The following is a 57,671-nucleotide window of genomic DNA, read 5'->3' as shown; positions in this document are numbered from 1 at the left end:
TCAGACGTAAGCCCAGATTTTAATATCTTTAAAATGGCAGGCTTCGTTTCATAGCCATCATCTAAGATGACACCTTTTTTAAAGGCTTCTTGGTCCTCTTCTGTCACTTCAGCGTTAATGACAGCAAAATACGTCTTTGGAACATGCCTTTTTGGTGAAAGAAGCTTATGAGAAAGCTGACCGTCATTTGTTAAAAGCAGCAACCCCTCTGTATCCTTATCTAAACGCCCTACTGGAAAAGGTGAAAAAACAACATCTTCAGCTTCTAAAATATCAATGACTGTTTCATGCCGGGTATCCTCTGTAGCAGAAATAACCCCTTGCGGCTTGTTCATCATCAAATAGATATATTCCTTATATTCTACTTGTTCTCCATGAATCAACACTATATCATTCTCAGGGTCCACATGCTGTTTTCCGTCTTTAACAGCCACCTCATTAATGGTTACCGAACCATTTTTCAAAAGTTTCTTAACATCCTTCCGGCTTCCATAGCCGAGATTTGCAAGCATCTTATCGATTCTCATGAAACTGATCCTCCTTTCCCCACTATTTTAATCTTAATTTGCTTAACAAACGATCTACCTTGTCACCGAACAGGAAGTACACAAGTCTTGATTTAATGCCAAGGTAGAAATAAACACCAGCACCAATTGCACCGCAAAGGAATACAAGAATAACAGACTGAGTTACAGATTCCGGTGATAAGAAGTTTGTTAAAACCTTATATAAAATAAAAGTAATTACAAACATAATACCTGTGAATATTACGATTAATAAGCTCCTTCTAAAAACAAAACGAAAACGGTATCCGGAAAATAGCTTTATTACATAAAAGTTAATAGCAATTGCTGTTAAATATCCGATTGCCGTAGCATAAATAGCTCCTTCCGTTTCCATCCATTTTATGAAAGGCACATTCAGGCTAAGCTTGACTAAAATTCCTGCCAGCAAGCTTAAAACCGTAAAACGCTGTTCATTAATTCCCTGCAAAATAGCGGCTGTCACCGAGAATAGCGCAAATAAAACAGCAACTGGTGCATATGTACGAAGAATCGCAGCACCTTCAATGTCTGCCGTATAAAATAGCGTATAAACAGGTTCTGCAAGCAAAGCCACACCAACAGCTGCCGGCAATGTTAAAAAGAGCATAACCTGCAAGCTTTGATTCATCTGCCGATTAAGTGAGGCCTGATCCGCATCCATGAATGATTTCGTGATACTTGGGATCAGTGTTAAAGAAAACGAAATTGCCAGTGTCACTGGAATAATAACAATTTTATGGGTTTCAAAATTCAGGATGTTCAAAAGGGATTCAGATTCTTCAATTCCTACACCCATTGCATCCATTGTTCTATTAAAAGTCAATAGATCTATAAGCTGGAATAAAGGATTAGCAATTCCTACAAAAATAAAAGGAATCGAATAGATGATAATTTCCTTGTACATGTCCTTTAAAGAAATATCTACAGTCCCTTTATCATGCTGAAGCAGCTGATCCAAATGCGGCTTCCTTTTATACCAATACCAAAATAAGACAAAAAGACCTCCGATGCCCCCAATAAACGCTGCAAAAGTAGCAACACTAGCTGCATCTACAATCGATCCATCCATCAAGTTCAAAACAACATAAGCCCCGCCAAGCAAGAAAACAATACGGACAATTTGCTCCACTACTTGTGAAACTGCAGATGGCCCCATGGACTGATGCCCTTGGAAAAAACCGCGAATTAAACTCATAAAAGGAATAATAATGAGCGCAAAACTGACCGCACGTATAACGGTTACCGTTTCCTCAAGCTTCTGATTTTCTTTTGCATCGGTAAACATTGCTGCAAACTCAGGAGCAAAATACATAAGGATCGCAAACCAGATGATTCCGCTTGCCATCATAACCCAAATGCCTGATTTAAACAGCCGTCTGCCGACTGAGTATTCTTCAATAGCATTATATTTGGCAATAAACTTAGAAATAGCAAGAGGAATACCAGCGGTGGACATACTTAGAAAAATCGTATAAGGAACATATGCATATTGATAAAGGATCGTTCCCTCTGGCCCTACAATACGAGAAAATGGGATCACATATAATAACCCCAGGAGCTTAGAAACAAAAGTACCAAGTGTTAAAATAAACGTACCGCGCAAAAGCTTCGAAGACATAAAACCCCTACCCTTACTAGAAAAGCGGAAGGCGCTTGGCCAGGGGCGACAAGCATAAGACAGGCTGGCTGGAAGGTTGCTCTTTAACCTTCTGGACAGACTGGCTTATGACCTCGAGCCCCTAGCGCCTGCAGCTAGACACTGTTTTTTAAGAAAAGCGGAAGCGCCTTGCTCAGCCCCGACAAGCATAAGACAAGATGGCTTTAACCTTCTGGACAGATTGGCTTATGACCTCGAGGGGCTAGGCGCTGCAGCTAGACATTATTCAAAGTTCAAAAATCCTTATATTATATTTACAGTAAAGCGGAAGGCGCTCGTTCAGGGGCGACACCTCGAGCCCCTAGCGCCTTGCTTCGTTTCTTAATTATAATCAAATAAACTTGGCCAATAGCCAAGTGTAATTTCTAAACATGCATAAATCCAGTGTTTCCATTTTTTTTGGCACACTATTTGTAGTGTACTCTTCTTTTTTACAGAATGCTACTTTCAACTGGAAATTTCCTTCTTTATTTTTATGATTGTGACAAATAAAGTATAATAAAACATGTTGCATATAACGAATGAAAATAAGTTGGTGGATAGAATGAAATTTGATGTTATTGTAGTTGGCGGAGGACCATCTGGATTGATGGCCGCAATCGGAGCAGCTGAAAACAAAGCAAAAGTGCTTCTTATAGATAAAGGTGAGAAACTTGGAAGAAAGCTGGCGATTTCTGGCGGAGGGCGCTGTAATGTAACAAACAGACTGCCTGTCGATGAGATCATTAAGCATATTCCCGGCAATGGGAGGTTCTTGTATAGCGCCCTTAATATCTTCAGCAATGAAGACATTATCGCTTTCTTTGAGAACCTGGGGATTCGCCTCAAGGAAGAAGATCATGGCAGAATGTTTCCTGTCAGTGATAAAGCACAATCTGTCGTTGACGCCCTTCTGAATAGGCTGAAGGAGTTAAATGTACAAATAAAAAAGAATAGTCCCATTAAAGATATTCATTACAAGAATGATTCTGTTCAATCAGTCGAGCTTCATAGTGGAGAAATTTTTGAGGCTGAATCTATAGTGATAGCTGTTGGAGGCAAATCAGTCCCTCATACAGGTTCAACCGGAGATGGTTATGCTTGGGCGGAAAAGGCTGGGCACACCATCACAGATCTTTTTCCAACAGAAGTGCCGCTCACTTCGTCTGAACCTTTTATTAAAGAGAAAACGCTGCAAGGGTTATCTCTGCGAAGTGTGGCATTAAGTGTATTAAACCCTAAAGGTAAAGCACTGATTACGCATCGAATGGATATGCTTTTCACCCACTTTGGCATCAGTGGTCCAGCCGTTCTGCGCTGCAGTCAATTTGCTGTTAAGGCTATGAAGAAAGAAAAAGGTGCCGTAACGATGAGTATTGATTGTATGCCCGATGTAAAAGAAGAGCCCCTCTTTCAGGATACAGTAAGAAAAATGAAGGAAGAACCGAAAAAAAGTATTAAAAACACACTTAAAGGTTTTATTCCAGAAAGATATTTGCTATTCCTATTAGAGGGCAGTGAAATTGATCCTGCAGAACAAAATGCGACCATTTCAAATGAAAAGATCCGCACATTTATTAAGAATGTTAAATCTTTTCAATTCACTGTTAACGGCTCCTTGCCGCTGGATAAAGCATTCGTAACCGGTGGCGGTGTATCGGTTAAAGAAGTCGAACCGCAGACAATGGCCTCAAAAAAAATGAATGGATTGTATTTTTGCGGAGAGATTTTAGATATACATGGCTATACCGGTGGCTACAATATTACTTCAGCTCTTGTTACAGGCAGACTTGCAGGGACAAATGCTGCATTATTTTCAAAATAATTTTACGATGCATAATAAGGCCTAATGAACCGTTCATTAGGCCTTATATATGACCATTGCTGAAAAACAATAGATCTGTTCATCCTCTTCTTCTTGAACAGCAGCAACATTATATTTAATATCAAGCAGCCTCTTCTCATCTATCTTTTCTAAAAATTTATTCATTTCAACCTCTAAATCCTTTTCATGTTCATGATCAAATAGTTTAACTTTAATCACTTGTACTCTCCCTCATTTGCTTTTTTTCTCATTATGGACACAATTCAATCTTATTATTCTATTGTTTAACAAATGTCACATTCCAAGAAATCAAGTTGTTTTATAATTAACATTGCCTATCTAACTTGCAATACTAGAATCATCATAAAAGGACTGAAACGAACGTCGTACATTTAGAGCGTGATAAAGGATACTGTTCTTACCTCTACCCTTTATTAAGAAGGTATCCTGAAAGGGGTCAGGCATGTCAACACTAAAAAGATTAACAAGGAATTATTGGAATCCGTATTGGGCCATAGGCATAACAGGCATACTGTCTGCTGTTTATTTTGGAATTACCGGAACAGTCTGGGCGGTAACAGGAGAATTTACTAGATTAGGAGGTCATATCCTCGAATTTTTCGGGGTAGATATTTCTGGCTGGGCTTATTTTAATCTTGTAGGAATGGAAGGTTCTACTTTTGAAAGAACAGACGGCTGGATTGTTTGGGGAATGTTCATCGGAGCATTTATAACGATATTACTTAGCAGCAATTTTAAAATTAGATTACCAAAGCAAAAGAGAAGATTGGTACAGGGATTAGTCGGCGGGATTATTGCTGGATTTGGGGCACGGCTGGCACTCGGTTGTAATTTGGCTGCTTTTTTTACAGGTGTACCGCAGTTCTCCTTCCACTCATGGATTTTCATGGTTTCCACTGCTATTGGGACTTTCTTTGGTTTTAAAATTGTAAAAACGAAGTGGTGGAAAGGCAAAGCAGCACTCACAAAAGGGGCACCGCCTTGTATCACAGAAAAGAAAAAATCAAAGCAGCCATATATCGGAACTGCTGCTGCTCTTATTTATTTTGGGATGATTTTATATTTCTTCATTAGCGGTAAACCGATGCTTGGAACTGCGGCCATTTTTGGAGCAGCATTTGGCATTTTAATAGAAAGAGGTCAAATCTGCTTTACCTCTGCTTTTCGTGATCTTTGGGTGAGCGGACGGGCAACAATGGCAAAAGCCATCACATTTGGAATTGCCATTAGTACAATTGCCACGTTTTCAGTCATTTTAATCTACGGACTTGAACCAATTACAAAAATAGCCGCACCAAGCACTCTTATTGGCGGAATCCTTTTTGGATTAGGCATTGTTTTGGCTGGCGGCTGTGAGACAGGCATGATGTACAGAGTCATGGAAGGTCAAGTGTTGTATCTTTTTGTTTTTGCAGGAAACATCCTTGGTGTTACACTGCTTTCATTTGGCTGGGATCACCTTGGCATTTATGATGTTTTTGTAAAAATGGGATCTCCAATCAACTTAATGAATACATTTGGAGCATTTTTGGCGTTAATACTTACGTTGCTAATGCTGCTTGCCTGGTATATGATCACTAACTTTTGGGAGAAAAATTACCGATTCGGAACTGGATTTAAAAAAAGAAAGGAGAATGTCGCATGAAGATAGATTATACGCTAGATTTAAGAGGAGAGCCTTGTCCATATCCTGTTATCTATTCTCTCGAGGCACTCGAAGGCATGCAAAAAGGAGAAGTCCTGCAGGTAATTGCTGATTGCCCGCCTGCCTTTAAAAATGTACCAGAAGAAGTGGTAAAGCATGGCTACACTCTTGCTGAAGATCCTTATAAAAATGGGCAGGATTTATATTTTCTAATCATTGCATAATAAAGAAAATCGGAAGGCGCTCGTCCAGGGACGACAAGCATAAGACGAGCCAGACAGAAGGTCGGTCTTTTACCTTTTGGCTGGTTTGGCTTAGACCATAGAGTCAATAGCGCCTGCAGCCAGACATAAATAAAGCACCCAAGTCAGTTTGGGTGCTTATGCTATTTATTCAGTTTCGGCGCTCCAGTCAAGCATGCCGCCTTTCATGTTGACGACCTTATAGCCTTGGTCCTGCAGGTAATGACAAACATTGGCGCTTCGGCCGCCAGAACGGCAGATAAAGATATATTCCTTTTCTTTCTCAAACTGATCAAGATTTTCAGGAATTGTCCCCATACGAATATGTTTTGCGCCAGGAATCATTCCCCCAGCAACCTCATCATCCTCACGCACATCAATCAGTTCAAGCTTTTCACCAGCTTTAAGCTTTTGTTCTAATTCTTCTGTAGTAATTTCTGGAATCATTTCACGTACATCCTTTCTATTGCCGATTTCACTATTACTATAGTAAAGAAAACTTGCCGACTGGCAAGCCTGCAAGGCACAGCCAGAGGCTTAGTTGCACTTATACTACATTCCTAAATGAGCCACAGCGTCGAAATTCAACCGTGCTGCTCATTTATAATACTGATAGTGTAAAAAACATTCCCTGAAAAAGCAATCAGGGAATGTTTTTTATTAATTTGCAACGATATTAACTAATTTTCCAGGCACAGCAATCACTTTTCTAACTGTTTTGCCTTCAATTTGCTCTTTGACCTTGTCATCCTCCATTGCTATTTGCTCAAGGATGTCTTTTTGTGCATCTGCTGGAACCATTAATTTTGCTTTTACTTTTCCATTCACTTGAACAACGATCTCTACTTCATCGTCTGTCAGTTTCGCTTCATCAAATGCCGGCCAAGACTCATACGTAACCGTACCGCTATGACCCAGCTTCGCCCAAAGTTCTTCTGCAATATGTGGAGCAATTGGAGAAAGCATTTTAACAAAGCCCTCTGCATAGCCTACTGGCAGATTTTCTGCTTTGTATGCATCATTGATGAAGACCATCATTTGAGAAATAGCTGTATTAAAGCGCAGTCCTTCAAAGTCCTCTGTTACCTTCTTAACAGTCTGATGGTATACCTTTTCAAGCTCTCCGCCTTCTTCATTCCCTTTAATACGGGAGGATAGCTGGCCATTCTCCTCAATAAATAGGCGCCAGATACGGTCAAGGAATCTTCTTGCTCCATCAAGACCATTTGTTGACCAGGCAATTGAAGCTTCCAGCGGTCCCATAAACATTTCGTATAGACGCAGTGTATCTGCTCCATGACTTGAAATGATATCATCCGGATTAACAACATTTCCTTTTGATTTACTCATTTTTTCATTATTATCGCCAAGAATCATCCCTTGGTTGAATAGTTTTTGGAACGGCTCTTTTGTATGCACTACTCCAATATCATATAGCACTTTGTGCCAGAATCTTGCATATAGCAAGTGAAGCACGGCATGCTCGACACCGCCGATATAAATATCAACTGGAAGCCATTTTTTAATTTTTTCAGGATCAGCAATTTTTTCGCTGTTTTTCGGATCGATATAACGAAGGTAGTACCAGCTGCTGCCTGCCCATTGCGGCATTGTATTTGTTTCACGTCTGCCTTTTTTGCCTGTTGCCGGATCCTCAACATTTAACCAGTCTTCAATATTAGCAAGCGGTGATTCACCTGTTCCTGACGGCTTGATTTCTGTTGTTTTAGGCAGAATAAGCGGAAGCTCTTCTTCCGGTACAGCTGTCATTGTGCCATCTTCCCAATGGATAATTGGAATTGGCTCACCCCAGTAGCGCTGGCGGCTGAATAGCCAATCACGCAAGCGGTAAGTAATTTTCTTCGTGCCAATCTCTTTCTCTTCAAGCCATGCAATCATTTTAGTAATCGCTTCTTCTTTATCAAGGCCATTTAGGAAATCAGAGTTCACATGCTCGCCATCGCCAGTATATGCTTCCTTGCTGACATCTCCGCCTGCCACAACTTCTACAATCGGTAATTCAAATGCTTGTGCGAATTCGTAGTCACGCTCATCATGTGCAGGTACTGCCATGATCGCACCAGTTCCGTAGCTGACAAGAACATAATCCGCGATCCAAATTGGCATTTTTTCGCCGCTTGCCGGGTTGATCGCATATGCACCCGTAAAGACACCTGTTTTTTCTTTCGCCAGGTCTGTACGCTCTAGATCGCTCTTGGATTTAATTTTCTCAATATATGCCTGAACTTCAGCTTTTTGAGCTTCTGTTGTAATGGCATCCACCAATGCATGTTCAGGTGCTAAAACGGCATAAGTTGCTCCAAAAAGTGTATCAGGGCGTGTTGTAAATACAGTAAATGTATCGTCATGACCATCAATGCTAAATGTTACCTCAGCACCTTCTGAACGGCCAATCCAATTGCGCTGCATATCTTTTAGACTTTCAGGCCAATCAAGATCATCTAAATCGTCAAGAAGTCGATCAGCATATTCCGTAATTTTCAACACCCATTGGCGCATCGGTCTGCGTTCAACAGGATGCCCGCCGCGCTCACTTTTTCCATCAATGACTTCTTCATTGGCTAAAACAGTTCCTAGAGCTGGACACCAGTTTACCGCCACTTCATCGATATAAGCTAAGCCTTTTTCATAGAGCTTGATAAAAATCCATTGTGTCCATTTGTAATAGTCTGGATCTGTTGTATTAATTTCGCGATCCCAATCGTAAGAAAAGCCCAGTGCTTTAATTTGACGGCGGAATGTATTGATATTTTTTTCGGTAAATTCTGCAGGATCATTTCCTGTATCAATCGCATATTGCTCTGCTGGCAATCCAAATGCGTCCCAGCCCATTGGGTGCAGGACATTGTAGCCTTGCATTCTTTTCATACGAGAAAGGATATCTGTAGCCGTGTATCCTTCCGGGTGCCCAACATGCAAGCCGGCGCCTGATGGATATGGGAACATATCCAACGCATAGAATTTACGCTTGCCTTCTTCTTCGCTAGTTTTGAATGTTTTATTTTCTTCCCAATATTGCTGCCACTTTTTTTCAATCTCCTGATGATTGAAGTTCATGTCTGTTTCCTCCTAAATCATAATAACTGCTAACTATAAAGAACAAAAAATAGTTATTCCGCTTCAGGGTACTCGCTTTCCGCGGGGAAGTAGAGAGCTTGCTTGGCGAGTGCCTGCGGAGCTCACCTTCCCACTTCCGCTTTAGTTAGCTGTTGAAAAACAGCAAAAATAAAAAACTCCCGTCCCTTAAAAATAAGGGACGAGAGATATATGTATTATTACTCCCGCGGTACCACCCACATTAGTGACAAAGTCACCCGCTTCATTCATCCTTAACGCGGAATACGGCAAGCATTACTGAAGGTTCATGCTTGCTGCTCAAAAGGCGAGTTCATGATGTGCCAGGCTGACTTTCACCACCCGTCAGCTCTCTATAGGTCAAGGCAAGCGATCATTACTATTCCTTATCATAGCAGTTCAATATAAATATATTGACATTGTAATTTATTTCCCGCCAGGATGCAAGCGGGCTTTTCCAGAAGAAATATAGTACATAGGATATGCAGTGCTGATTAAGGGTGTGACGGATGTGAGTACATTAGCAGTGCAGTGATATTTTAGCAGCATACCCGACAATGAGGGAGATTACCGAAAGCCGTCCAGGTTGATTAGATGCAGATAGTCTCGTTTATCATAAGCGGAGAAATTCCCTTTATTTAAGATATTGTTCGGAAAACAGCTAAAATAGAGGGAGAAATTCCGGCTATCTCCTCAAAATACATAAATATGACCGATTTATCTGTACATAACCGGAAAAACTCCGCTTATTTTCTCCCCCAAAAGCTCCAAAACGCAAATAAGCGGAAATGCTCCGCTTATTTTATTTATGTACCGCAGATGATTCCCACTATTCAGTCTCGCTAGTACTTTCCACAAAAGGTGCTCTAGTACATTGTGATCACAACAACTGACTCTTCACAACCTTTGATAAAGACCAAGTCAAATTCATAAAGTTTTTTTTGATAAGAACACTGTTCTTCTACTTCACAAACGTATATCAGGCTGAATTTTAGGCCAAACATATAGTGAGGATGTGATTCTATATGTATGCGATCATGCTAGTCAATGAAAATCTTAGTTTACAAGGTTTATCAAAGGCAGAAAGCAAACAATTACAAATCAATTGCCTAACAAATTATATGAAAATACAGCATTTAAAAGAAAAAACATTAAATCCTTATCAGCTTAATCCTTATTACACCATTCCACATGCTCTTTTTTATGATATTAAAGAAACAAGACAGCCTGTAGATTATTTACTAGTCCATTCATATGAAGCCATGCAGTCCTTCATCAACATGTATCCAGCACGGTGGATTCTTTTGAAAAGCTTTTTCCGCCACACGGTTTATATAGAGGATGACAGCTGCATAGCTGATCTTCCTTAACCATATAAAGTAAAAAAAGGACGTGAAATGAAACTCATTCAGCGTCCTTTTTAAAATTTATGATGCATGTGCAAGCTGTTTATTTTCCTTCAGTTTCCGGTCATAAATAAGCGTTGTAAAAATGGATACGACCAGAAGCACAATTAATAACATAAATAACATTGAAATTCCGTAGAAGTCGACCAGTAAACCTCCAAGAAGTGGTCCGATCATGCGTCCGCCCGTTGCAGTGCTGTTGACAATTCCTTGATAAAAACCTTCTCTGCCTTTAGGAGCAAGAGAATTAGCAATGGTTGGAACAGCAGGCCAGATCAGCATTTCACCAATCGTTAAAATCACCATGGATGCCATAAATGCTGAAAACTCCTGAACAACAGCGGCTACAGCAAATGACACAATAAATATGATAATTCCAATATTTATTTGAAGTTTTAAGGAGTTGATTCTTTTAACAAGTGGACTGATAAGCGGCTGTCCTAGCACAATAAGAGCACCATTCACTGTCCATAGTAAACTGTAATGACTTAAAGATATATTGAGTTCCTGCGTATATGTTGAGATGGTCGATTGCCACTGCACATACCCCACCCAGCAAAGTAAATAGCCTATACATAATGTTAGAAGAGCATATAGTTTCGTATGATTCTTTATCGCTCCACTTTCAGCGATTACAGAGGATTGTGTACTTTCAGCTTTAATGCCTTTATAGCCGAACACTGCGATACATAAGAAAATAATATACATAAAAGTATTGGCCGCAAATATTAAATCAAATGAAAAGGACGCTACAAATCCGCCTAAAGCAGAACCAATCGCAACACCTGCATTTTGCGCTATATAAATAGCATTAAACGCTTTTCGACCGCCTTCCTTCCACACAGACCCTGCCATTGCGTACATGGATGGAAATACAATTCCCGAGCCAAATCCAACAATCGTTAAAAAGACAACATATGCAAAGAAATCATTCCAGAAGGATAGGCCTGTTAACGCCGTAACGGTAATACCTATCCCGAGAAGAACAGACTTAAAGCCGCCGATCTTATCAAAAAGAGTTCCGCCGATAAGATTGCCGACCACACTTGCACCAGCATTTAACATAAGCACAAGTCCAGCAACTGAGAGAGACTTACCAAGCTGATCATGAATGTAAATCGTATTCAATGGCCATAAAAAAGAAGAACCGGTTACATTCACAGCCATTCCGATGACCAAAAGCCATACTACCCGAGGCATAAGCGCCCCCCTTTATACAATAAAATGTTCATTAAAGAACGTGCTATATTTCGAATTCCAAAGTAATTCTATGTCTTTTTAATATGTATTGCAATAGGTTTTATTACTTACATTATTTTCAGAATTTTACAAGAAAAAGGAAGTAGGCTTGACCGTTTTATAAACATTGACTTCAAGCATTTTGTTCTGTGGTAATTGTCTAAATAGATCAGCATTTCGAGGTTTTAATATGATAAATGAGACACAATGAAGTAGCCGGTTGTTTTTGCGAAAAGATGAGGGGATTCGTTGCTCGTATTAAAATCATTGTGTTTTGGCTAGGTTGATTCTAGTCTTATTATGAATTTCTGAAATTTATATTTAGGATAGAAACCGGATAAACGAGACTGGTTTCCATATGTTGGACTAATGTCTCGTGTTTATCATAAAATCAGGACACTATATAACATATTATGGATTATGCAGTTGCGTTTATTCCGAAATCACGGCTCTTTTTCCATATGTTGGATTATAAGGTCGTATTTAACTCAGAATTACGACACTATATACCATATTATGGATTATACTGTCTTGTTTATTCAGGAATCACGACTCCATTTTCCATATGTTGGATTATCGGGTTGTGTTTAACTCAGAATCACGACTCTATATACCATATTCTGGATTATACTGTCTTGTTTATTCCGGAATCACGACTCCTTTTTCCACATGTTGGATTATTGGGTCGTGTTTAACTCAGAATCACGACTCTATATACCATATTCTGGATTATACTGTCTTGTTTATTCCGGAATCACGACTCCTTTTTCCACATGTTGGATTATTGGGTCGTGTTTAACTCAGAATCACGACTCCTTTTTCCACATGTTGGATTATTGGGTCGTGTTTAACTCAGAATCACGACTCTATATACCATATTCTGGATTGTACTATCTTGTTTATTCCGGAATTACGACTCCTTTTTCCATATGTTGGACTATTTAGTCGTGTTTAACTTAGAATCACGACACTATATACCATATTCTGGATTTCAATGTCTTGTTTATTCCGGAATCACGACTCCTTTTTCCACATGTTGGATTATTGGGTCGTGTTTAACTCAGAATTGCGACACCATATACCATATTCTGGATTATACTGTCTTGTTTATTCCGGATTTACGACTCCTTCCCTAAATGTTGGAAGCACGAGTAGCATTCAACCAAAATAACACAACAGCATACTCCCACTTTCTGATTACAGAGTCCCATTAACCCTCAAATCCCACTATCCACCCAGTTATCATACTAGCTGCACTAACTAAAACAAACAATCTGCTAAAAATACTACCAAATCACAAAATAAACGTGCGCTACAAAAGTCTTCCACATTTCAATCCTTTCAAAAAGCATATACAAAATTATACAAAAAAAGCCTGAAGCAAGCATCTACATACTTTGCTTCAAGCTCTTACCAAAACAATATTATGATTTAATCTCAGAAAAAAATTGTGGCAAGTCTTCTTTATGCGCTTCGAGCATTTCATCCAGGATTTTTTTCGCTATCGTATCTGAAGGAACTAGTGGATTGATGGTCATTGCCACTAAAGCTGTATGGTAATTTCCTGTAACAGCCGCTTCTGCAGCAACTCTTTCAAACGATTTAATCTGCTGTACAAGTCCACGGACTGGCACAGGCAGATCACCAATTCCAATTGGTTTTGGCCCCTCTTTCGTAATGACACAGTTGATTTCAATTGCAGAATCATCTGGAATGCTTGCGATGGCACCATTGTTTCGTGTGTTGACTGGCTGAATATCACGTTTATCATTATAGATTGAGTTGATGAGGCTGCAGGCCGCATCACTGTAATATGCTCCGCCACGTTTCTCCAGCTGAGGAGGTTTGATAGCCAGATCTGGATTTTTATAGAGCTCAAACAGTTCAGCTTCAAGCTTTTGAACAACTTCTGCTCTCGTTCCATTTTCAAACGAAGCTTCCTTTTCTTCCTGAAGCATTTCATTTGTTTTGTAATAATAACGGTGGTAGCCGCATGGAATGACACCCATACCTTTAATAAAATCGGCATCCCATGCAAAGCCGGCAATATTCTTCATGGTCATCTCATTCTCCGGGTTGCCGAGGGCAGCGATGACTTCATCTAGTACGCTTTTTCCATCGACATAAACATCCAGTCCAAACACCATATGATTCAATCCTGCAAAGTCTACTTGAACTCGCTCTGGCTCAACTCCAAGAGCTTTTGCTATGCCCATCCTCATTCCAATTGGGACATTACACAGCCCTACTACTCTCTTAATATTGCTATAACGAAGAACTGCTTCTGTCACCATTCCCGCAGGATTAGTAAAGTTCACAAGCCAGGCATCTGGACATAGCTCTTCCATATCACGGCAAATATCTAACACGACTGGAATCGTGCGCAGCCCTTTAAATAAGCCGCCAGGACCATTGGTTTCCTGTCCGATGACATCATACTTAAGAGGAATGCGCTCGTCTTTTGCTCTAGCCTCCAGCAGCCCTACTCTAAATTGGGTTGTGACAAAGTCTGCATCCTTCAAAGCTTCACGGCGATCTATCGTAAGATGAATGTCGATCGGCAGACCGGCTTTTTCTACCATTCTTTTTGCTAAGTTTCCAACAATATTCAGCTTCTCTTTTCCCTTTTCAATATCAACAAGCCACAACTCTCTTACTGGAAGCTCATCATATCTTTTAATAAATCCTTCGATAAGCTCCGGTGTGTAGCTTGAACCTCCGCCAATAGTTACAATTTTAATTCCTTTTTTCAAGATAATTCCTCCTTAGCTTCGCATTTCCTTATACATAAGAATCATTTCTGAAACTAAATCCCTGATCGTTTCTGCACTCATCATTTGGTCCTCTGCATGCATCAGCAGCAGAGAAAATGGCAGCTTTTCTCCGGATGCCTCCTGCTGAATCAGGTCCATATGAGCGTGATGCCCTTCGTTCATATATTGCTTGGATTCTGTTAATTTCTCCTCTGCTTCCTGGTAATTTCCTGCCCGTGCAGCAAAAAGCGCTTCCATAATAAGACTTTTTGCTGTTCCCACATTACTTATAATCTGAAATGCTGCAGCTTCTAACCCTTCCATACAGTCTCATCCTTTTTTTCAGTTTTATATTGTTCTAGATGGTGGTACAAAGCACCGATTAATCCAGCTTCATTTTTAAAATGACAAATATCTATGATGTTTTCATCAATATAATCATTCAGTTTACATACTCTTTGACGGACTTCTTCTAATAACTCTGTGCGGGCACTGATCCCTCCGCCGATTAAAATCTTTTCTGGGTTAAACATAAAATATAGATTGTAAAGCCCCGTTGATAAATGGTCATAAAAGGATTCAATCTCATTGATTGCATCCTCATCTCCTTGGTCTGCTGCTTCAAAAATCTCTACCCCTGTTATATCCTTCATTGAAATCCCTTTTATTTCAGCGTACCTTTTTCGCAGGCCATACACAGAAGCTGTTGAACTTAAGGTACTTTTATCTATCGAGCTTCCCTGCAGGCCATGTGTAATCATGTAGCCAAACTCGCCAGCTGCAAACGATGCTCCTCGATATAGTTTATTATCAAGGACCATTGCCCCGCCGATTCCAGTGCCGATCGTCAAACAAAGAAAATGTTCAAGCTTTTTTGCTTTTCCCTGCCATTTCTCTGCAAGTGCCACACAATTGACATCATTTTCAACGGTGACAGGTAATCCCGTTTTGTCTTCTAAATAGTCCTTCATGTTAAAACCATCAAAATCTGTTATGGCTCCGCCTTTTTCGATAAAGCCTGTGTAAGCATTCACAAATCCTGGTGCACTAATGGCTATTCCTTTTAAATCCTTATAGTGTGATATTACATCCAGCATTTGATTTAAAATCAATTGTCCATTGTCTCTTTCTGTTAGGAAGCTTCCTCTATGAAAAAAATCTCCATCCACCGAAAGCATTGCATACTTCACTTCTGTACCGCCTATATCAAAAGCTGCATACAAACCTACCACTCCTTCTACAGCACTTTCATGGAATAATAAAGACCTGGTCCAAACTTTGATTCTTTGAATACTTGTTTTAAATGTCTTTCTGTATCATCCTTCTTTAGTTCAGTTGAAACAGAAAAAACCGCTTGGACCCTATTAGAGGATTGCAGTTCGGTTGTCACATGATCATCCTTGTAATCTTTAAAAAAATCACAAATATACGAGATTTGCCCACAGTTCATTTGCACGTGATAGGTTTCCATCGTTTTCTCCTTCCGATCCTTATTCTTCATGCTCCCGCCATCTGATCATGGCGGGAGCACCATCATTTAAATACAATTACATAGATACATTCTTTGTATCCGTTTCAACTGATTTCTGAGCATTCGCTGCTTTATTTGCCGCAATAACAAATGGCAGGTAAATGAGTGTAGAAATCGCTAAGCACAAAAACCCTATAATTAACGCTAGCCAGTTTCCGCCTGTGCCAAAGAAGGCGATCAGCGGTCCTGGAGTGGTCCATGGAACCGAATACGCAATCGGCGGTATGAGCTCTGTCGTGATCGCTATATATCCGATGATGATATTAATCGCAGGTACAAGGATAAAAGGCACAATTAAGATTGGATTTAACACAACCGGCAACCCGAAAATGATCGGTTCATTAATATTAAAGAGACCTGGTGCGATGGAAAGCTTTCCGATATCCCGATAGTCTTTCCTTCTTGAGGCAATAAAGATGGCGATAATTAATCCTAGCGTCATTCCAGATCCGCCGTAGTTGGCAAAAGCATCATTAATGGCCCAAGTAACAGGATACGGCGCTCCCCATGCTGTTCCATTTGCTGCAACAAACTCTAAATTTTCAAGACCAGCTTCTGCAAACATGCCCTCACGTATAGCTGCAATCGTATTTGGTCCATGAATACCAAACACCCAAAGCAAGTTAGAAACAATCGCTAAGATGACCAAAGAAACAATATTCGTGCCTAAATCTTTTAAAGGCGTTTGAATTAATGTGTAGATTAATGCATGAATGCCATCTGGGAAAATCGCTAAGATGATAGCGTTACCAATTGAGAAAAGAATTGTAATGATTACAATCGGGAAAAGTACTAGAAACGTTCTTGAAATTGCAGGAGGCACAGAAGCAGGCATTTTAATCTGCAGCCTCTTTGCTTTTGACAGCTTACTGAAAACTTCTCCTACGAGCAAACCAATCAGCATCGCCACGAATAATCCTTGAGCACCTACCCATTGGGTAGATAGAAGGCTTGCACCATCCACAATGATATATTCAGGATATACGATAAAAAATACAGATAAAGCCGTCAGTCCACACAACAAATCATCGGCCTTTAAAGCAATGGCTATATTCCTCGCTATCAGAAAGACGATGAAAATTGATAGAATACTAGTTGAACCATTTAAGACAGGTGCAAAAACCTGCTGAAAATCTGCCAGATTAGGAAATAATTTATGCAAAAATAGCATCTTAGCAATAAAGCCATCTGGTGCAAGCACCGCAAAGTTTAATAGAACAATTAATGATCCAGCAAGCGTGATCGGAAATGCCAATATAAACGCATCCCGAATGGCGACAATATGACGCTGAGAATTCAGCTTTGCTGCTACTGGCACAAGCGCCTTTTCCATTACACGTTCAAAGCGATCCATGAATCCCATGATTTACCCCCTATATTCTTTTTTTATTTTCCATCTATCAGCTCCAAGGCTCTTTCAAGTACTGCTCCTCCATTCATGGTTCCATAAGCCCTCATATCGATTACTTCTACCGGCACCCTCCCTCCTACCATAGCGTCCACCTGAGATTTCTGATACCTGACCTGAGGACCAAGCAGGACAACATCTACTTCTGCGGCTGCTTTTTCACATTCAGATACAGGCAGAGCAACTATATCTATTTCAACACCTTTGCCGCTGGCTGCTTCATTCATTTTGTTAACCAGCAGGCTGGTGGACATTCCAGCTGCACAAACTAATAAGATTTTTTTCATTGATGCTCCTCCTTCAATATCTCCGACGGAATATTCTGTAAGTTATTTCCGTTCGTTTCTATGACTTGCTTATACCAATAAAAGCTTTTCTTCTTAATCCGGCGCAGATCTTTTTCACTATGTTCATCCCGGTTCACATACACAAACCCATAGCGTTTTTTATAACCATTCAGCCAGCTTAAAATATCTGTAAAGGACCAAGTACAATATCCAAGCAGGTCCACACCATCGCTAATTGCATTTCGGCAGGCTTCTACATGTGCCTTTATATAGTCGATCCGATAGTCATCTAAAACATATTCTCCTTCTAACAGCGTGTCATACTCACCGAGACCGTTTTCGGTAATTAAAATCGGCAATCCATACCGGCTTGTCAGCCTTCTAAGACCAATTCGCAACCCTTCAGGATCAATTTCCCAATCCCAGTTTGTTGCTTCAAGATGCGGATTTCTTTTTGATTTATATAACCCGGGTATTCCGCTTTCTTCTGATGTGCCTTTTTTTCCTGTCGTATTCATCGCCCCAATGCCAATGCCGTCTAAAGGATTCATTTCCACAGTGCCTGAACGATAATAATTCACACCAATAAAATCCGGGCGTCCATAAGCAAGAAGCTCCATATCTCCATCTAAGATCGTCGGTGCTTCACCAATCTCCTGCAGATAATTCAGACTGACCTTAGGATATGTTCCCCAGCAATATATATCCAGCCACCAGTGGTTGTTCAGATCCTCCGCATTTTCATAGGCAAGAATATGATCTGGATGACATGAGTATGGATACGTTGGACCAAATGCAAAACTCGGACCTACTTTTCCGTCAGGTACATACCTTCGAAAAGATTGAATCGCTTTCGCATTAGCCAGATTGGCAATATGATTTGCATCGTACATTCTTTTATCATCCCTGACTCCTGGCGGATGAAGTCCTGTACGATATCCTAGCCCAATAAAAACATTCTGTTCATTTAAAGTCACCCAATACTTCACTCTGTCGCCGAACCTTTTGTATAAAGTTATACAGTACTCATTAAAGTCTTCGATAATTTCTCTGGATTCCCATGCGCCATATCGATCCATAAGTGCCTGTGGAACATCCCAATGATATACCGTTAAAATCGGTTCAATCCCATGCTGCATCAGTTCATTTATTAAATCATCATAAAACTGTAAACCAGCTTCATTCACTTCTCCGGTCCCGTTTGGATATATGCGGCTCCAAGAAACAGAAAATCTGTAAGCTTTTAAACCCATTTCTGCCATTAATGCAACATCTTCCTTGTAGCGATGATAATGGTCAACCGCTACATCACCATTCGTTCCCTCATACGTTGTTCCTTCAAGCTTAGTATAGATATCCCAGACAGAAGGCCCTTTGCCATCTGCATTCCATGCTCCCTCAACTTGATATGCAGCCGAGGCAGATCCCCATAAAAAGTCGCTTGGAAAATTTTTTTTAGTTGTATGGATCATTTAATCACCTCTTTCTATATACAATATTGTATACGCTTTCATTTAAAGAGTAAATACAAATTTTAAAATTTGTATTTTGTATCATATATTGTTACTTGTTCCAAGACTGAAACAGGATGTTCCTTAACTGTTAGCCTGTTTATAAATTTCCTTGGCGATCGTTTCCAGTAAATAGACAACTGGAATTTGCGTAGTTATATTCGATTTGCTCCGGTATTCTTCTGTGACATAGTAAGAGATATTTAAATCTGAAATTCTGGCAATCGTGCAATCTTTATGATTGGTGATGCTCACAATTGTACTGCCTTCTTCCTTTAATTTTTTTATTAAATCAATGATTTCCATTGTTTCTCCAGAGACACTGAGGGCAATGGTTACACTATCATTAGAGTATTTTGAATGAATAGGAAAGAAAGGGTCTTTAATATAAAGAGAGAACTTCCCAAGACTGGACAAATAGCGTGACCCATATTCCGCCATAATTCCTGAGCTGCCAATACCTAAAAAAATCACACTTTCTGCTTTAGAAATAAAGGAAGCTGTCTCTTTTATATAAGACTCAAAGTTGCCTTTTAACGTCCGTTCAACAAATTCTGACAGGGCATGCTGAGTGCTTTTTAACTCTTCAGGCTGGTTTTTCGCAATATAGAGCTTAAGTTTCACTTTAAACTCTGAAAACCCCTCGCAATCCAGCTTTCTGCAGAAACGCAAAATAGATGAAGTCGATACATGTGTTTCATCTGCCAATTCTCTGATTCTCATATAAGTGACCTTTTCAGCATTTGTTATGACATATTTGTATAACGAGCATTCCATTTCATTAAACGATGAGATGATTTTGTTTGAAAACATTTTGTCCTCCTTCCGTAAGAAGCACTTACACTTTCTTACATAATTGCAGCTTTCATTCCATGTACAAAATCAGAAGTATTTGCTTTATATTTCGATTTTTATTCATGTATTCCTCTTTCATGGGGTCTAAGTAATTTCAGACTGCCGGGGAATATGCTAAATTATTTGTTTTAATCAAGTTATCTCTCTCATCAATACGTGGGGCATTACCTCCATTACGTGTGAATAATTTCAAAAATAAAAGAGGCTGGGACAAAACGAAATTATTATTTCTAAAACACGAATATTCAATATCTTGGTTTCGGTATTTAATCAAGACCGTTCCATTGCGCTGCGGACCCTCGCTTTCCGCGGGGAGCAAGCTGAGCCTCCTCGTCACTTCGTTCCTGCGGGGTCTCACCCTTTGCTCTGCAGCCCGCAGGAGTCGAGGGCCCTCCGCTCCATTTCACTCATGTAAATAAAAAATATTTTATAATTATAAATAAAAAACCGAATGATTAGAAAGATGACCTTCCTTACCATTCGGTTCAATAGGTGTGTTAAATACTTATGTCCCAGCCTCTTTTATTACCTGCTTATTTAACTTGCTGATTCATCCATTCTCTTACTTCTTGTGTTGTTTCTATCGAGACTTTGTCATTTCCGCCTGGTGACTTGATAAAAAATATGGTTGTACCTGGCAGTGATCTTTGCGCATACTTAATCCCTGGAGGAGTTACGTAAAAATCTCCTTGCTCAAATCTGTAGGTTTCACCTGTATCAAGATCAAGATACTCTGTTACACCGCTGACTAAAAACTGATATTCATGTGCTTTTGTATGATAATGCGGCATTTCTGCAGATGCATCAGAGTAGGATGTAATGCCAATTTCCAATTTATCATCTTCAAAGTAATTTAACTCTTGCGGGAGTGCTAACTTGCCTGTTAAATATTGTCTTGTACTATTGAGTAGGGCATCTTGAATTTCATCATTCTTAACAATAAACATTTTCTTATCCATAAGTACCTCCCTCTGGACGATCATTTAGTTCAAATACTATTTACAATCCAGCAGTGTCCTTACTCATTAAAGCACTGGCTGTCATTTCATCTGTAATTAAGATATCAATAAATCCGCCTCTAAGAGCTCCAAGCAAACTATCTACCTTATGGGTTCCTTCTACAATACAAATGACCTTTTTAATTTCTTTAAATTCTTCTAATTCCACACCAATAATTTTGGATGTAAGAGAGTCGTTGATAGATTGACCATTGATATTAAAAAAGCGAAAACCAATGTCACCAGCAACTTCCTTCTTTTCTAACTCCCTTAGATCCTGTTCTTCTATATATCCTACTTTTCTTAGAGTTGAATCTTCGAAAGGATTTCCTATTCCAACAATCGCGATATCTACGGCTCGGGCAATCTCCAATACAGCTTGTATATCTTGAGTTGACATTAATCGCTGCTTTAATTCTTCGTTTTCGACGATTGCAGGAGCATATAGGTAAGTACAATTGCCATGCAATTTTTTTGCAAGTTCATTCGCAAGCTGATTCGCATGTATATTTACATTTTTAATTCCCATCCCGCCTTCTAATGGGACAACGGTAATATCACCTTTTTTCAAGAAAGGAAATTCATTGACGAAATGAGCCAGCGTTTCTCCCCAAGAGATTCCAATATTTTCGACATTTTTTAGATTTTGTGAAATATAATGTGCAGCAGCTTGTCCAATAGCACGTCTTGCCATTTCTCCAGATAATCCATTATGCGGGATTACAACAGCATCAGCCAGTTCGAACTTATCTTCCAATTCTCTCTCTAATTCAACCGTGCGAACACTTTCTTCCATTATATATACTCGCACAATCCCCTCGTCTTTAGCTCTTTGAAGCAATTTAGAAATAACGGGTCTGGACACACCTAATTTTTTTGCGATTTCTGCTTGAGTGAGCCCATCATGATAATACATACTGCAAACTTTCACCATGTAACGTTTTTCCTGCCAGTCCATTCTTCTATTCTCTCCTTTAATACTGCCCAACATTTCCTAATATCTTCATTTTACAACACGCTTCATGGAAAAGCACTGACCGTGGTATGTTGTATGAAAACATCATGGGCTTTAACTAAACAATAGAGAGAACTTCCGCTATCTTATATTTTCTAATCAAAAACCGAAACCACATTAGAATGGCTTCGGTTATGAAATTTTAATTCTAAAATGTAACTTTTTCTGCTGACACTTACTTTGAGAGATGCTGCTTCACTTTATCCACAACATTTTCTACAGTAAAGCCGTATTCTGCTACAACCTTATCTCCTGGTGCAGATGCTCCAAATGTATCAATGGAAATGATTTCACCATCAAAGCCGAGATACCTTTCCCAGCCAAATGATGTGCCCATTTCAATTGCAACTCTTTTTGTTATATTTCTTGGTAAAACGGATTCCTTATAGACAGAAGACTGTTTGTCAAAACGATCCCAAGAAGGCATACTGACAACTGAAACATCAATTCCTTCTGCAGAAAGAGCATTTTTAGCCTTTATTGCCAAGCTGACTTCTGAACCGGAAGCCAGTAAAAGGACATCTGCTTCTTCTCCTTTACTTGGTGATATAACATATGCTCCTTTTGCAACCTTATCGTGGACTCCTTCAACTGTTCCTTCTAATATAGGAAGGTCTTGTCGTGATAGTACTAGCGCTGTTGGTGTATCACTTGATTCTAAAGCAATTTTCCAAGCTGCTGTAGATTCATTTCCATCGGCAGGACGGATCACAGAAAGTCCAGGCATTGAACGCAATGCTGCTAATTGTTCTACAGGTTCATGTGTAGGACCGTCCTCTCCAACCGCAATACTATCGTGTGTGAACACATAGGTAACAGGTAATTTCATTAATGCTGCCAGGCGAATGGCTGGTCTTAGGTAATCTGAAAATACAAAGAAAGTACCGGCATATGTTTTTAATCCCCCGTGCAGAGCGATACCATTCATTGCTGCGCCCATAGCAAACTCACGCACACCATACCATATGTTTTTACCGCTGGCATCTAACTTAGAGAAATCACCTTTTTGATTCATATAAGTTTTATTAGAGCCAGCTAAGTCAGCAGATCCTCCAAAGAAGAACGGAACCATCTCTGCTATTTCATTAATCGTCTTGCCTGAAGATGCCCTTGTCGCCATAGACTTTCCAACTTCATACGTTGTTAATTTTGTCTCCAGTTCCATTGGCAGCTTTTGAGTAATTGCCTTCTCGAGATCTGCTGCCAGTTCAGGATATTTCTTTGAATAGGATTCAAAAGCAGAATTCCAATCTTCCTGCTTGGCTTTACCTGCTTCGTGTACTTCTAATTCAAAATGTTTGTATACTTCTTCAGGAACATAAAATGTCTCATATTCCCATCCATAAAATTTCTTTGTCAATTCGGCTTCCTCAAAACCAAGTGGGGCGCCATGCGAAACCGATTTTCCTGATTTATTGGGTGAGCCAAATCCAATTGTTGTTTTCACCTCTATTAGAGTGGGGCGATCAAAATCTTTTTGTGCTTCTTGTATGGCAGAAGAAATTTCGGCCACATTATTTCCATCTTCAACTCGAATGACTTGCCAGCCATAGGCCTTATAACGGTTTTCAACACTTTCAGAAAAAGATTTATGTAAGTCTCCATCTAGTGAAATATCATTTGAATCGTATAAAACAATCAGTTTTCCCAGTCCTAAGTGACCTGCTAGTGAAGACGCCTCTGAGGAGACTCCTTCCATTAAATCCCCATCTCCGCAAATAACATATGTAAAATGATCAATTATGGAGTAATCGTCCCTATTGTACCGAGCTGCTAAATGCTTTTCGGCCATGGCCATCCCCACAGCAGTTGCAACACCTTGACCAAGCGGCCCTGTTGTTGCATCCACGCCTGGTGTATGTCCATATTCCGGGTGACCAGGTGTTTTACTTCCCCATTGGCGGAAAGACTTTAACTCATCCATTGATAAATCATAATGAGACAAGTGAAGAAGACTATATAAAAGCATCGATCCGTGCCCCGCAGATAACACAAATCGATCTCTATTAAACCAATTAGGATCTGATGGATTTTGATTCATAAACTTTGTCCAAAGTGTATAAGCCATTGGCGCTGCACCCATTGGCATCCCCGGATGACCCGAATTCGCTTTTTCAACGCTGTCTATTGAAAGTGTACGTATCGTATCAATGGACAGCTGATCTAAGAATTTTGTCACTTTAAACTCCCCCTATTAACTAACAGAATAAGATAATAAATAATGAGGTGATATGTTACTTCATCACCTCATTTCCTAGTTGCTTCAATCTAATAATTCTTTTGCTGTATTTTCATCTGTAATAAGAACATCAATTAGTTTGGCGAACAGTGAAGTCCGAATGGCTTCGACTTTTTCCTTACCGCTTGCAACACCAATAACCAAAGGAATCTTCTTTAGATTTTCCAACTCCATTGTAATGACCTTATCATTCCACGGATTGGAGAATGCTTCACCATTACGGTCAATAAAATTGTAGCAAATATCTCCCACAATCCCTTCATAATTAAACTCCTTTTGGTTCACTTGGTGCAGATACGATTTCACCATTGTAGAGTGTTCAGGTGTACCGCCAATCCCTACTACTGCAATATCCGATTTACTGGCAATATCAAAAATGGTTTTAATGAAAGATTGTTGTACAATAACTTCTTTCGCCTCTTTTGAATCTACCAGCACAGGTGCATGCAACAACTTATAGTCAGCATGAAAACTCTCCGCTACTTTTGCAACAATACTGTTAGAGTGGATGTCTACCCGTTCATCCCCCATCCCGCCAACGAGCGGAACAATGGTGAGCCCAGAAAAATGCTGACTGGGAAGAGATTTTGCTACTTCATTCAGTGTTGTTCCAGATGAAATCCCGATCGTTTGACCATCCTTTATGATTCGCAATAAGTACTTGCTTGCAGCAGCACCTAAGCGAGCCTTAACACTCTCTCCTTCTCCACTCGAAACACAAACCACTTCTCTCAGGTCATATCTTCGCTCAACCTTTGATTCAAGAGCCATATACGGATGTGCTTCATCATCATGTATAATGATTTCAACGACTCCTGATTCTTTTGCTTTTGCCAGATATTTAGAAATAAGCGATCGGCTTACCCCGATTGATTTAGCAATTTCTGACTGAGTTGCTCCTTCTTCATAATACATATTGGCCACTTTGACCAACAACCTTCTATCTTCAAGTGAGGACATATAAATCATCCATTCTATTCATTCTTTATTTAGTGAATTTAATTTCTTCTCCTTCATTAAATACAGGAAATTCAGAAGGACTAACAAAAACGGCTCCAGGCAGAACATCTCCGTCAGGCTCTTGAAAATAGATTGAAATATGGCCTAACTCTTTGAAATTTGCATTGGCTGCAGAACCAACAGCTGTAACAGTGTATTCTTTATTGCCTACAATAAACTTTCCGCCCTCTTGGATAAAATCATCTGCAACTGCTTCCTGCTCATGAATAACTGAAATCTCCCGTAACTCCGCTGGAGCCGAAGGACCGAATAATATAACTACCTTTTCCGCTTCAAAACTAGGAACTAATGGACCAACTTCTTTGATAATTGATTTACTCATTGTATTACCCCCTGTATTCATTTTAATCATACAATTTTAATTATACATGCCAAAGCTAGCAAAGTAAGCGATAACAACAGCTAAAACACCTGTGATTAAGCGGCTGTATAATACAGCTGGAACACCATATTGTACCGTTTCAGGCTTAGCTTCCCCAAGTGATAAACCTACAGGAACAAAGTCTGCACCTACTTGACCGTTAATGGCAAATAGTGCTGGAAGCGCAAAGTGGGGAGGAATATTCCCTAATGCAATCTGACTTCCGATTAGTACCCCAATAACTTGAGCGATTACTGCACCAGGTCCAAGAACTGGTGATAATAATGGGATCGTACAAATAATAACGATCACGATTAAACCCCAAATGGAACTTGCCAGCGGTGACATTGTATTCGCAATGATATCGCCAATGCCAGTATAATTGATTATACCAATCAGCATGCTGACGAAGGCCATAAATGGGATAATATTCTTCAATAACATTTCGATCGAGTCTCGACCTGCTTGATAAAACGTACCTGTTACTTTACCAATTCCTTTAGAAAAACGCATTAAGAAATTTTCATTGCTTCCTTGCTGCTCTTGTTTGACCTTTTTGTATTCTTCTTGGAATTTTTCTTTATCAGATGTATCAAATCTGCTATTAGATTCCTCAGCATTCTCTTCCTTTTCAGCAGCAGCAGAACCGGCACCATCTGCAATTGAAATCTCTTTTTCTGTCACACCAGAAACAAAGATATCTTCGGTAATATGCTTAGCTAGCGGGCCTGAAGGCGAAGATCCTAAAATATCTACTGTAGGAATTCTTTTCATTGGATATAATCCAATCCTGGCTGTACCGCCACAGTCAATGACCACACACATCATTTCATCTTCTGGTACAGAGTTTTTAAAACCATCAATCGCTTCTGTATTTGCTAATTCTGCAATTCTTCTTGCGACAGGGTGAATACCTCCGCCAGTAATAGAAACTACTTTCACTTTTTTACCTTTTGGCTCTATTGTTAGCCCTTTTCCCCAACCGCCTGAACCTTTATCTACAAAGACAGCTTTATATGCCATCGTTCATCTCCCCTTCTCAGTAGAATGCGCTTACATCCGATTTGCCAAGTATTTTGTAATTTGTTCAGTGATAATTCCTCTAAGGAACATAACTACTATACCTACCAAGAAAAATCTGACTGCTAATTCTGAAGTCGCATATCCAGCTTGTGTTAAGCCGTTAGCAATTCCTAGATAGACGAAAAGCTCACCTGCGTTTGCATAAGGAAACAATGCTGTTACTGGGTGTAAAAAAGAAACGAGCGAATCATAAAATGCAGGTTTTTGCTTTTCTTCTACAAATCTTCCAAATGTATATGCCATTGGATTAGTAAGAAGGAGTATAGATAAGATCGGCATTAATGTATATCTCAGAACCGTATATTTGGATGCAAACTTAATTACTCTTGTTACTCTTTCTTCCCCAATAAACTTAATCATTGCATAAGTAAAGGTTAATAATACGACAAGTGTAGGAACAATTCCCGTAAGCAGTCCCATAAACTGTTCTCCACCAGCATTAAACATTCCAATAAAGTGTTCTCCAAACCATTGAATCCATTCCATGGTCACACACCCCTTTGTTCGTATTTTCCTATTTTGAAAGAAGCAGCTTCCTCCGTCGGCTTTGCAAGGAAGCTGCTATATTTTTCAACATTTAGGCATTTGGCATAGCTTTTCGAGAGATGGATAACAATGCACTTTCTGCAGCTGTATTCAGAGCATCACTTATAGCAGGCATTTTTTGTTTCTTTTTTGATTTTTTCTCTTGTTTTGCTGATTCATGAAGAGAATCGAGCATGGAGCCTACATGGAGACCTTTATACTTTTCAATTTCTTTAAAAGTGGAAAGTACAGTAATCCCTTTCATCACTTGGCATTCCATGACCATATAATTTTCATCAACAACAAGCATGGCAATTGAACCGGCACCAAGTTTTCTTCTTGATTGACCAGAGAACAGATAATAACCTTGTTTGCCTTTATACTTCTTAATCATTGTTTCCATTGATTTTTTGTAGCTTCTGACCTGGAAAAAAGTCAGAATATAATTCATTACCAAGATGCCGCATGCTATAAGGATTAATTGCATTTGTTATCTCTCCTCCCGCAAAAAATTACTTAATAATCTCAGAAACGTTTCCTCCTGAAAACAGATGATCCTGCAGTGATCTAAGTTTCCAAACCGTAGTTGTTGGATCTAGTTCAATATCATCTTCAGTTAAAAACTGTCCTTCTCGGATATCTTTCTTAGCTACAACTTTACCGCTGATTAAACCTATTGGAATGTGTCCGTTTGTTTTCATATCTTCATGTGTTTCTAAAACACCTCTTACAGAGTAGCCGCCAATTCCGTCCAGTGTTTCTCCCGCTTTAATATCTCGTTTAGCTACTGTAACTGTCTCTGAAATCGGTGCTCCCAGTGGATGAATGGATGTATCATGATTTAATACCGCTTTAGCGATCGTTACAGGTGTTTCAAGACTTGCCAGATGGTAAGGGCGATATAAAGTATAGTGTGAACCATGGTTTTCACTAACTTTCAATAAGTAGCGCAGCTCTTCATCTACTGGCTCTAATTCACTCTTCACAATAACAAAGACCCCTGGCGCAAGACCGTTAACATAATCGACAACGCCTGTTTTCTCAAGAACTCCGCCATTTTCTTTTGTATTAAGGATATCTGCAACGTTATCTAAGTTGGCTTCAACTCCATGCATGCCTACTTTGTCAGGAATAAGCCCAATAGCATTACTCAAAAGGTTCATTTCTGCCATTGTTTTTGTTCCATCCTGGAAAGCAGCCAGCATGTGAGCACTCATATTTTTTCGTTTTGCTTCTGCTGCACAAGTATCAGGATTTGCTGTTGGAATCAGCGGGTTATTTTTCCCTTTACCAGCAACAACAACTTCTAAGCCCATTGTCTTAGCGAATTCGTACAGTTCAACGATTGCTGCCGGCTCATCACCAGCTGAACCTGTGTAAACGAGGCCAGCTGAAGTAAATAATTGATTCATAACCGACCCGATCGTTATATCTACTTCTACATTCAGAAGAACTAGATGCTTCTTAGATCTTAAAGCTTCTAAAGAAATATTAGCTCCAACTTCAGGTACTCCAGTTGCATCTACTACAACTTCTACATTCTGAGATTGAATGATTGCGCGGTAATCAGTTGAAACAATCGTATCAATTGCTCTTTTTTCCTGAGAACGATAAAAGTCTTTTGCTCTATTCGCATTTTCTAAGTTCACATCACAAATTCCGCCAACTACCATTCCGGGAATCCGGGAAATTTGAGAGATTAGTCCAAAGCCCATTTGCCCGGCTCCAATAATTCCTACCTTAATTGGGTTTTGCTGTTTTTCTCTTACTAAAAGCTGTTGATACACTGACATTTTAATTCCTCCAATGCGCTATTTTTTCGCAACATTTTGTATATTGGTTGCGTTTACAATTTAATGCGATAAAATAATAGATATTAAACCACGAATATAACAAATGATATTTTTAATAACCAATGTCAAAATCGTGTCATTTACCACAACTCATAACATTTGTTATTTGTGATTTTATTATAGTCTGATAAATTTATAGTGTCAACGAAAATAAACTAAAAATTTTTATATGACAAAGGAGATTTTTTTAGATGACAAGAGTTGATTACTATTATGATGGTCACGCACCCATTCCCAATAGCATTGTTCCAGCTGTTTCAGCCGTTATATTGTCAGAAGACGGAAGCGAAATATTACTTCAGGAGCGGGTGGACAATGGAAAGTGGTCTTTGCCTGGAGGACAGGTGGATCCAGGTGAGTCTGTTGAGGAAGCAGTTAAGAGGGAAGTGAACGAAGAAACAGGAATTGATATCGAGGTTTTAAAAATGATCGGTGTTTATAGCGATCCAAATCACGTTATTTCTTATTCAGATGGAGAAGTACGGCAGCAATTCTCTATTTGTTTCCTATGTAAGGCACTAACCAGCGAGTTAACTGTCAGTCATGAATCTAAAAGAGTATCTTATGTATTGCTTGATCAATTACATATGCTTAATATGCATATTACACAGAAAATCAGGATTGAAGATGCTTTAAAAAATCAGGCGGAAGCTTTTATCAGATAGACTAAGAGAGGGAATGGCCTGGAAATTAACAATAGCAAATAAAAAACCGAATGATTAGAAATAAATCTTCTAATCATTCGGTTACGTAGTTGGTTAAAGGTTTTAGGTCTCTGGCTCTTCTTCTAATCTATTTAAATGTCTATTGTCAATTCTTTAAAATCCTAACTGCTTCTTGTGCTGCTTCATTGAATGTTTCTGAAATGGTTGGGTGCGGATGGATCATTTTTGCAGCTTCCTCAATGGTTCCTTCTAAATACATGAATGCAGATGCCTCAGAGATCATTTCGGTTACATGTTCTCCTACCATAACGGTGCCTAGAATTTCACCATATTTCTTATCAACAATCATTTTTGTAAAACCTTCCGGGGCTCCGCTGCTCCATGCCTTCCCGCTTTTAACGAAATCATATTTTACAACCTCGAAATCCAAGCCTTTTTTCTTCGCTTCTTCTTCATTTAATCCAACTGCGGCGATTTCTGGTTTCGTATAAACACAGCGCGGCATCACATGATTGTTCATCATTTCATTTCCGCCAAATGCATTATTAACCGCAATGATTCCTTCAGCACTAGCTGCATGAGCTAACTGATATCCCCCGATCACATCTCCAATTGCATAAACATTTGGCATACTCGTTTCCATTTTTTTATTCACTTTAATAAAAGGTCCGTCTGTGTCCAGCCCAATCTCTTTTACTGCAGACAAATTGGGGCTCCTGCCTGTGCAAACTAAGATATGAGAAGCATCAAATTGTATACTCTGTCCATTAGATTCACAATGTACTTTTTTATTGTTATTTATTTCTTCCACTTTTTTGACCAGTGTTTTTGTGCGTATATTTATATTTTTCTTTTCCAGCTCCCGCTTTAAATAGGATGCTGCCTCCTGATCTTCAGAGGGCAGGATCATTTCCGCAGATTCAATGATTGTTACTTTTGTATCAAGGGAAGCGAATATTGTAGCCAGTTCGACGCCAATGACGCCGCCACCTATAATGATTAAGGATTCTGGTATTCCTGTTAAGTCAAATATGGTGTCACTTGTCTCATAACTGACTTCTAATAAGCCTTCTATAGGAGGTACAGCTGGCATAGAACCTGTAGCAACGATGATTTTCTCCGCCTGAAGATACTTTTCGTTCTCTGTCTCCTGCACCCTTACAGAACCATTAGACTGGATGTAGCCATATCCTTGATAGACGTCAATTTTGCCTTCCTTGAGCAGATATGAAATTCCTCTTCGCAGCCTTTGAATCACATCGTCTTTTCGTTTTTTTAATTTTGGGAAAGAAAACGTTAAGGACTCTGTTTCAATTCCCCATTCTTTTGCTTTTTTGATTTGTTCTATGACTTCGCTATGCTTTAAATAGGTTTTGGAAGGAATACAGCCTCTATTTAAGCAAGTTCCTCCAACAAAATCAGCTTCAATTAAAGCTATTTTTTTTCCCGTTTCAGCCGCATGAAGAGCAGATACATATCCTCCCGGGCCCCCGCCGATCACGACAAGATCATATTTTTTCATTGTCTCTTCACCCCTTTAAACGAGTAATTCATAAGGATTCTCCAGGATTTGCTTCAATTCTGTTAAAAAGGCAGCTGCCGGAGCACCGTCTATTGCTCTATGGTCAAAGGACAAACTAACTGCCATCATTGATCTGACTTCTATGGATCCATCTACAACAATAGGTTTCTCGTGAATTCGGCCGACACCTAAGATGGCTATTTCAGGTAAATTTATGATTGGAGTAAATGCATCGATTGCATACATTCCCAGATTGCTAATTGTAAAGGTAGCGCCTGTTAAGTTTTCAGATGTAAGCTGATTGCTTCTGGCTAATTTTCCAAGCTGCTTCGATTGTTTAACGATTTCAGCAAGTCCTTTATGAGCAGCATCATGAATGACCGGAACAATCAGTCCGTCTTCGATCGCCACAGCTACTCCAATGTTTACTGAGCTGTGCTGAATAATTTCATCTCCATCAATCGAAACATTCATTTGCGGATGGCGGGTCATCGCACTTCCTAACGCTTTAACCAGGATATCTGTATAAGTGATCCGCAAATCCGTTTGCTTTTCAATAATTGGAAGCAGTGACTGGCGCAGCTCTTTTATATTTGTCATATCAATTTCAGATGTTAACGTGACATGCGGCACGCTCTGTACACTATGCAGCATTCTTTTAGAAATAACCTTTCTAATTCCGGACATTTTGCGGCGTGTACTTGTCACAGCAGTCTGTGATTCTGCCGATGTCAGCATAATATCCTGCTTTGTAATTTTCCCATTACTTCCTGTGCCCTTTAAAGTGCTTATGTCAATCTCATGCTCTTTAGCCATTTTATTAGCAAGTGGAGTAATTTTCACTTGCTCTGCATCTAAATTCAAATAGTCCAGCAAATCCTGCTGCTGAATTCTGCCATTAGGACCGCTACCTTGAATAATCGACAGATTCATATCGTTTTCTTTTGCTATCCTTCTGGCTGCTGGAGTAGCCCGAACTTTTTCTTCAGGTTTTGAAGATTGTTCCGCTGCAACAGACTGGGATTGTTCAATCTCTTCATCACTTTCATTATGTTCTGATACTGATTGACCTGGAGAAGAGTCTGGCACCTGCTCATCAGCTTCACCAATATAGCCAATGACTTGGTTAACAGGGACTTCATCATCCTGCTTAAAATACTTTTTTAATAATATTCCTTCTTCGTAAGCTTCTACTTCTATCTCAATTTTATCTGTTAATATTTCAAAAAGCGGTTCTCCAATTTCTACTGGATCTCCTTCTTCTTTAAACCATTGAATGAGGGTGCCAACTGACATGGTGCTGCTCAATTTTGGCATGAAAATTTCTTTAGCCATCATGTACGCTCCTTATTATTTTCTCACAGTCTTTTTCACCGCAGCGATAATATCTGGTACTTGCGGAATAGCAGCCTTTTCCAGATTTGGATTATAAGGAATTGGCACTTCCTTTCCGCCAAGACGGATAATAGGTGCGTCTAAATAATCAAAAGCTTCACTTTCTGCTATCACTCCGACAATTTCTCCACCGATTCCGCCACGTTTTACAGCTTCATGCACGACAATAAGTTTGCCGGTCTTTTTAACAGATTGTATGATCGTCTCCTTATCCAGCGGAACAATCGTACGAGGATCAATCACCTCTGCATTGATGCCTTCTTTTGCAAGTTCTTCCGCTGCTTCCAATGCTTTATGAACCATGATAGCGGTTGCAACAATGGTTACATCAGTTCCTTCTCTTTTAATATCTGCTTTCCCTAATTCAATTTTGTAAGATTCTTCAGGAACATTAGAGCTAGTTTTATAGAGTAATTTATGTTCGTAGAAAATAACTGGGTTATCATCATCCATAGCTGCTTTTAATAACCCTTTTGCATCATACGCAGTAGAAGGCTGAACTACCTTTAAGCCTGGAATATGAGCCATCCATGCTTCTAAGCTCTGTGAATGCTGTGCCGCTGCACCTGTTCCCGAACCTGCAGGAGTCCTTAATACCATTGGCACTTTGCCTTTGCCGCCAAACATATATCGTGTTTTAGCTGCCTGATTGACAATCTGATCCATTGCTATTGTAATAAAGTCAGAGAACTGCAATTCCAGAATTGGTCTCATGCCTGTAAGAGCAGAACCGACCGCTGCGCCTGCGATGGCTGCTTCTGAAATCGGTGTATTTCTAACCCGTTCTGGACCAAATTCTTCAATCATCCCTCTTGTTACACCAAAGGCTCCACCATAAACACCAATATCTTCTCCAAGTATAAAGACATCTTCATTTGCCCTCATTTCCTGGCTCATTGCTTCTCGAACGGCTTCTAAATACGTTATTTCTCTTGTGGTCATCTCTATTAACCTCCCAAAAATGATTATGCAAATACATCTTCCTCTAATCGTTCAATAGACGGCTCTGGACTGTTTGCAGCAAATTCTACAGCTTCCTCAATAGAAGTCTTTGCCTCTTCCTGCAGCTGTTTTGCTTCTTCTTCCGTTAGAACTTCTGCGTCGATTAAGGCATCCTTAAAGCGTTTGATGCCATCTTTTGCTCTCCACTCATTTTCTTCTTCTCTCGTACGGTATTTTTTCGCATCACTCTTTGAATGACCTTTCCATCGATACGTCTTCATTTCAATTAATGTAGGTCCGTTGCCACCTCGTGCATGTTCAACAGCTTCATGAACAGTATTCATAATTGCAAACATATCTAATCCATCGACAATCTTGCCTGGTATTCCATAACCTTCACTGCGCGATGCAATATGCTCAATTTTCGTCATCTCTTTTACTGAACCTGACATGCCGTATTGGTTATTTTCACAAATAAAGATAACAGGGAGATTCCAGATTGCTGCTAAATTCAATGATTCATGAAAACTGCCTTCATTCGTTGCTCCATCACCAAAGAAGCAGAGAACAACATAATTTTCATTTTTCATTTTTGAAGTTAAGGCCGCACCCACAGCCAATGGAATACCTCCGCCAACAATTCCATTGGCACCCAAGTTCCCCTTCTCAACATCAGCTATATGCATGGATCCGCCTTTTCCTTTGCAGTAGCCTGTTTCTCTTCCGAATAACTCAGCCATCATTTTATTGATATCACCGTCTTTGGAGATGCAATGTCCATGTCCCCGGTGGGTGCTTACAATCTTATCCTTTTCGCCTATAACTGCGATGGATCCGGCAGCAGAAGCCTCCTGACCCACACAAAGGTGAGTAGTTCCGTGGATCATTCCTTTTGCAAAAAACTGGTCAACCTTCTCATCAAAATAACGTATAGTCCACATTTCTTTATATAAATCTTTTAATTTTTCCTCAGTAATCATGCTGGGAATCTCTAGATTTTTAAGCATTTCGTCTTCCTCCTTATCATTTGTTCATACCAGTTACATTTGTAATTATCATAGCACACATTTTACAAATGATCAATAATAGAACATTTGTAAAAAAGCAAAAAAAAATACCCTTAAATAAGAAGGACTATTCATGCTTCTTGTTAAGGGATTTTAGATAAAATTGAGAATTTTAAATTACACTTGCTGTATTCATATCAAGCTTTTTCTGCATTTCCTTTTTGATCATCTTAATAGCGTTGGTTGCTACTTCCTGGTACTTTTCTTTGCCGGACCAGTTTATTTGGTGGATGCTTTCCCCGACAAAATGCTGGTCCTTTTTAAACATTGAGAAAATCGTAAGACCTGATAAAATTCTAAACTCAGAAATCTCACCATCTTTATTTGCAACAATAATACAAACCTGGCCGCCTTTAAATTTTCTTTGATTCATTCCTACTCCAAGGTACCCTTCGCTATATTCTTTTCCAAGCTTTCTAACTGTACTTTGGTAATATTTGATATGGATCATACTGGTGATAAATTGCATGACTGCAATAAAGACGACGATGATCAATAACTCTTTCATTTACAAGTTTCCTCCCATCAATAGTTCTTTACTTCAGATAAAGCAGGTATAATTCTTCTTGCCAGGATATTTGGCGAATTGGCAAAGTTTCCAATCGTTGACCCAGCGATATGAGGAGTAATTGTAATATTATCTAACTCCAAGTATGGATGATCCTTTGGCAATGGTTCTATATCAAATACATCAACTGCTGCGCCAGCTATTCTTTTTTCTCTTAAAGCAGAGATCAGATCTGTTTCGCTTATTAAACCTGAACGTGCACTGTTAATAACAATCGCACTCTTCTTCATTTTCTCAAAGTGATTTTTATTCAGCATATGTTTTGTTTTCTCTGTCAGCCTATAATGCATCGTAATAATATCAGCGCTCTTGACAAGTGTGTCTAAGTCGACCTGAGAATCCTCTGTGTCACCAGTAAAATAGTCATCAAAGAAGATAATATTCGCCCCAAAAGGTCGCAGAAGATTTGCCACTCGCTGCCCAATGGCTCCATAACCAATGATTCCGACCGTTGAGCCGCTAATTTCAGGTGAGAGGACTCCGGCAGAATAATTTTTTTCCCAGATGCCCTTCTTCAAATAATCGTGCCCTCTCGCAATGTTTCTAATCTCAGATAGAATTAATCCAACCGTAAATTCCGAGACACTTGTATTACTTCTGCCTGGTGTATTAAAAACATCAATTCCTTTACTTTCTGCATATTTGTAATTCACATTCTCAATGCCTGCCCGAAGAACACCCAGAACCTTTATACTTTTGCACTTATCAAGAGTATCTCTTCCTATTGGTGCAAACTGCGTGATGATGATATCATAATCCTCAATACCTTCTAAAATATCATCCGGCAATGCCACCGCACTGCTGCCTTCTTGTTCGAGTTTAATATTATCCTTTTGCAGTGCTTCAAGATCCTTATGAAGCCACTCTTTTACCGTTACTTCAACTCCGAGATCTGTCAGCTCTTTCAGGCCTTTGATCATCATCTCTTTCGTAATAAATAAATCCGCGATTGCTAAGCATTTCATTTAACCCACTCCCATTCTATTTCTGGTCTAGCCTATTCCTGGAGCATAACCGAGATTCTGAATTTTCCTTTTTGACTGGCCAGCTCAAATGCCTTTTGGATTTGTGATAAAGGTACTTTCTCTTCAATTAAATTGGAAACATCAATTCGTCTCTCGCTAAGCATTTTCCCTGCATTAATAAAATCTGTTAGCTCAGAACCAAAAGTTCCGATTAACTCAAGGTTTTTATAATGAATAGCATTAGAGTCAATTTCCAAGCCTGGTGCCGGATATCCCGCGGCATAAAAAAGTATTCTTCCGTGTTGTGCTTTAACCATTTCAATGGCTTGCTGATTTGCTGAAGTCGTCCCGGCAGATACAATAACAGCATCCACTCCTCTTCCTTCAGTAAGTCTCTTAATTTCTTCAACAGCGTCACAGTTGCCTGCATCGATCATTTCAAAGCCCATACGGCGTCCGATCTCGAGCTTTTTCTCTCCTCTGCTGGAAACAAAGACTTTTGCACCCATTGCTTTGGCTGCAGCTGCGTTTAAAAGACCCATTGTTCCTCCGCCAATAACCGCAATGGTGTCATAACCTCCCCGAAGGCGAAGCTTATTTAATCCATGCAGTACAGATCCAAGCGGCTCCACAAACCCAGCCTCTGAAGCTGATAATGCTGAATCCATTTTTACAAAGCTTTTTTCGTTTCGTATAAAATAATCAGCAAAACCAAATATGCCGTAATAGTCTTCTGAGTAATTTTTGCCAAAGATTTTCTTGTTCTGGCAAATCGTAATCATGCCAGCTATACAGTTTTCACACGTCCCGCAGTAATCATATAAAACGCTAACCCGATCTCCTGCCTTGAATTTCTTTACATCTTCACCAACCGAAACAACGATACCTGAACATTCATGCCCTCCAGCCATCGGATATCCCTGATGCTCCCTTAAGCCTTGCCATTGCTGATAATCTGTAGTACATATGTTACATGCTTCTTGCTTTACCAGCAGTTCATTTGGCAATAGCTCTCTTAGTTCTCCTTCTTTAATCACTGCCTGCCCTTTTTCCATTAAAGCTCCGAATTTAAAGGTTGCTGGAATCATTTTTTCCTCCTTGAAATGATATAAAGTTAAAAAGAGGGAATTTTTTGGTCTTCCCCCTTTGTTTTTCTTTTATAAAAAGAACGAGAAACCGTATGCAATGACGACCGCTAAAGGACCAGTAATAACACGTGAGAAAAGGATGGATGGAACCCCAACACTAATGGTTTCTGCCTTCGCTTCTCCAAGTGTTAAACCAACTGGCGCAAAGTCACAGCCAACTTGAGCATTGATCGCAAACAAAGCTGGCAATGCATATGCAGCCGGAATGTTACCGCTTGCAATTTCATTCCCAATTAAGACACCAATAACAGCTCCAATAACTGCACCTGGCGCTAACATAGGTGAAAGGAAGGGCAGGCCGCCAATTAGCCCTAATAACAATAACCCGCCAATGCTGCCCGCTAAAGGTGTTAAGACATCCGCAATGATATTGCCTATACCTGTATAGTTAATGATTCCGATCAAAGCTGCTACAAAGGCCATAAATGGAAGGATATTTTTTAACACAGTATCAATCGTGTCTCTTCCCGATTGGTACATGATATTCATAAACTGTCCTGCACCGCGTCCAATAACATCGATCAGCTTCATAAATGGATTTAGCTTTGCTGCCGGCTCTGCCTGAACTTTGGAGGCAGATGGCTTTGCCGCTGGCTCTTCCTCTATTTCCTCAGCTGAACTTGCTGCTACCTGTGATTCCCCTTCTTCTCCAGCTATTGAAACATCATTCACTGACACCCCAGATAGGAAAATATCTTCTGTCATAAATTTGGCCAGAGGTCCAGATGGACTCATCACTTTCACATTAATTGTAGGTACTCTAAGGCGCGGATAAGTCCCACAGCGGGCTGTACCGCCACAGTCAATCACCGCACACAGTGTTTCCTCTTTATCTACTGGATTTTTAAAAGAGTCCACTGCAATTGCTCCTGTTAAATCTGCTATTTTCTGAGCTACAGGATGAATTCCCCCTCCTGTTACACTAATAACATATTTCTTTTCCTCATCTGGCTTCAGAATAAGTGAAGTTCCCCAACCATGCGTACCCCTTTTAACTTGAACTGTTTTATATTTAGCCATTTCATCTCGCCCCCTTTGTTCGTTTATGCAGCGGCACCGCGTTTGGCTGCTTCTTGTCTTTTCATTTGGAACTCAGTAATTTTCTCTGTCACGATTCCCCTGACTAAGCAAACAATTAAACCAACTACCAGGTACCATAATGCCAGCTCACTTTGATTGCCGACCTGAGCAAATCCCTGTGCAATGCCAAGGAATATAAATAGTTCAGCTGCATTAGCATGTGGGAATAGCCCTGTAATTGGATGTACAAATGATACGGCAGAATCATAAAATGCCGGCTTCTGTTTTTCTGGCAAAAACTTTCCAAACGTATAACACATCGGATTTGTTAAGAAAAATACGGAGAATAGTGGAATCAATGTATATCGGAAAATAGTAAACTTTGCAATCGCTCTCATAAATCCAAAAATTCTTTCTTCCCCTACGATTTTTATAAAAGCATTAACAACAGTGATCAGCACAATTAAGAGTGGAATGATTCCTGTGATAAAGCCCATAAATACTTCTGCACCTTCTTGAAACATTCCGATAAAGCCATCAGCTAAGTTTATAAAGAAATCCACTAGCGTTCCCTCCTATACAAGGATTATTTTTTAAAGATAATGCTGTCTTCCTCTTGAATTTCAGGATAGACTGCTGGAGAAACTAATATCGCCCCCGGCAGCAATTCCATCGACTCATCATCATTAAAGTAAATAGACAAGTGGCCCAGCTCTTCAAAGTTTTTATTAGCAAGACTGCCAACCTTACTAATCTGATAAACTTGACTTCCTACCTCCAGTACCCCCCCTTCCACAATAGCTCCATTAGGATTTTCATCAACCTCGTGTATGACGGATATATCTTTTAATTCAGGAGGAGCTTCTGGACCAAATAAAATTAATAGGTTTTCTTCCTTAAAATCAGGAACGATCTCACCAATTTGTTTCACTACTGTTCTAAGCATAATAAAGACTCATCCTTTCAAATTCTTTCTTCCTAATATCCAAATATTATGAATATTTTTGGTAGTTTTCCAGCTTGTATAATAATCAGATTAATATCTTAGTTATAGACTGGCTGGTTTCTGTATTGGCAAAAACCTCGTCCTGAAGCTTGCGAAGCTTCCAGACTGTCGTGTTTTCATCCAGCTCAATATCATCGGCCGTTAAGAACGTTCCCGCTTTAATATCTCTTTTGGCAACTGTATTTCCTGCAATTAACCCGATGGGAATGTGAGCATTCTGTTTCATTTCTGAATGAGTTTCTAACACTCCGCGGATACAGTAACCGCCAATGCCATCTAATCTCTCTCCAGCTTTAATCTCTTTTTTAGAAACTGCTACTGTTTCTGAAACCGGAGCGCCCATTGGTGCAATGGCATATTCCTGATTTAAGACAGCCTTGGCAATTGTGATAGGTGTCTCTAAGCTTGCCAGGTGATAAGGGCGATATAGAATATGATGATCACGGTCTCCCTTTTTCATTAAATAATTCATTTCATGTGCAACTGCCTGATTTTGGCCTTTCACAATGACAAACACTCCAGGAGCTAAACCATCAACATATTCCACAACACCATGCTGACTTAAAATGCCTCCATTGCTTTTTACATCCAAATCACTGATAACTGAATCTAAATCACCTGAAATTCCATGCATGCCAACTACATCTGGAACAAAGCCAATTGCATTTGATAATAAATTCATCTCTGCCATTGTTTTCGTTCCATCCTGAAAAGCTGCAAGCATATGGGCCGCCATCTTGTTTCTCTTTGCTTCTTCCCTTGTACTATCCGGGTTTGCAGAAATTTTCAGTTTATTATTTTTCCCTTTTCCTGCCACTAAGACTTCCATGCCCATTGTTTTGGCGAATTCGTAAAGTTCAAAGGTTGCTGCCGGTTCATCCCCATCTGACCCTGTATAAATGAGGCCTGCTGAATCATACAGCTTTTTCATTAATGGGCCAATGGTGATATCAACTTCAACATTTAATAACACAAGCTGTTTCTTAGCAAGAAGACATTCCAGTGATATTTTTGCACCAACCTCAGGAACACCTGTTGCATCTACAATTACTTCGATATCCTCTGACTGAATCACATCTTTGAAGTTTGAAGAAATGATTACCTCCTGTTTTTTATGAAGGTTATACGCATCCCTTGCTCTGGCTGCTGCCTCTACATTTATATCACTTATGCCTGTAACTTCCATCCCAGGGATTTGAGCAATTTGTGAGATCATACCAAAACCCATTTGCCCTGCTCCAATGACGCCAACCTTAATCGGATTTCCGTCTTTCTCTCTTTCTAAAAGCTGTCTATATAGACTCATTTTTACTCCCTCCCGCCTTTCTGAACATTTGATCAAACACTGAACATATTTCCTTTGATTAAAAAAATAACATTGTAAGCGCTTTAAGTCAAGAAGTTACTTTTCTTTTTTTCGACAATTGCGATAATTTTTAGTAAAATTCTTTTTGTTCAGATATAGAAATAAATTTCAAAGGGTGAGTTGGTTGAATTGGGAAGAGCGCAAGGAAATTGTGAAGATTGCAATATATTATTATTACCAAAACCTAACACAGGAACAAATAGCGAAGAAATTAAATGTTTCACGGCCAGCAATATCCAGAAGTTTACAAAAAGCGAAGGATTATGGAATTATCAACTTCTACATTAAAGATGAAAGTTTTCAAATTGTTAATCTGCAGAGCTCTTTAGAAGAAAAATATGGCCTAGATAAAGTGATCATCGCTCCTGCCTATCACTTGAGCGAACATGAAGTATTCAATCTCGTCGTCAAAGAAGCAGTCCATTATCTAAAAGATGCCTTGAAATCTGTCAGTACTGTTGGGGTATCATGGGGAAATACACTGAGCACGCTTGTTAGGGAATTTCCATTTGAAGAAATCAAACATCTTACACTTTTGCCGCTAATCGGGGGGATTAGCAAGATGCATATTGAATTACATTCCAATCAGATATGCTATGACTTAATGAAGAAACTATATTGTAATAGTAATTTTTTAAATGCTCCAGCACTTGCAGAAAACACTTTAATTAAAAACGCCTTTTATGATAGCCCGCCTATTTTAGAAGTCCTGGAAGCTGGCAAAAATGTAGATATGGCGATTCTGGGGGTTGCAAGTCCATACTCAAGTGATAACCTGATGAGAAAGATTGGTTATACAGGTAACCGGGATTTAAAAGAATTTGAAACATTAAATGTTGTTGGGGATATTAATTCCCGTTTCTTTAACAGAGAGGGGAAAGAAGTGGATTGCAGAATTAATAACAATGTCATTGGAGTAAGCTTAGAAGATATTAAAAACATACCGAATATTGTACTGATCGCCAGCGGAGTGCAAAAAAGTGAAGCTGTTCTAACTGCGGTTAAAGCTGGTTATGCTCATACATTAATCATTGATGAAAAAATAGGCAATTATTTAATGGATAATAACTGATGCTCACTTTTTTGGAAGCGTTACCATATCTATAATAAACAAAAGGCTGTTTTCAATTAAAAACAGCCTTTCAGTTATTGCCTTTAATCTTTTTATAAGCTTCTTTCGTTTCATTTAAATATTTTACAAGCCGATAAGGTTTTGTGAAAACTCTTCTAGGCAAGGCTTCAATTAATTTAATCCGATCGTCATTTTTATATTCTTCAGACATTCTCGAAGGCTTAGAAACAACTCTTTTATACACTTCTTTATATAATTCTCTCTTAAAGTCCAGGTCCATTTCATTAGTACGCTTACATTTCTCGCATTGTACCCGATGCAGTTTTCCATTCAGATAACTTACATGATGGATTGTTTCATCCAAACATTTAGAGCAAAAAAGGTAAGTATCTATTTCTGTAAACTTCATACTTCGCCTCTCCTTTAGAAGTGCTTGTTTTACCCTATTTTACGAAAAAGTGTTTAAACTTAAAAGGAATTTTTATAAATATTTCTCAATCTATGTTATGTAAAACATCGTTAAATGTTTTATTAATATTCTTATACCGCAAACATATTTAAAGAAAACTTCCGGCAGGCACGGCCGAAAACCGAAGAAAGAGGCTTAGATACTTAGGTAATATTACTGCGTACATTGAGTATAGCTCTATGCTGTTCAATTGTCATTTCCGATTATATAAATATGAATAAACCCCGCAAATGCGGGGCTTTCTTTTCAGTTATCTTGACTGTTCAGGCTCCGGATGAAATTTTGATTTTACCGGCTGGCCGCCTGTTTTTTCATAGTTTTTCTTTGACTTCTTTATGATATCAAAATCCCGTCCAAGCTCCAAATCGGCATTATTGATTCCGTTGCGCGTCTTTTGTTCCGGATTGTTTTGCTTTGAGCGTTTTTTGACCATTTTTAGTCACCTCTTAATGGGGATTGATAATCATTTTATTTTGAAGCTGCTGCAGTTGGAGTCTCATACGGTGCAGCTGTTCCCGCTGCTGAGAATTTGCGCTATGTGCCAGCTGACTTAAATCATTATAGGCATTCTCAAGCGCTTCAAGGGCATTTGAATATCCGTCATCATTATAATGTTCTTGTAGACGGCCATCCTGGAGCTGTTCGCCAGCGAAACGAATCGCATCTTCACATTGCTGTAAAAGCATATCAACAGATTCACGGGTTGCCATTCTGTTCTCCTCCTCAAGTCATTGCTCTGAAGCGTGTGCTTCATTCATTATTGTGTGCAATACGATGACTTCTTACTTACAGTTTCAAAAAGTATAAATTAGCAGTGATGAATTGCATACGAAGCGTGATATAGTAATGGGACAGCATTCCCAATCACACCCAGCTCGTTTGCCAATCCTCAGATTTACGTTTCGAAGTTGCTTCCAATTGCATTGGATAACCTGTTTACTTCATGATAAGATTATTCGTATGTTTATATAAAAAGCAGTTTGCTGCAGCGATTTCGGCATGGGAGAACTTGTAATGGCTCCTGTTTTCATTAATCGGACAGATCAGCAATAGGAGGTATTTTTCATATGATTGGAAATCCCTTTCCATATGCTACTGATGATAAAAGGTATCATACATGGAATTACCATTTACGCAATGAATTTGGACATAAAGTGTTTAAAATTGCCTTAGACGGAGGTTTTGACTGCCCAAACCGTGATGGCACTGTGGCATTTGGAGGCTGCACCTTCTGCAGCGCTGCAGGCTCAGGGGATTTTGCCGGAAATCGGGCAGATGATCTCTCAAAGCAATTTCATGATATAAAAGCAAAGATGCACCATAAATGGAAAGACGGCAAATACCTTGCTTATTTCCAGGCATTTACGAATACTCATGCACCAGTTGCTGTGTTAAGAGATATGTACGAGCGGGTGCTGCAAGAAGAAGGGGTTGTCGGCCTATCTATTGCTACACGACCAGACTGCCTTCCAGACGATGTTGTTGAATATTTGGCAGAGCTGAATGAAAGAACGTATCTTTGGGTTGAGCTTGGACTGCAAACCGTCCATGAAAAAACAGCTGCCATTATTAATCGAGCCCACGACTATGCCTGTTATGTAGAAGGTGTAGAAAAGCTAAGAAAACATGGCATACATGTATGTTCACATATCATTAATGGCCTGCCGCTGGAATCAGCTGAAATGATGATGCAAACAGCACGTGAAGTTTCCAAACTGGATGTGCAAGGAATTAAAATTCACTTACTTCATCTTTTAAAGGGTACTCCAATGGTTAAACAATATGAAAAAGGATTACTGCAATTTTTAAGCCAGGACGATTACGTAAGCTTAGTTTGTGATCAATTAGAAATTTTACCGCCAGAAATGATTGTTCATCGCATTACAGGAGATGGACCGATCGATTTAATGATTGGCCCAATGTGGAGTGTAAACAAATGGTCGGTATTAAATGCGATTGATGCTGAATTAAAACGAAGAAACAGCTGGCAGGGAAAATACTTCGATACAGCTGGTCTGGAGGTAAAGGCATGAAGCTTGAAAGAGTGCTGCCATTTGCACGACAATTGCTGGAGCAAGCCATTTCCCCTGGAGATATTGCCATTGATGCAACATTAGGAAATGGGCATGATACCTTATTTCTCGCACGGTTAGTTGGTGATTCAGGAAGAGTATATGGATTTGATATTCAGGATGACGCTTTGCTCTCTACAAAGACACAGTTGATGCAGCATGAATTATCTGATCGTGTTACGCTATTTCATAGCGGGCATGAAAACCTATCAAGCTCTATACCGCCAATCCATTACGGAAAGGTTACAGGAGCCGTTTTTAATCTCGGCTATTTGCCTGGAGGAGATAAGTCCATTGTTACTCGGCCAGATACCACGATCTCAGCCATTGAACAGCTGCTTGACATGCTCGCCCCGGAGGGAATCATTGTACTTGTTATTTACCATGGACATCCAGAAGGAGCCGTTGAACGCGATTATTTACTGCGCTATGTCAAACAAATTGATCAAGCAAGAGCCAATGTATTGCAGTATCAATTTTTAAATCAAAAGAACCATCCTCCATTTATTGTAGCCATTGAAAAGAAAAATGATTTAAGCTAACTCTTCTAAAAAGGCAATCCGCTTACCGGATTGCCTTTTATATTGGATCTATTGGTTACGCACAGGTTTTAAATTTTGAAGAGGCAGCCACTTTTGCAGGGTGCGATAAATTCTTCCATTCCAATAAAAGAAATAGCTTACCATTCCGCCTGTTTTAATCATATTTTTTGCTACTCTTTTAATAGTGATGTCCTTACGAACCTTATCGTCCGATAAATACACACCAAGCAGCCCTCTATTAATAAGATGATGAAACTTGCTGTGCGGAAGCAGGCTTGTCTGCTTGTCCGCCTCTTGCACAAAATGCCTTAAACGATTAAAAAGCATTTGTTCACTTTCATAATAAAAACAAAAGTTTAAATCTCCACCTGCACGATCTTCCTCTTGATCAATGAGATAATCAAGCAAAATATGCAGTCCTTGAATATATGGAAAATACCCTTCTCTTATATGATCTGCATATTGCGGAAGAAAATCCTCTCTCAGTGCATAAGATACTAGACAAAAGATCCCCAATGTAGATCCTGAGCAAGCTGAAAACTCATACCATTCCATGTGTGGTATTTGTTCTTTATTCTGGCTGAACCACTTTTGAAGACGAGGAACCCTTTCGTCTGGTGTCACGTGCTTATGTATTTGCAGATCACAATAATATCTGCATAATTCAAGCAAATACTTCTCGATATTGTCATAATTCTTTAGTTTGCCCAGTGCATCTCTGCAAGAGGCAACAAGAGCTTCTAAATACCCCCCATCATTTTGATCATCCCGAAAACGATAATATTGATTTCTAGGAGCAGAATCTAATGTCAGGGCATCTTTCATCGCATCGTGTAAGGCAGAAAAATCAGCCGGATCAAGTGAAGTGCTGCGGTCGCATAAGTTATCCAAATAATCACTGATGGTCTGATAGGCTACAATAAATTGAATGGCATCTTTATAATTGTCCGCTGCAATCAATGCCATTATTGATCCGCCTTCACAATGAAACGTTTTGCTTTCTATACTAGCCAAAGCCTGCGTGCGCAGTTCATGATTCGGAATGGCTTCCGCACGTATTTTCCATTTTTTAAGCTCAGCATGAACTTCAGGAAATATTTTTCTGTATACTTTTGCCATTAAGCTAATGGGCATGGAAGGTACACTCATGATTCTCCCCCTTCTTTAATTAAATAATATAACCAATCGCTTTCAGCTGACTTTCCACAAAGTCTTTTGCGTATTCAAATACTTCTTCTCTTCCTTCTTCATTAAAAATCTCATGATAATAGTTTGGCCATTCTTTAAAACGCTGTTCAGATAAAGGGGCCTTATTAAACCAATCTCTTACAAGCGTTTTATTCACAATTAGGTCGTCCCCTCCCTGCATAAGGAGAAGGGGAACATTCTGGGTTTTTTCAATCTTTTCAAAGGCAGTTTTCATCGCTGAAACCAGTTCTCTATACCACCTTACAGAAACCTTTTGTATATATAAAGAATCATTTTGATCTGCTTCTCTGACATCTGGATTGCTTGTTGCCATTTCAACAGTAATGCCTGAGCTAATCCTCATTCCAGGAATTACCTTGTTTAAAATAACTGAAGCAAATTGAATCATTTTCGGTGTTTGACGAACCAGCCCTAAGCATGGAGAAGATAAAATAACTCCTGCTAAATCAGTTTTTTGCTCTTGAATCAGCCGGATAGCAATAAGACCGCCCATACTATGCCCTAAAAGAAAAACAGGCAAATCAAATTGATATGCAGCATCAACCCACTGTTCTACTTCATTTATATATTCATCAAAGGAGTCAATATGCCCTCTTCCTGATCTTGTCGTTAACCCTTGCCCAGGCAGATCTCCCATGATGACATGAAAACCAGATATGCGCCATTTTTCTATCAGCCAGCCATAACGGCCATGATGTTCCATCGCACCATGAATCATGACAATCACAGCTTTTGCAACTCCTTCGGCTTCCCATCTCCACATCTGCAATTCCTCCCCGGACTACTTCTTTCTTACCTATTATAGCTTAGAAGCTTTCTTACTTCACGATTAAACCTATCTCGATAGTTTAAGCCTTCATGCAGTCTCATTTTAATCATTGTGATAAAATATGGGCAAGACATTAAATGAAAGGCAGGTCTAAAGATGATCTATCCTTATCAGGAAAAATATCCAAAAATCCATGCTTCAGTCTATTTAGCGGATAATACAATTATTACAGGCGACGTGATCATAGACGAATATTCCAGTGTGTGGTTTAATTCAGTTATTCGCGGTGATGTCTCCCCGACTATTATCGGAAAACGGGTGAATATCCAAGACAACTCTGTATTGCATCAAAGTCCAGGCAGTCCTTTAATTATTGAAGATGAAGCTACAATTGGACACAGTGTCATCCTCCATAGCTGTAAGATCCGAAAAAAGGCTTTAATTGGGATGGGATCGATTATATTAGATAATGCTGAAATTGGCGAAGGTGCATTTATAGGAGCAGGCAGCCTTGTACCACAAGGAAAAATAATCCCGCCGAACACACTAGCTTTTGGAAGACCAGCAAAAGTCATACGTGAACTAAACGAAGATGACCTTAAAGATATGGAGCGTATCACTAGAGAATATGCAGAAAAGGGACAATACTATAAATCATTGACGAAATAACTGCGCTATCCAGCGGCTTTTTTATGCTAAACACGTAAATTGAGCAATAAACCTTGAAGGCATACGCTCTCAAGGTTTATTACATCTAATAAAGAAACTTTATCATATAGTTACCCCAAAATTTTCAAATTTATCCCTAATTACTTCTGTGATTGTGTTCACATTTATTGAAAGAAACCGATATTAAATAAAAGACCTCTAAAAAGGATTGTTCTACAAAGGCGGTGATGCGGAATGGGTTTATTGATAGGATCTTTGCTTATTTTGATCATAATGAGCATTCTTGTCCTATTGGCAAGAAGGTCCCGTTCACGTTTATATAAACCATCTCTATTTATTTTATTTCTAATCGCTGCAACGGTTATTTCCTCTCTTGCAGGAAAGCAAAAGATTGTATTAGCAATGGAAAATTTCAGAAATTGGCTGGATGGACCTGTACTATCTTCTGCATCATTGGAGACTGAGAAGGAAGAGCCTTTCATCATAAAATTGAAAGAGAAGATTTTAATTGATGTGGCAGCACTCAATCAGTTTCCACAGCTTCCCCGCGGCTGCGAGGTAACTAGTCTCGCCATGTTGCTTACACATGCTGGGGTAAAAGCAGACAAGCTTACACTGGCAAAAGAAGTAACAAAGACGGATGTCCCTTATATAAATAAGAATGGACAAATTTCATTTGGCCATCCAAATGATGGATTTGTCGGTGATATGTATTCATATGACAATCCTGGATTTGGCGTATATCATAAGCCAATCAAAAAATTAGCGGAACAGTATTTGCCTGGAAGAATTATGGATTTAACCGGTTCCGACTTTACGGAATTGAAAATCCATTTATCCGATAATCGCCCTGTATGGGTGATCACGAATACAACGTATCAAAAGCTCTCTAAGAACATGTTTGAAACTTGGCAGACACCCAGCGGAAAAATTGATATTACCTATAAAGAGCACTCTGTTCTTTTAACAGGCTACGATCAATCATATGTCTATTTTAACGATCCGCTAACTGGTGAAAAAAATAAAAAAGCGCCGATTGATTCGTTTGCAGAAGCTTGGGTTCAAATGGGCAGCCAAGCAATCACCTATTTATCGGAATAACAAAAAGCCTGGGCATATGCCCAGGCTTTTTCTTAATGCTGCATCTGTTTAGCTTTTAGCGCTTCTTCTTCAAACGAGTATTTCTTTTCAATATAGACTGCATGCCAAACCATAAACATAAGCACTGTCCATATTTTACGGCTGTAATCTGCTTTATTTTGGCAATGATCTTCAAGAAGCCTTAAAACATAATCCTTTTGAATTAAATGATCTGTTTGGCTTTCACGAATGATATTTTTCGCCCATTCATTCATTTCATTTTTTAGCCAGTGACGAATTGGAACTGGGAATCCAAGCTTTTTCCTGTTCAAGACGTGATCAGGCACAACACCTTCAGCAGCTTTACGTAGAATATATTTAGTCGTGCCATTCGCCGTTTTTAAGCTGGTCGGAATAGTTGAAGCCACTTTAAACACTTCTTTATCAAGGAAAGGCACACGAAGTTCAAGAGAATGTGCCATTGTCATTTTATCTGCTTTAAGAAGAATATCTCCGCGCATCCAAGTATGAATATCAATATACTGCATCGTATCAACTGGGTCATAACCGCGGCTTTCCGCATAAAGCGACTTTGTGATGTCTGTATATTTCAAACCATCGTTATACACATGAAGGAGATTTTTCTTTTCCTGTTCTGTAAACATCTTGGCATTTCCAATATAGCGCTCTTCCATTGGCGTTACGCCGCGTTCAATAAAGCTTTTACCTTTCATGCCCTCTGGCATCATTTTTGCTATTAAACGCAAAAACGATTTTCCGACCGCAGGAATTTTGTTGAACATTTCTAGCGATTGAGGCTCTCGGTAAATATTATATCCGCCAAATAATTCGTCTGCACCTTCACCAGACAGCACAACAGTAACGTGCTTTCGTGCTTCACGCGAAACAAAATAAAGCGGTACACATGCTGGATCTGCAAGCGGATCATCCATATGCCACATAATCTTTGGCACTTCATTCATATACTCTTCCGGCGTAATAATATAGCTGATATTCTCAACACCGAGCTTTTCAGCCGTTTCCTGTGCCACATCTACCTCACTAAAGCCGTTGTGCTCAAAACCAACTGAGAACGTTTTAATGGATGGATGATATTCTTTAGCAATGGACGCAATAATAGAAGAATCTATACCGCCCGATAAGAAGGAGCCAACCGGCACATCACTTCTCATATGCATTTTAACTGAATCGAACATTACATCTTTTATTTCTTTAATAAAATCTGTTTCTGATTTTTGAACAGGGTGGAAGGATGCTTTCCAATAACGCTTAATCTCCATCTTTTCGCCCATTTTTTTCGTGAAATAATGGCCAGGTTCAAGCTTATGGATACCATCTGTCATCGTAAACGGTTCAGGCACAAATTGATAGGTTAAATAATGCTGAAGCGATTCATAGTTAATAACATCATTTTGCTGAGCCAGCATAATACTCTTCTTTTCAGAAGCAAAGAATGTTTTCTCTCCATCATCAAAATAGAAGAACGGCTTGATGCCAAAAGGATCACGCGCGCCATATAAACGTTCTTCCTGCTTATCCCAAATAACAAATGAAAACATGCCGCGAAGCTTTTCAACAGCCTTTTCCTTATAATAACTGAACAGCGCAATGATCACTTCCGTGTCGGAATGCGTTTCAAATGTCAGTCCCTCTTGAATTAACTCTTCACGGAGTTCTACATAGTTATAAATCTCTCCATTGAAAATAATCCAGTAGCGTTCATTCTCATATGTTAGGGGCTGATGGCCGCTTTCAATATCAATAATACTCAGTCTGCGGAAACCGAACTGAACATAATCATCGTAATAATAGCCAGAATCATCTGGACCTCTATGTGTAATCACATTGTTCATTTTAGTAAATTGTTCTTTAGCTTCATCACGGATTTGCTGTGCCTGATTATGCACGCAACCTATAAAACCACACATGTATGTAGCACCCACTTATCTTTTCAGTCTTTAAACTTTCAACACAAATACCTTCTAATACTACCACTAAATAGCTGAAAATGGCACTATCTAATGTATTAAATTCGTGTTACTTTCATTGGAAATGGAAGGAAATCAGGAAGTTGTATCATTCATAGCTTTGACGATTTACGAAAAGGATAATCATCTGCCGTTACACCTATATACATTTGACGTAAAAAGATGTGAAAATGTTTCATTAATTATGGTTTGTGGCTGCGATGACTTAATTTAGGATTTGGTCGAGTGTTAAAATGTAAAATTCGCTGGTAGAGGCCTTTTGCGCGACACTATTTTCCGGTTTCTGGATTACAGAGGGGCGTTTCTCCCTTTTGCGCGACACTATTTTCCTATTTCTAGATTATAGAGGGGTGTTTCTTCCTTTTGCGCGACATCATTTTCCTGTTTCTGGATTATACAGGCGTGTTTCTACCTTTTCCGCGACCCTTTTTCCTGTTTTTGGGTTATAGGGGTGTATTTCTCCCTTTTCCGCGACACTTTTTTCCTGTTTTTGGATTATACAGGTGTATTTCCGCCTTTTCCGCGACACCTTTTTCCTGTTTTTGGGTTATACGGGTGTATTTCTCTATCTTTACACTCTGTTTCCCTTTTTCTAGATTATAAAGACTTGCGTATCAACCTCTTACGCTCTTCTTTTTCCTTTCCTCATTTCAAAGGAAAGGCATCTCTCATCACCTTCATAGTCCTAAGCACTCTCCGAATCTCTCTCCACAATAAAAAAGCTAACCATCGGCATGTAAACCAATGATTAGCTTCTTTCGCTAATTGCTATCTGTTATGACTGAAGTGCTTCAGCACGAAGAGCGTCAGCTTTGTCAGTGCGCTCCCATGGAAGATCTAAGTCTGTACGGCCAAAGTGTCCGTATGCAGCAGTCTGCTTGTAGATTGGACGGCGCAGATCAAGCATATTAATAATGCCTGCTGGGCGCAAGTCAAAGTTGTTTCGTACAACATCAACAAGAACATCCTCAGATACCTTGCCAGTTCCAAAGGTGTCTACAGAAATGGATACAGGCTGTGCTACACCAATTGCGTATGCAAGCTGAACTTCAACTTTATCAGCTAATCCAGCTGCTACAAGGTTCTTAGCAACATAACGAGCAGCATAAGCGGCAGAACGGTCCACTTTAGTTGGATCCTTGCCAGAGAATGCGCCGCCGCCATGGCGTGCATAGCCGCCGTACGTATCAACAATAATCTTACGTCCGGTTAAGCCAGCGTCCCCTTGAGGTCCGCCGATTACGAAACGGCCAGTAGGATTAATGAAATATTTAGTGTTTTCGTCAATTAACTCACTTGGTACAACAGGGTTAATGACATATTCTTTTAAATTACGCTGAATTTGCTCTAATGTCACTTCAGGGTGGTGCTGAGTAGAAATAACAATTGTATCAATGCGAACTGGTTTGTTATTTTCGTCATACTCAACTGTTACCTGTGTTTTACCATCAGGGCGCAAGTAAGGAAGGATTTCCTCTTTGCGAACTTCTGTTAAGCGGCGTGATAATTTATGAGCCAATGAAATCGGAAGCGGCATAAGCTCCTTTGTTTCATTACAAGCAAATCCGAACATTAAACCTTGGTCTCCTGCTCCAATTGCTTCAATTTCTTCATCGCTCATCTGGCCTTCACGGGCTTCAAGAGCCTGATCAACACCCATAGCAATATCTGCTGACTGCTCATCAATTGATGTTAAAACAGAACATGTTTCAGCATCAAATCCATATTTCGCACGTGTATAGCCAATTTCTTTAACTGTTTCACGAACAATCTTTGGAATATCTACATATGTAGAAGTTGTAATTTCTCCAGCAACTAATACAAGCCCTGTTGTTACAGACGTTTCTGCAGCAACACGTGCATTTGCATCCTTTGAAAGAATAGCATCTAAAATAGCATCAGAAATCTGGTCACAAATTTTATCCGGATGACCTTCAGTTACTGATTCAGAAGTAAACAAACGGCGTTTTGTTGACATCTGGGTTCCTCCCTAACTTCAAATTGGCAAGATTATTGTATGACAATGAATCTTAAATTGATACGGAACTCATTCCCTTAGTAGTATGAAATAAACATGGCGATTTTATTATAATTGGTCGAAAATCAGCGGGTACAGAAAGTTAAATCCGCTTGATTCTGCCGCCATAAAAAAGCGTCTGACTGCAAAATAAAAAACCTTCCCACAAGTGAAAAGGTTGAAAGCAAATCAATTCGCGCCTTTCACTCTTATCGTTCAAGGACTAGATCCTTGCTTCAGGTTAGCACCTTTGCCTTATTTAAAAAATAAGCAGGTTGCTGGGTTTCATAGGGCCTGTCCCTCCACCAGCTCGGGATAAGAGAGTATCCGTTCAACTGTAAATATTAGCGCACAAGTCTAAAGGATGTCAATTTATTTTTCTAAACTAATTCTAATTCCTTATTAAACCAATCGGATTTATTACAAAGCACAGCTTCCATCATCACATTTTCGTCTGAAGAATTTATGTCTATTTTTAGCAACCATCATATAAATGGGCTTCCCAATAAGGGGCATGAGCGGGAGGTACATCAATAGACCGGGCACAAAAGCAGGCGGGCATTGTAGCATAATCAATCTTACGGCATAGAACCCCTTTAAAACTTTTCCACTGCCTGTAATCAGATGGATTTCTTTGCGCAATTCTTTTTGATTGAACCCTGTTTCCCCATTTGTTTTTTCATATTCCTGCAGAGAAACCCATTTTATTTTATCCAGCCAATCGAGCTTTTCGAAAAGACGTCTCGACTCCTTGCATAATGAACAAGTTCCATCATATAAAACGGTCATTTTCATTTTGATCAGCTCATTTCTCTGTTTTCTCTATTTTAACATTACCATTATAAGTATGTAAAAAAACATTCAGGGAGGGTTGCACATTTATTTAATTCTTTTTTCATAACACACACAAATAGTATAGACTATTCATATAAATGTGTTATACTATTTGAGAGATGTAATCACTTTCATACTTTGTACTACTAATTCTAAAAAAAGGAAGGTATTCATCAGATGAACTCTGTTAGCCTGTCGAACGGATTATCACAACTATTAAATTCCGAGCATACTCAAACTCAGCTTTCTGTCCCGCAGCTTGTTGAAAAAGTATTAAAAAGGGGCGAAGGTGTGTTAACCTCTACCGGCGCAGTTCGTGCCACTACTGGAACATATACAGGACGTTCCCCTAAAGATAAGTATATTGTTGAAGAAGCTTCAACGATTGATAAAATTGATTGGGGCCCTGTAAACCAGCCGATTTCTGAAGAAGCATTTTCCCGTTTATATGACAAAGTCCTGACTTATTTAAAAAATCAAGATGAAGTTTTTGCCTTTAAAGGATATGCAGGTGCAGATGCAAAACATCGCCTTCCCATTCAAGTAATCAATGAATACGCATGGCATAATTTGTTTGCACATCAGCTCTTTATCCGACCAGCCGCTGATGAGCTGCCGGGTCATAAGTCTGAATTTACTGTTATTTCAGCTCCAAACTTTAAAGCAGATCCTAAAATTGACGGCACAGGATCCGAAACTTTTATTATTATTTCATTTGAACGGCGCACGGTGCTGATTGGCGGAACAGAATATGCTGGAGAAATGAAAAAATCAATTTTTTCGGTTATGAATTATATACTTCCTGAAAACGGAATCCTCCCGATGCATTGCTCAGCCAATGTCGGAAGAGAAGGCGATGTTGCCTTATTTTTTGGATTATCCGGAACTGGGAAAACAACCTTATCAGCTGATAATAACCGCCGTTTAATTGGAGATGATGAGCACGGCTGGTCACCGAATGGCGTGTTTAATATTGAAGGCGGCTGCTATGCAAAATGCATTAATCTTGCAGCTGAAAAAGAGCCGCAGATTTTCAATGCCATCCGTTTTGGAGCAGTTCTTGAAAATGTTGCTCTGGACCATGAAACCAGAATAGCTGATTATGATGATAACACGCTGACAGAGAATACTAGAGCTGCCTATCAATTGCAGGCAATTAATAATATTGTTGATCCAAGTGTCGCAGGGCATCCAAATACAATTATCTTCCTGACTGCTGATGCGTTTGGCGTACTGCCTCCTATTTCTAAACTTACGAAAGAACAGGCCATGTATCATTTCTTGAGCGGCTATACGTCCAAGCTGGCTGGCACAGAGCGTGGCGTTACGTCACCGCAAGCTACATTCTCTACGTGCTTCGGTTCGCCATTCCTGCCGCTTCCTGCAGTACAATACGCTGAAATGCTCGGAAAAAAAATGGATGAACATAATACAAAGGTTTATTTGGTCAATACTGGCTGGACTGGCGGAGAATACGGTACTGGAAGCCGCATGAAGCTTGCCTATACAAGGGCAATGGTAGAAGCAGCCTTGGAAGGCGAATTAAACAATGTTGAAACCATCAAAAATGAAATCTTTGGCTTGGATGTTCCGCTTCATGTAACAGGCGTTCCAGATGAAGTACTTCAGCCTCACAAAACATGGCCAGACCAAGAAGCCTATAATAAAAAAGCAAAAGAACTTGCAGCCAAATTCCGCGACAACTTTAAAAAGTTTGATCATGTGGCACATGATATTATTGTAAAAGGCGGACCAACGGCATAAAGGAATTTACCGCTTCTAAAAGCGAAGACACAAGATTATTTACATGAATACTTCCGAATGAGAATAATAAAACAACCCCAATCCTTTGACGGATTGGGGTTGTTTTTAATTAGTGCTTTTTAAGGCAACAAGTTTGTAGGTAATCGTGGTCTGATTATCTTCAAGTGTCAATGTTTGAATGATGCCCGTTCCGCTCAGTTCACCGTCTTTTGTCTTCTTTACTTCAAGCGGAATGTCTAGCGGATAAAGGCGATAGCCGTCTTTTGTCAGCTTAAAATTGTTTTCATCTAATCTTTTCTCTTTCCCTTTTGTCACAATCATTGTATTTAACTCTAATGGCATTCCCATTATGATCGCTCCTCCATATTACTCATTTATGCTATTTTATCATGTCTGGGCTTGTTTTTTCATCCAGGCGGATAAGTCTTTGACTATTTTCCTGTTCATAGCTGGAGGGAAATAGTGTGTGTATTCTTTAAAATACCAGCTATCATAAGGTTTCTGAAGCTCCGTTAAACGCTTCTCAAGCCGATAAGAGTGTTCAATTGATACATTCTGATCTTTAACACCGTGAATGATTAATACAGGTGCTGTCACCTTCTCCAACTCGTATATAGGAGTTCTGGAACGGTATTCATCGGGAAATTTTGCTGGTGTTCCACCAATCACCCTTTTCATCATTCTGCGGAGGTCCTTGCGTTCCACATATGTCAGTGACATATCACTTACACCGCCCCAAGTAACAACAGATGCAGTCTGAGGAAATTGAATGGCTGTTAAAAGCGCCATTACACCGCCTCTTGAGAATCCAAAGACATGGACATTTTTCACGCGAGGGTGGGATTCTACTAATTCAAAGGCAGCAAAGGCGTCGCCCCTGTCTTCTCCTGCAAAATCCTCATTCCCTTCTCCCCCTTGATTTCCTCTATAAAAAGGGGCAAAAACAATAAATCCCTCTGACGCAAATTGGGTAATCCTTGATGGTCTTACTTTACCTACGTTTTTGATCCCGCCTCTTAGATAAAGAAACCCTTCATACTGTCCATCTCCTTTAGGCTCTGCCAGCAGGCCTTTCATCAGCAGCCCATCACCGTAAAAAGTGACGAGAAAGAGATCAACCTCTGGATGCGGCGATGGAAAACGAATTTTTGAATGCAAATGTTTCATGTACGTCAGCTCCGTCAGATAACAAATAATTTTTCTTTTATAGGCAATCACACATTCCGCCCTTATTCATACGATATTTTAGGCATTTACACCAAGTTAGTTTGTAAAGGAGGATTATTTACTTATGAAAAAATCTCTAAAAATCAGTTTCTCTATTTTGCTTATATTTGTACTTATTATTCCACTGGCAGCCTGCGGAAGCAGCGATCTGCAAAAAGTAAAAATTGGCGAGGTTACGCGCTCCATTTTTTATGCACCTCAATATGTCGCCATTGAAAAAGGCTTTTTTGAAGAAGAGGGGCTTGATATCGAGCTTACCACAACAGCAGGCGGAGATAAAACAATGACTGCTTTGCTCTCCGATAGTATTGATGTTGCACTTGTTGGTTCTGAAACTTCAATATATGTTGCAGCTCAGGGAGCGAATGATCCGGTCATAAATTTTGCACAGCTTACCCAAACAGACGGTACTTTTTTAGTTTCCCGTGAAAAAATTGATAATTTTTCTTGGGAAATGTTAGAAGGCAGCACCTTCCTTGGCCAGCGTAAAGGCGGTATGCCGCAAATGGCTGGTGAATTCACATTAAAAAAACATGGAATTGATCCGCACAATGATTTAAACCTTATCCAAAATATTGATTTTGCAAACATTGCACCTTCCTTTTCTTCGGGAACAGGAGAATTTGTTCAATTATTCGAACCAACTGCAAGTGTTTTTGAAAAAGAAGGCATCGGCCACATTGTAGCTTCGTTTGGGGTTGAATCAGGTCATTTGCCTTATACAACTTTCATGACAAAAGACAGTTATATGGAAGAAAACAATGAAATCGTGAAGAAATTTACAAGAGCAATCTATAAAGCACAGCAATGGGTAGATTCGCACAGTGCAAAGGAAATTGCTGAAGCCATTAGCGGATACTTTGAAGACACAGACACCGAAATTATTGAAATGGCAGTCGATCGCTATAAAAGTCAAGGTTCCTTTGCAACAGATCCGATCCTTGACGCAGAAGAATGGGATAACCTGCAGAATATTATGGACGAAGCAGGAGAACTCCCAAAAAGAATTGATTACGAAGAACTGGTCAACACCGAATTTGCAGAAGGTGTAATGGAATAAGAAAAGCGCAGGCGGCTTGCCCAGGAACGACAAGCTTAAGACGAAACAGGCGAAAGGTTGTCCTTTACCTTTTGACTGGGTCGGCTTAAGACCTCGAGTTCCTAGCCGCCGGAGCTAGAC

At 39.5% G+C, this 57,671-nt stretch carries 56 protein-coding genes, 1 riboswitch and 1 other annotated feature (1 of these 58 running past the window's edge); of the genes, 12 read left to right on the top strand and 44 right to left on the bottom strand.

The features are described from left to right. Both F7732_RS21675 and F7732_RS21670 read right to left on the bottom strand, forming a co-directional pair. A protein-coding gene (locus F7732_RS21675) for a pseudouridine synthase (RefSeq protein WP_151576109.1) crosses the window boundary here: on the bottom strand, positions 1-527 show its 5' portion. 190 nt of this gene lie to the left of the window's left edge; 527 of the gene's 717 nt are visible here — the first part of the coding sequence; the start codon lies at positions 525-527; its stop codon lies beyond the left edge, outside the window. 22 nt (positions 528-549) lie between these two features. Then, entirely contained in the window at positions 550-2,163 is a 1,614-nt protein-coding gene (locus tag F7732_RS21670) for a putative polysaccharide biosynthesis protein (protein WP_151576108.1), read from the bottom strand. Between the two features lie 583 nt (positions 2,164-2,746). On the opposite strand from F7732_RS21670, the gene F7732_RS21665 reads away from it, so the two are divergent. Beyond that, positions 2,747-4,006 carry a BaiN/RdsA family NAD(P)/FAD-dependent oxidoreductase gene (locus F7732_RS21665; protein WP_151576107.1) on the top strand — a complete coding sequence of 420 codons (1,260 nt, stop codon included), beginning with the start codon at positions 2,747-2,749 and terminating at the stop codon, positions 4,004-4,006. Between the two features lie 36 nt (positions 4,007-4,042). On the opposite strand, the gene F7732_RS21660 is transcribed toward F7732_RS21665, so the two are convergent. Next, on the bottom strand, positions 4,043-4,225 hold the full coding sequence (locus F7732_RS21660) for a sporulation protein Cse60 (protein ID WP_151576106.1): 183 nt from the start codon (positions 4,223-4,225) through the stop codon (positions 4,043-4,045). A gap of 244 nt (positions 4,226-4,469) precedes the next feature. On the opposite strand from F7732_RS21660, the gene yedE reads away from it, so the two are divergent. After that, positions 4,470-5,672, top strand: a complete 1,203-nt coding sequence (yedE, locus tag F7732_RS21655; protein WP_151576105.1) for a selenium metabolism membrane protein YedE/FdhT — start codon at positions 4,470-4,472, stop codon at positions 5,670-5,672. Next, entirely contained in the window at positions 5,669-5,896 is a 228-nt protein-coding gene (yedF, locus tag F7732_RS21650; protein WP_151576104.1) for a sulfurtransferase-like selenium metabolism protein YedF, read from the top strand. Before yedE ends, yedF begins: the two co-directional genes overlap by 4 nt. A 165-nt stretch (positions 5,897-6,061) precedes the next feature. Here yedF and F7732_RS21645 read toward each other — a convergent pair whose 3' ends face one another. Both F7732_RS21645 and leuS read right to left on the bottom strand, forming a co-directional pair. Then, a complete protein-coding gene (locus F7732_RS21645; RefSeq protein WP_151576103.1) occupies positions 6,062-6,361 on the bottom strand; it encodes a rhodanese-like domain-containing protein in 300 nt (99 codons plus the stop codon). A gap of 213 nt (positions 6,362-6,574) precedes the next feature. Next, positions 6,575-8,992 (bottom strand): leucine--tRNA ligase, encoded by a 2,418-nt coding sequence (gene leuS, locus F7732_RS21640; protein WP_151576102.1) that lies wholly within the window; start codon positions 8,990-8,992, stop codon positions 6,575-6,577. A gap of 192 nt (positions 8,993-9,184) precedes the next feature. Beyond that, positions 9,185-9,412: a binding site (T-box leader), on the bottom strand. Positions 9,413-10,035: 623 nt separating this feature from the next. Here leuS and F7732_RS21635 point away from each other — a divergent pair. Next, the gene (locus tag F7732_RS21635) at positions 10,036-10,380 is read left to right on the top strand and encodes a hypothetical protein (protein ID WP_151576101.1); all 345 of its coding nucleotides are present in this window, start codon (positions 10,036-10,038) and stop codon (positions 10,378-10,380) included. Between the two features lie 57 nt (positions 10,381-10,437). Here F7732_RS21635 and F7732_RS21630 read toward each other — a convergent pair whose 3' ends face one another. The 18 genes from F7732_RS21630 to F7732_RS21545 form a co-directional block, all read right to left on the bottom strand. Then, the gene (locus F7732_RS21630; RefSeq protein ID WP_151576100.1) at positions 10,438-11,616 is read right to left on the bottom strand and encodes an MDR family MFS transporter; all 1,179 of its coding nucleotides are present in this window, start codon (positions 11,614-11,616) and stop codon (positions 10,438-10,440) included. Positions 11,617-13,079: 1,463 nt separating this feature from the next. Then, a complete protein-coding gene (locus tag F7732_RS21625; protein ID WP_151576099.1) occupies positions 13,080-14,408 on the bottom strand; it encodes a 6-phospho-beta-glucosidase in 1,329 nt (442 codons plus the stop codon). A gap of 12 nt (positions 14,409-14,420) precedes the next feature. Then, positions 14,421-14,732 carry a PTS sugar transporter subunit IIA gene (locus tag F7732_RS21620; RefSeq protein ID WP_066442941.1) on the bottom strand — a complete coding sequence of 104 codons (312 nt, stop codon included), beginning with the start codon at positions 14,730-14,732 and terminating at the stop codon, positions 14,421-14,423. Beyond that, positions 14,720-15,631 carry an ROK family protein gene (locus tag F7732_RS21615; RefSeq protein ID WP_151576098.1) on the bottom strand — a complete coding sequence of 304 codons (912 nt, stop codon included), beginning with the start codon at positions 15,629-15,631 and terminating at the stop codon, positions 14,720-14,722. The genes F7732_RS21620 and F7732_RS21615 overlap by 13 nt, the downstream gene beginning before the upstream one ends. 14 nt (positions 15,632-15,645) lie before the next feature. Next, entirely contained in the window at positions 15,646-15,909 is a 264-nt protein-coding gene (locus F7732_RS21610) for a hypothetical protein (RefSeq protein WP_151576097.1), read from the bottom strand. 46 nt (positions 15,910-15,955) lie between these two features. Beyond that, positions 15,956-17,302, bottom strand: a complete 1,347-nt coding sequence (locus F7732_RS21605) for a PTS sugar transporter subunit IIC (RefSeq protein WP_151576096.1) — start codon at positions 17,300-17,302, stop codon at positions 15,956-15,958. Between the two features lie 23 nt (positions 17,303-17,325). Beyond that, positions 17,326-17,634: a PTS sugar transporter subunit IIB gene (locus F7732_RS21600; RefSeq protein WP_080844359.1), complete on the bottom strand. Its 309-nt coding sequence runs from the start codon at positions 17,632-17,634 to the stop codon at positions 17,326-17,328. Beyond that, positions 17,631-19,106 carry a glycoside hydrolase family 1 protein gene (locus tag F7732_RS21595; RefSeq protein WP_151576095.1) on the bottom strand — a complete coding sequence of 492 codons (1,476 nt, stop codon included), beginning with the start codon at positions 19,104-19,106 and terminating at the stop codon, positions 17,631-17,633. Before F7732_RS21595 ends, F7732_RS21600 begins: the two co-directional genes overlap by 4 nt. 123 nt (positions 19,107-19,229) lie before the next feature. Then, the gene (locus tag F7732_RS21590) at positions 19,230-19,958 is read right to left on the bottom strand and encodes a MurR/RpiR family transcriptional regulator (protein ID WP_151576094.1); all 729 of its coding nucleotides are present in this window, start codon (positions 19,956-19,958) and stop codon (positions 19,230-19,232) included. Between the two features lie 575 nt (positions 19,959-20,533). Beyond that, positions 20,534-20,959: a cupin domain-containing protein gene (locus F7732_RS21585; RefSeq protein WP_161598933.1), complete on the bottom strand. Its 426-nt coding sequence runs from the start codon at positions 20,957-20,959 to the stop codon at positions 20,534-20,536. A 40-nt stretch (positions 20,960-20,999) separates the two neighbouring features. Continuing rightward, positions 21,000-21,956, bottom strand: coding sequence for a sugar-binding transcriptional regulator (locus F7732_RS21580; RefSeq protein WP_151576092.1), 957 nt, complete (start codon positions 21,954-21,956; stop codon positions 21,000-21,002). A 232-nt stretch (positions 21,957-22,188) separates the two neighbouring features. Beyond that, positions 22,189-24,192 (bottom strand): transketolase, encoded by a 2,004-nt coding sequence (gene tkt / locus F7732_RS21575; protein WP_151576091.1) that lies wholly within the window; start codon positions 24,190-24,192, stop codon positions 22,189-22,191. An 84-nt stretch (positions 24,193-24,276) separates the two neighbouring features. Continuing rightward, positions 24,277-25,212 carry a sugar-binding transcriptional regulator gene (locus F7732_RS21570; protein ID WP_151576090.1) on the bottom strand — a complete coding sequence of 312 codons (936 nt, stop codon included), beginning with the start codon at positions 25,210-25,212 and terminating at the stop codon, positions 24,277-24,279. Between the two features lie 25 nt (positions 25,213-25,237). Further along, positions 25,238-25,594: a PTS glucitol/sorbitol transporter subunit IIA gene (locus tag F7732_RS21565; RefSeq protein WP_151576089.1), complete on the bottom strand. Its 357-nt coding sequence runs from the start codon at positions 25,592-25,594 to the stop codon at positions 25,238-25,240. A gap of 36 nt (positions 25,595-25,630) precedes the next feature. Then, positions 25,631-26,656: a PTS glucitol/sorbitol transporter subunit IIB gene (srlE, locus tag F7732_RS21560; RefSeq protein WP_151576088.1), complete on the bottom strand. Its 1,026-nt coding sequence runs from the start codon at positions 26,654-26,656 to the stop codon at positions 25,631-25,633. A 30-nt stretch (positions 26,657-26,686) separates the two neighbouring features. Further along, a complete protein-coding gene (srlA, locus tag F7732_RS21555) occupies positions 26,687-27,202 on the bottom strand; it encodes a PTS glucitol/sorbitol transporter subunit IIC (protein ID WP_151576087.1) in 516 nt (171 codons plus the stop codon). A 91-nt stretch (positions 27,203-27,293) separates the two neighbouring features. Beyond that, positions 27,294-27,728 (bottom strand): transcriptional regulator GutM, encoded by a 435-nt coding sequence (locus tag F7732_RS21550; protein WP_151576086.1) that lies wholly within the window; start codon positions 27,726-27,728, stop codon positions 27,294-27,296. 25 nt (positions 27,729-27,753) lie between these two features. After that, on the bottom strand, positions 27,754-29,034 hold the full coding sequence (locus tag F7732_RS21545) for an NAD(P)H-dependent oxidoreductase (protein ID WP_151576085.1): 1,281 nt from the start codon (positions 29,032-29,034) through the stop codon (positions 27,754-27,756). A 251-nt stretch (positions 29,035-29,285) separates the two neighbouring features. Here F7732_RS21545 and F7732_RS21540 point away from each other — a divergent pair, with 251 nt between their 5' ends. Beyond that, a complete protein-coding gene (locus tag F7732_RS21540; protein WP_151576084.1) occupies positions 29,286-29,759 on the top strand; it encodes an NUDIX domain-containing protein in 474 nt (157 codons plus the stop codon). A gap of 145 nt (positions 29,760-29,904) precedes the next feature. On the opposite strand, the gene lpdA is transcribed toward F7732_RS21540, so the two are convergent. The 11 genes from lpdA to F7732_RS21485 all read right to left on the bottom strand — a co-directional run bounded on the left by lpdA (position 29,905) and on the right by F7732_RS21485 (position 40,698). After that, positions 29,905-31,281 carry a dihydrolipoyl dehydrogenase gene (gene lpdA, locus F7732_RS21535; protein WP_151576083.1) on the bottom strand — a complete coding sequence of 459 codons (1,377 nt, stop codon included), beginning with the start codon at positions 31,279-31,281 and terminating at the stop codon, positions 29,905-29,907. Between the two features lie 15 nt (positions 31,282-31,296). Further along, positions 31,297-32,616, bottom strand: a complete 1,320-nt coding sequence (locus F7732_RS21530) for a dihydrolipoamide acetyltransferase family protein (RefSeq protein ID WP_151576082.1) — start codon at positions 32,614-32,616, stop codon at positions 31,297-31,299. A 15-nt stretch (positions 32,617-32,631) separates the two neighbouring features. Continuing rightward, entirely contained in the window at positions 32,632-33,618 is a 987-nt protein-coding gene (locus tag F7732_RS21525; RefSeq protein WP_151576081.1) for an alpha-ketoacid dehydrogenase subunit beta, read from the bottom strand. A gap of 23 nt (positions 33,619-33,641) precedes the next feature. Further along, positions 33,642-34,625, bottom strand: coding sequence for a pyruvate dehydrogenase (acetyl-transferring) E1 component subunit alpha (gene pdhA, locus F7732_RS21520; RefSeq protein WP_151576080.1), 984 nt, complete (start codon positions 34,623-34,625; stop codon positions 33,642-33,644). A gap of 172 nt (positions 34,626-34,797) precedes the next feature. After that, positions 34,798-35,193, bottom strand: coding sequence for a transcriptional regulator GutM (locus F7732_RS21515; RefSeq protein WP_151576079.1), 396 nt, complete (start codon positions 35,191-35,193; stop codon positions 34,798-34,800). A 17-nt stretch (positions 35,194-35,210) separates the two neighbouring features. Next, the gene (locus F7732_RS21510) at positions 35,211-36,218 is read right to left on the bottom strand and encodes a 2-hydroxyacid dehydrogenase (protein ID WP_151576078.1); all 1,008 of its coding nucleotides are present in this window, start codon (positions 36,216-36,218) and stop codon (positions 35,211-35,213) included. A 32-nt stretch (positions 36,219-36,250) separates the two neighbouring features. After that, positions 36,251-37,306: a zinc-dependent alcohol dehydrogenase gene (locus F7732_RS21505; RefSeq protein WP_151576077.1), complete on the bottom strand. Its 1,056-nt coding sequence runs from the start codon at positions 37,304-37,306 to the stop codon at positions 36,251-36,253. A gap of 69 nt (positions 37,307-37,375) precedes the next feature. Next, positions 37,376-38,386 (bottom strand): PTS glucitol/sorbitol transporter subunit IIB, encoded by a 1,011-nt coding sequence (gene srlE, locus F7732_RS21500; RefSeq protein WP_151576076.1) that lies wholly within the window; start codon positions 38,384-38,386, stop codon positions 37,376-37,378. Positions 38,387-38,409: 23 nt separating this feature from the next. Beyond that, on the bottom strand, positions 38,410-38,949 hold the full coding sequence (gene srlA / locus F7732_RS21495) for a PTS glucitol/sorbitol transporter subunit IIC (protein WP_066442917.1): 540 nt from the start codon (positions 38,947-38,949) through the stop codon (positions 38,410-38,412). A 23-nt stretch (positions 38,950-38,972) separates the two neighbouring features. Beyond that, on the bottom strand, positions 38,973-39,332 hold the full coding sequence (locus F7732_RS21490; protein WP_151576075.1) for a PTS glucitol/sorbitol transporter subunit IIA: 360 nt from the start codon (positions 39,330-39,332) through the stop codon (positions 38,973-38,975). A gap of 85 nt (positions 39,333-39,417) precedes the next feature. Further along, entirely contained in the window at positions 39,418-40,698 is a 1,281-nt protein-coding gene (locus tag F7732_RS21485) for an NAD(P)H-dependent oxidoreductase (RefSeq protein ID WP_151576074.1), read from the bottom strand. Positions 40,699-40,882: 184 nt separating this feature from the next. On the opposite strand from F7732_RS21485, the gene F7732_RS21480 reads away from it, so the two are divergent. After that, the gene (locus F7732_RS21480; protein WP_161598932.1) at positions 40,883-41,830 is read left to right on the top strand and encodes a sugar-binding transcriptional regulator; all 948 of its coding nucleotides are present in this window, start codon (positions 40,883-40,885) and stop codon (positions 41,828-41,830) included. Between the two features lie 70 nt (positions 41,831-41,900). On the opposite strand, the gene F7732_RS21475 is transcribed toward F7732_RS21480, so the two are convergent. The 3 genes from F7732_RS21475 to F7732_RS21465 form a co-directional block, all read right to left on the bottom strand. Further along, positions 41,901-42,239, bottom strand: a complete 339-nt coding sequence (locus F7732_RS21475; RefSeq protein WP_151576072.1) for a bh protein — start codon at positions 42,237-42,239, stop codon at positions 41,901-41,903. Between the two features lie 310 nt (positions 42,240-42,549). Next, positions 42,550-42,732, bottom strand: coding sequence for a glycogen biosynthesis protein GlgD (locus F7732_RS21470; protein ID WP_066442912.1), 183 nt, complete (start codon positions 42,730-42,732; stop codon positions 42,550-42,552). Positions 42,733-42,745: 13 nt separating this feature from the next. Continuing rightward, positions 42,746-43,009, bottom strand: coding sequence for a YtzC family protein (locus F7732_RS21465; protein WP_151576071.1), 264 nt, complete (start codon positions 43,007-43,009; stop codon positions 42,746-42,748). Positions 43,010-43,366: 357 nt separating this feature from the next. Between F7732_RS21465 and mnmL the strand changes: the two genes are divergently transcribed. Both mnmL and mnmM read left to right on the top strand, forming a co-directional pair. Then, complete coding sequence (gene mnmL, locus F7732_RS21460; protein ID WP_151576070.1) at positions 43,367-44,332, top strand: tRNA modification radical SAM protein MnmL/YtqA; 966 nt, start codon at positions 43,367-43,369, stop codon at positions 44,330-44,332. Beyond that, the gene (gene mnmM, locus F7732_RS21455) at positions 44,329-44,913 is read left to right on the top strand and encodes a tRNA 5-(aminomethyl)-2-thiouridylate-methyltransferase MnmM (RefSeq protein WP_151576069.1); all 585 of its coding nucleotides are present in this window, start codon (positions 44,329-44,331) and stop codon (positions 44,911-44,913) included. Before mnmL ends, mnmM begins: the two co-directional genes overlap by 4 nt. A gap of 48 nt (positions 44,914-44,961) precedes the next feature. On the opposite strand, the gene F7732_RS21450 is transcribed toward mnmM, so the two are convergent. Next, positions 44,962-46,062 carry a tetraprenyl-beta-curcumene synthase family protein gene (locus F7732_RS21450; RefSeq protein WP_151576068.1) on the bottom strand — a complete coding sequence of 367 codons (1,101 nt, stop codon included), beginning with the start codon at positions 46,060-46,062 and terminating at the stop codon, positions 44,962-44,964. Positions 46,063-46,081: 19 nt separating this feature from the next. Beyond that, positions 46,082-46,885: an alpha/beta hydrolase gene (locus tag F7732_RS21445; protein WP_151576067.1), complete on the bottom strand. Its 804-nt coding sequence runs from the start codon at positions 46,883-46,885 to the stop codon at positions 46,082-46,084. Positions 46,886-47,047: 162 nt separating this feature from the next. Here F7732_RS21445 and F7732_RS21440 point away from each other — a divergent pair, with 162 nt between their 5' ends. Both F7732_RS21440 and F7732_RS21435 read left to right on the top strand, forming a co-directional pair. Beyond that, positions 47,048-47,560, top strand: coding sequence for a gamma carbonic anhydrase (locus F7732_RS21440; RefSeq protein WP_151576066.1), 513 nt, complete (start codon positions 47,048-47,050; stop codon positions 47,558-47,560). A gap of 234 nt (positions 47,561-47,794) precedes the next feature. Then, on the top strand, positions 47,795-48,661 hold the full coding sequence (locus tag F7732_RS21435; protein WP_192913074.1) for a C39 family peptidase: 867 nt from the start codon (positions 47,795-47,797) through the stop codon (positions 48,659-48,661). Between the two features lie 32 nt (positions 48,662-48,693). Here F7732_RS21435 and asnB read toward each other — a convergent pair whose 3' ends face one another. From asnB to F7732_RS21420, 3 genes are all read right to left on the bottom strand, one after another. Next, positions 48,694-50,589 (bottom strand): asparagine synthase (glutamine-hydrolyzing), encoded by a 1,896-nt coding sequence (asnB, locus tag F7732_RS21430; protein WP_066442904.1) that lies wholly within the window; start codon positions 50,587-50,589, stop codon positions 48,694-48,696. Positions 50,590-51,424: 835 nt separating this feature from the next. Then, positions 51,425-52,627: a methionine adenosyltransferase gene (metK, locus tag F7732_RS21425; RefSeq protein WP_151576065.1), complete on the bottom strand. Its 1,203-nt coding sequence runs from the start codon at positions 52,625-52,627 to the stop codon at positions 51,425-51,427. A 245-nt stretch (positions 52,628-52,872) separates the two neighbouring features. Beyond that, a riboswitch (SAM riboswitch) is annotated at positions 52,873-52,988 on the bottom strand. A gap of 98 nt (positions 52,989-53,086) precedes the next feature. Further along, complete coding sequence (locus F7732_RS21420; protein ID WP_151576064.1) at positions 53,087-53,461, bottom strand: thiol-disulfide oxidoreductase DCC family protein; 375 nt, start codon at positions 53,459-53,461, stop codon at positions 53,087-53,089. Positions 53,462-53,677: 216 nt separating this feature from the next. Between F7732_RS21420 and pckA the strand changes: the two genes are divergently transcribed. Next, on the top strand, positions 53,678-55,264 hold the full coding sequence (pckA, locus tag F7732_RS21415) for a phosphoenolpyruvate carboxykinase (ATP) (RefSeq protein WP_151576063.1): 1,587 nt from the start codon (positions 53,678-53,680) through the stop codon (positions 55,262-55,264). Positions 55,265-55,369: 105 nt separating this feature from the next. Here the strand turns inward: pckA and F7732_RS21410 are convergent, their stop codons facing one another. Further along, positions 55,370-55,612, bottom strand: coding sequence for a DUF2584 domain-containing protein (locus F7732_RS21410; RefSeq protein ID WP_151576062.1), 243 nt, complete (start codon positions 55,610-55,612; stop codon positions 55,370-55,372). 39 nt (positions 55,613-55,651) lie between these two features. Further along, positions 55,652-56,431, bottom strand: a complete 780-nt coding sequence (locus F7732_RS21405) for an alpha/beta hydrolase family protein (protein ID WP_151576061.1) — start codon at positions 56,429-56,431, stop codon at positions 55,652-55,654. A gap of 124 nt (positions 56,432-56,555) precedes the next feature. On the opposite strand from F7732_RS21405, the gene F7732_RS21400 reads away from it, so the two are divergent. Further along, positions 56,556-57,551, top strand: coding sequence for an ABC transporter substrate-binding protein (locus F7732_RS21400; protein WP_151576060.1), 996 nt, complete (start codon positions 56,556-56,558; stop codon positions 57,549-57,551). The last annotated feature ends 120 nt before the right edge of the window (positions 57,552-57,671 follow it).

The organism is Bacillus mesophilum (assembly GCF_008923265.1).
GTDB lineage: Bacteria > Bacillota > Bacilli > Bacillales > Cytobacillaceae > Cytobacillus > Cytobacillus mesophilum.
Note: the sequence above shows the minus strand (reverse complement) of the source record. Positions and strands in the feature narration are given on the sequence as shown.

What these genes read in the sequence shown, in the direction of transcription:
- F7732_RS21670 (WP_151576108.1), bottom strand. Translation starts at nt 2,163, where the DNA reads ATGTCTTCGAAGCTTTTGCGCGGTACGTTTATTTTAACACTTGGTACT.
- F7732_RS21665 (WP_151576107.1), top strand. Translation starts at nt 2,747, where the DNA reads ATGAAATTTGATGTTATTGTAGTTGGCGGAGGACCATCTGGATTGATG.
- yedE (WP_151576105.1), top strand. Translation starts at nt 4,470, where the DNA reads ATGTCAACACTAAAAAGATTAACAAGGAATTATTGGAATCCGTATTGG.
- yedF (WP_151576104.1), top strand. Translation starts at nt 5,669, where the DNA reads ATGAAGATAGATTATACGCTAGATTTAAGAGGAGAGCCTTGTCCATAT.
- F7732_RS21645 (WP_151576103.1), bottom strand. Translation starts at nt 6,361, where the DNA reads ATGATTCCAGAAATTACTACAGAAGAATTAGAACAAAAGCTTAAAGCT.
- leuS (WP_151576102.1), bottom strand. Translation starts at nt 8,992, where the DNA reads ATGAACTTCAATCATCAGGAGATTGAAAAAAAGTGGCAGCAATATTGG.
- F7732_RS21635 (WP_151576101.1), top strand. Translation starts at nt 10,036, where the DNA reads ATGTATGCGATCATGCTAGTCAATGAAAATCTTAGTTTACAAGGTTTA.
- F7732_RS21630 (WP_151576100.1), bottom strand. Translation starts at nt 11,616, where the DNA reads ATGCCTCGGGTAGTATGGCTTTTGGTCATCGGAATGGCTGTGAATGTA.
- F7732_RS21620 (WP_066442941.1), bottom strand. Translation starts at nt 14,732, where the DNA reads ATGGAAGGGTTAGAAGCTGCAGCATTTCAGATTATAAGTAATGTGGGA.
- F7732_RS21610 (WP_151576097.1), bottom strand. Translation starts at nt 15,909, where the DNA reads ATGAAGAATAAGGATCGGAAGGAGAAAACGATGGAAACCTATCACGTG.
- F7732_RS21605 (WP_151576096.1), bottom strand. Translation starts at nt 17,302, where the DNA reads ATGGGATTCATGGATCGCTTTGAACGTGTAATGGAAAAGGCGCTTGTG.
- F7732_RS21600 (WP_080844359.1), bottom strand. Translation starts at nt 17,634, where the DNA reads ATGAAAAAAATCTTATTAGTTTGTGCAGCTGGAATGTCCACCAGCCTG.
- F7732_RS21595 (WP_151576095.1), bottom strand. Translation starts at nt 19,106, where the DNA reads ATGATCCATACAACTAAAAAAAATTTTCCAAGCGACTTTTTATGGGGA.
- F7732_RS21590 (WP_151576094.1), bottom strand. Translation starts at nt 19,958, where the DNA reads ATGTTTTCAAACAAAATCATCTCATCGTTTAATGAAATGGAATGCTCG.
- F7732_RS21585 (WP_161598933.1), bottom strand. Translation starts at nt 20,959, where the DNA reads ATGGATAAGAAAATGTTTATTGTTAAGAATGATGAAATTCAAGATGCC.
- F7732_RS21580 (WP_151576092.1), bottom strand. Translation starts at nt 21,956, where the DNA reads ATGGACTGGCAGGAAAAACGTTACATGGTGAAAGTTTGCAGTATGTAT.
- F7732_RS21570 (WP_151576090.1), bottom strand. Translation starts at nt 25,212, where the DNA reads ATGTCCTCACTTGAAGATAGAAGGTTGTTGGTCAAAGTGGCCAATATG.
- F7732_RS21565 (WP_151576089.1), bottom strand. Translation starts at nt 25,594, where the DNA reads ATGAGTAAATCAATTATCAAAGAAGTTGGTCCATTAGTTCCTAGTTTT.
- srlE (WP_151576088.1), bottom strand. Translation starts at nt 26,656, where the DNA reads ATGGCATATAAAGCTGTCTTTGTAGATAAAGGTTCAGGCGGTTGGGGA.
- srlA (WP_151576087.1), bottom strand. Translation starts at nt 27,202, where the DNA reads ATGGAATGGATTCAATGGTTTGGAGAACACTTTATTGGAATGTTTAAT.
- F7732_RS21550 (WP_151576086.1), bottom strand. Translation starts at nt 27,728, where the DNA reads ATGCAATTAATCCTTATAGCATGCGGCATCTTGGTAATGAATTATATT.
- F7732_RS21545 (WP_151576085.1), bottom strand. Translation starts at nt 29,034, where the DNA reads ATGTCAGTGTATCAACAGCTTTTAGTAAGAGAAAAACAGCAAAACCCA.
- F7732_RS21540 (WP_151576084.1), top strand. Translation starts at nt 29,286, where the DNA reads ATGACAAGAGTTGATTACTATTATGATGGTCACGCACCCATTCCCAAT.
- lpdA (WP_151576083.1), bottom strand. Translation starts at nt 31,281, where the DNA reads ATGAAAAAATATGATCTTGTCGTGATCGGCGGGGGCCCGGGAGGATAT.
- F7732_RS21530 (WP_151576082.1), bottom strand. Translation starts at nt 32,616, where the DNA reads ATGGCTAAAGAAATTTTCATGCCAAAATTGAGCAGCACCATGTCAGTT.
- F7732_RS21525 (WP_151576081.1), bottom strand. Translation starts at nt 33,618, where the DNA reads ATGACCACAAGAGAAATAACGTATTTAGAAGCCGTTCGAGAAGCAATG.
- pdhA (WP_151576080.1), bottom strand. Translation starts at nt 34,625, where the DNA reads ATGCTTAAAAATCTAGAGATTCCCAGCATGATTACTGAGGAAAAATTA.
- F7732_RS21515 (WP_151576079.1), bottom strand. Translation starts at nt 35,193, where the DNA reads ATGAAAGAGTTATTGATCATCGTCGTCTTTATTGCAGTCATGCAATTT.
- F7732_RS21510 (WP_151576078.1), bottom strand. Translation starts at nt 36,218, where the DNA reads ATGAAATGCTTAGCAATCGCGGATTTATTTATTACGAAAGAGATGATG.
- F7732_RS21505 (WP_151576077.1), bottom strand. Translation starts at nt 37,306, where the DNA reads ATGATTCCAGCAACCTTTAAATTCGGAGCTTTAATGGAAAAAGGGCAG.
- srlE (WP_151576076.1), bottom strand. Translation starts at nt 38,386, where the DNA reads ATGGCTAAATATAAAACAGTTCAAGTTAAAAGGGGTACGCATGGTTGG.
- F7732_RS21490 (WP_151576075.1), bottom strand. Translation starts at nt 39,332, where the DNA reads ATGCTTAGAACAGTAGTGAAACAAATTGGTGAGATCGTTCCTGATTTT.
- F7732_RS21485 (WP_151576074.1), bottom strand. Translation starts at nt 40,698, where the DNA reads ATGAGTCTATATAGACAGCTTTTAGAAAGAGAGAAAGACGGAAATCCG.
- F7732_RS21475 (WP_151576072.1), bottom strand. Translation starts at nt 42,239, where the DNA reads ATGAAGTTTACAGAAATAGATACTTACCTTTTTTGCTCTAAATGTTTG.
- F7732_RS21470 (WP_066442912.1), bottom strand. Translation starts at nt 42,732, where the DNA reads ATGGTCAAAAAACGCTCAAAGCAAAACAATCCGGAACAAAAGACGCGC.
- F7732_RS21465 (WP_151576071.1), bottom strand. Translation starts at nt 43,009, where the DNA reads ATGGCAACCCGTGAATCTGTTGATATGCTTTTACAGCAATGTGAAGAT.
- mnmL (WP_151576070.1), top strand. Translation starts at nt 43,367, where the DNA reads ATGATTGGAAATCCCTTTCCATATGCTACTGATGATAAAAGGTATCAT.
- mnmM (WP_151576069.1), top strand. Translation starts at nt 44,329, where the DNA reads ATGAAGCTTGAAAGAGTGCTGCCATTTGCACGACAATTGCTGGAGCAA.
- F7732_RS21450 (WP_151576068.1), bottom strand. Translation starts at nt 46,062, where the DNA reads ATGAGTGTACCTTCCATGCCCATTAGCTTAATGGCAAAAGTATACAGA.
- F7732_RS21445 (WP_151576067.1), bottom strand. Translation starts at nt 46,885, where the DNA reads ATGTGGAGATGGGAAGCCGAAGGAGTTGCAAAAGCTGTGATTGTCATG.
- F7732_RS21440 (WP_151576066.1), top strand. Translation starts at nt 47,048, where the DNA reads ATGATCTATCCTTATCAGGAAAAATATCCAAAAATCCATGCTTCAGTC.
- F7732_RS21435 (WP_192913074.1), top strand. Translation starts at nt 47,795, where the DNA reads ATGGGTTTATTGATAGGATCTTTGCTTATTTTGATCATAATGAGCATT.
- asnB (WP_066442904.1), bottom strand. Translation starts at nt 50,589, where the DNA reads ATGTGTGGTTTTATAGGTTGCGTGCATAATCAGGCACAGCAAATCCGT.
- metK (WP_151576065.1), bottom strand. Translation starts at nt 52,627, where the DNA reads ATGTCAACAAAACGCCGTTTGTTTACTTCTGAATCAGTAACTGAAGGT.
- F7732_RS21420 (WP_151576064.1), bottom strand. Translation starts at nt 53,461, where the DNA reads ATGAAAATGACCGTTTTATATGATGGAACTTGTTCATTATGCAAGGAG.
- pckA (WP_151576063.1), top strand. Translation starts at nt 53,678, where the DNA reads ATGAACTCTGTTAGCCTGTCGAACGGATTATCACAACTATTAAATTCC.
- F7732_RS21410 (WP_151576062.1), bottom strand. Translation starts at nt 55,612, where the DNA reads ATGGGAATGCCATTAGAGTTAAATACAATGATTGTGACAAAAGGGAAA.
- F7732_RS21405 (WP_151576061.1), bottom strand. Translation starts at nt 56,431, where the DNA reads ATGAAACATTTGCATTCAAAAATTCGTTTTCCATCGCCGCATCCAGAG.
- F7732_RS21400 (WP_151576060.1), top strand. Translation starts at nt 56,556, where the DNA reads ATGAAAAAATCTCTAAAAATCAGTTTCTCTATTTTGCTTATATTTGTA.